This window comes from Rhizobium sp. Leaf453 (genome assembly GCF_001425605.1).
GTDB lineage: Bacteria > Pseudomonadota > Alphaproteobacteria > Rhizobiales > Rhizobiaceae > Pararhizobium.
In genome coordinates this window covers 165,076-220,469 of sequence record NZ_LMRG01000001.1, presented here as the reverse complement: position 1 = coordinate 220,469, position 55,394 = coordinate 165,076, and the positions used below count along the sequence as shown (strand labels likewise).

General features: G+C 60.7%; 60 protein-coding genes and 1 pseudogene (2 of these 61 only partly in view). 31 read left to right on the top strand and 30 right to left on the bottom strand.

Annotated elements, in window-relative coordinates; genetic code table 11:
- On the top strand, positions 1–46 hold the end of the coding sequence (locus ASG68_RS01150) for a winged helix-turn-helix domain-containing protein (RefSeq protein ID WP_062575905.1). It extends 1,145 nt beyond the left edge of the window; the window shows 46 of its 1,191 coding nt (coding positions 1,146–1,191); its start codon lies beyond the left edge, outside the window; it ends in the stop codon at positions 44–46.
- A 10-nt stretch (positions 47–56) separates the two neighbouring features.
- Here the strand turns inward: ASG68_RS01150 and ASG68_RS01145 are convergent, their stop codons facing one another.
- From ASG68_RS01145 to ASG68_RS01130, 4 genes are all read right to left on the bottom strand, one after another.
- Positions 57–890 (bottom strand): family 16 glycosylhydrolase, encoded by an 834-nt coding sequence (locus tag ASG68_RS01145; protein ID WP_244484069.1) that lies wholly within the window; start codon positions 888–890, stop codon positions 57–59.
- Between the two features lie 155 nt (positions 891–1,045).
- The gene (gene ribB, locus ASG68_RS01140; RefSeq protein ID WP_062575907.1) at positions 1,046–2,146 is read right to left on the bottom strand and encodes a 3,4-dihydroxy-2-butanone-4-phosphate synthase; all 1,101 of its coding nucleotides are present in this window, start codon (positions 2,144–2,146) and stop codon (positions 1,046–1,048) included.
- A gap of 31 nt (positions 2,147–2,177) precedes the next feature.
- Positions 2,178–3,275 carry a chorismate synthase gene (gene aroC / locus ASG68_RS01135; protein ID WP_062576562.1) on the bottom strand — a complete coding sequence of 366 codons (1,098 nt, stop codon included), beginning with the start codon at positions 3,273–3,275 and terminating at the stop codon, positions 2,178–2,180.
- A gap of 161 nt (positions 3,276–3,436) precedes the next feature.
- Entirely contained in the window at positions 3,437–6,616 is a 3,180-nt protein-coding gene (locus ASG68_RS01130; protein ID WP_062609100.1) for an EAL domain-containing protein, read from the bottom strand.
- A 252-nt stretch (positions 6,617–6,868) separates the two neighbouring features.
- On the opposite strand from ASG68_RS01130, the gene ASG68_RS01125 reads away from it, so the two are divergent.
- On the top strand, positions 6,869–7,129 hold the full coding sequence (locus ASG68_RS01125) for a DUF1344 domain-containing protein (protein ID WP_062575909.1): 261 nt from the start codon (positions 6,869–6,871) through the stop codon (positions 7,127–7,129).
- A gap of 75 nt (positions 7,130–7,204) precedes the next feature.
- On the opposite strand, the gene ASG68_RS01120 is transcribed toward ASG68_RS01125, so the two are convergent.
- The 4 genes from ASG68_RS01120 to ASG68_RS01105 form a co-directional block, all read right to left on the bottom strand.
- Positions 7,205–7,792 carry a histidine phosphatase family protein gene (locus ASG68_RS01120; RefSeq protein WP_062575910.1) on the bottom strand — a complete coding sequence of 196 codons (588 nt, stop codon included), beginning with the start codon at positions 7,790–7,792 and terminating at the stop codon, positions 7,205–7,207.
- A 92-nt stretch (positions 7,793–7,884) separates the two neighbouring features.
- Entirely contained in the window at positions 7,885–8,703 is an 819-nt protein-coding gene (gene fabI / locus ASG68_RS01115; protein WP_062575911.1) for an enoyl-ACP reductase FabI, read from the bottom strand.
- 221 nt (positions 8,704–8,924) lie between these two features.
- The gene (locus tag ASG68_RS01110; protein WP_062575912.1) at positions 8,925–10,001 is read right to left on the bottom strand and encodes a DnaJ C-terminal domain-containing protein; all 1,077 of its coding nucleotides are present in this window, start codon (positions 9,999–10,001) and stop codon (positions 8,925–8,927) included.
- A 245-nt stretch (positions 10,002–10,246) separates the two neighbouring features.
- Positions 10,247–10,699 (bottom strand): RT0821/Lpp0805 family surface protein, encoded by a 453-nt coding sequence (locus ASG68_RS01105; protein ID WP_062576565.1) that lies wholly within the window; start codon positions 10,697–10,699, stop codon positions 10,247–10,249.
- A 128-nt stretch (positions 10,700–10,827) separates the two neighbouring features.
- On the opposite strand from ASG68_RS01105, the gene pdxH reads away from it, so the two are divergent.
- Complete coding sequence (gene pdxH / locus ASG68_RS01100) at positions 10,828–11,448, top strand: pyridoxamine 5'-phosphate oxidase (protein WP_062575913.1); 621 nt, start codon at positions 10,828–10,830, stop codon at positions 11,446–11,448.
- 11 nt (positions 11,449–11,459) lie between these two features.
- On the opposite strand, the gene ASG68_RS01095 is transcribed toward pdxH, so the two are convergent.
- The 4 genes from ASG68_RS01095 to ASG68_RS01080 all read right to left on the bottom strand — a co-directional run bounded on the left by ASG68_RS01095 (position 11,460) and on the right by ASG68_RS01080 (position 16,046).
- Positions 11,460–12,491: a polysaccharide deacetylase family protein gene (locus ASG68_RS01095; RefSeq protein WP_156373817.1), complete on the bottom strand. Its 1,032-nt coding sequence runs from the start codon at positions 12,489–12,491 to the stop codon at positions 11,460–11,462.
- A 179-nt stretch (positions 12,492–12,670) separates the two neighbouring features.
- Positions 12,671–13,579: a hypothetical protein gene (locus ASG68_RS01090; RefSeq protein ID WP_062575915.1), complete on the bottom strand. Its 909-nt coding sequence runs from the start codon at positions 13,577–13,579 to the stop codon at positions 12,671–12,673.
- 356 nt (positions 13,580–13,935) lie between these two features.
- Positions 13,936–15,351 carry a metalloprotease TldD gene (gene tldD, locus ASG68_RS01085; RefSeq protein ID WP_062575916.1) on the bottom strand — a complete coding sequence of 472 codons (1,416 nt, stop codon included), beginning with the start codon at positions 15,349–15,351 and terminating at the stop codon, positions 13,936–13,938.
- Positions 15,352–15,500: 149 nt separating this feature from the next.
- Positions 15,501–16,046, bottom strand: coding sequence for an invasion associated locus B family protein (locus ASG68_RS01080; protein WP_062575917.1), 546 nt, complete (start codon positions 16,044–16,046; stop codon positions 15,501–15,503).
- 435 nt (positions 16,047–16,481) lie between these two features.
- Here ASG68_RS01080 and coxB point away from each other — a divergent pair, with 435 nt between their 5' ends.
- From coxB to rnhA, 15 genes are all read left to right on the top strand, one after another.
- Positions 16,482–17,366, top strand: coding sequence for a cytochrome c oxidase subunit II (gene coxB, locus ASG68_RS01075; protein WP_062575918.1), 885 nt, complete (start codon positions 16,482–16,484; stop codon positions 17,364–17,366).
- Positions 17,367–17,387: 21 nt separating this feature from the next.
- Entirely contained in the window at positions 17,388–19,088 is a 1,701-nt protein-coding gene (gene ctaD / locus ASG68_RS01070) for a cytochrome c oxidase subunit I (protein ID WP_062575919.1), read from the top strand.
- 251 nt (positions 19,089–19,339) lie between these two features.
- Positions 19,340–20,293: a heme o synthase gene (locus ASG68_RS01065; protein ID WP_062575920.1), complete on the top strand. Its 954-nt coding sequence runs from the start codon at positions 19,340–19,342 to the stop codon at positions 20,291–20,293.
- Positions 20,293–20,433: a hypothetical protein gene (locus ASG68_RS31045; RefSeq protein ID WP_062575921.1), complete on the top strand. Its 141-nt coding sequence runs from the start codon at positions 20,293–20,295 to the stop codon at positions 20,431–20,433. Before ASG68_RS01065 ends, ASG68_RS31045 begins: the two co-directional genes overlap by 1 nt.
- 15 nt (positions 20,434–20,448) lie before the next feature.
- Positions 20,449–21,054 carry a cytochrome c oxidase assembly protein gene (locus ASG68_RS01055; protein WP_062575922.1) on the top strand — a complete coding sequence of 202 codons (606 nt, stop codon included), beginning with the start codon at positions 20,449–20,451 and terminating at the stop codon, positions 21,052–21,054.
- 62 nt (positions 21,055–21,116) lie between these two features.
- Entirely contained in the window at positions 21,117–21,995 is an 879-nt protein-coding gene (locus tag ASG68_RS01050) for a cytochrome c oxidase subunit 3 (protein ID WP_062575923.1), read from the top strand.
- A 116-nt stretch (positions 21,996–22,111) separates the two neighbouring features.
- Complete coding sequence (locus tag ASG68_RS01045; RefSeq protein ID WP_062575924.1) at positions 22,112–22,417, top strand: type II toxin-antitoxin system RelE/ParE family toxin; 306 nt, start codon at positions 22,112–22,114, stop codon at positions 22,415–22,417.
- Entirely contained in the window at positions 22,414–22,704 is a 291-nt protein-coding gene (locus tag ASG68_RS01040) for an addiction module antidote protein (protein WP_062575925.1), read from the top strand. The genes ASG68_RS01045 and ASG68_RS01040 overlap by 4 nt, the downstream gene beginning before the upstream one ends.
- 127 nt (positions 22,705–22,831) lie before the next feature.
- Entirely contained in the window at positions 22,832–23,215 is a 384-nt protein-coding gene (locus tag ASG68_RS01035; RefSeq protein ID WP_062575926.1) for a DUF983 domain-containing protein, read from the top strand.
- Complete coding sequence (locus ASG68_RS01030; RefSeq protein WP_082478277.1) at positions 23,184–23,951, top strand: SURF1 family protein; 768 nt, start codon at positions 23,184–23,186, stop codon at positions 23,949–23,951. Before ASG68_RS01035 ends, ASG68_RS01030 begins: the two co-directional genes overlap by 32 nt.
- A gap of 27 nt (positions 23,952–23,978) precedes the next feature.
- Complete coding sequence (locus tag ASG68_RS01025) at positions 23,979–24,344, top strand: DUF1304 domain-containing protein (RefSeq protein ID WP_062575928.1); 366 nt, start codon at positions 23,979–23,981, stop codon at positions 24,342–24,344.
- A gap of 3 nt (positions 24,345–24,347) precedes the next feature.
- A complete protein-coding gene (gene ispH, locus ASG68_RS01020) occupies positions 24,348–25,361 on the top strand; it encodes a 4-hydroxy-3-methylbut-2-enyl diphosphate reductase (RefSeq protein WP_062575929.1) in 1,014 nt (337 codons plus the stop codon).
- Positions 25,340–25,696: a hypothetical protein gene (locus tag ASG68_RS01015; protein WP_062575930.1), complete on the top strand. Its 357-nt coding sequence runs from the start codon at positions 25,340–25,342 to the stop codon at positions 25,694–25,696. Before ispH ends, ASG68_RS01015 begins: the two co-directional genes overlap by 22 nt.
- A 42-nt stretch (positions 25,697–25,738) precedes the next feature.
- Complete coding sequence (locus ASG68_RS01010) at positions 25,739–26,716, top strand: homoserine kinase (protein WP_062575931.1); 978 nt, start codon at positions 25,739–25,741, stop codon at positions 26,714–26,716.
- A 24-nt stretch (positions 26,717–26,740) separates the two neighbouring features.
- Positions 26,741–27,181 carry a ribonuclease HI gene (rnhA, locus tag ASG68_RS01005; RefSeq protein ID WP_062575932.1) on the top strand — a complete coding sequence of 147 codons (441 nt, stop codon included), beginning with the start codon at positions 26,741–26,743 and terminating at the stop codon, positions 27,179–27,181.
- Here the strand turns inward: rnhA and ASG68_RS01000 are convergent.
- The 4 genes from ASG68_RS01000 to ASG68_RS00985 all read right to left on the bottom strand — a co-directional run bounded on the left by ASG68_RS01000 (position 27,168) and on the right by ASG68_RS00985 (position 29,831).
- Positions 27,168–27,707 (bottom strand): cupin domain-containing protein, encoded by a 540-nt coding sequence (locus ASG68_RS01000; protein ID WP_162243571.1) that lies wholly within the window; start codon positions 27,705–27,707, stop codon positions 27,168–27,170. The two genes, rnhA and ASG68_RS01000, sit on opposite strands and share 14 nt — an antisense overlap.
- A gap of 238 nt (positions 27,708–27,945) precedes the next feature.
- Positions 27,946–28,242 (bottom strand): hypothetical protein, encoded by a 297-nt coding sequence (locus tag ASG68_RS00995; protein ID WP_062575934.1) that lies wholly within the window; start codon positions 28,240–28,242, stop codon positions 27,946–27,948.
- 168 nt (positions 28,243–28,410) lie between these two features.
- Positions 28,411–28,896 (bottom strand): peroxiredoxin, encoded by a 486-nt coding sequence (locus ASG68_RS00990; protein ID WP_062575935.1) that lies wholly within the window; start codon positions 28,894–28,896, stop codon positions 28,411–28,413.
- Between the two features lie 68 nt (positions 28,897–28,964).
- Positions 28,965–29,831: a protein-disulfide reductase DsbD domain-containing protein gene (locus tag ASG68_RS00985; RefSeq protein ID WP_244484068.1), complete on the bottom strand. Its 867-nt coding sequence runs from the start codon at positions 29,829–29,831 to the stop codon at positions 28,965–28,967.
- Between the two features lie 171 nt (positions 29,832–30,002).
- Between ASG68_RS00985 and ASG68_RS00980 the strand changes: the two genes are divergently transcribed.
- From ASG68_RS00980 to ASG68_RS00965, 4 genes and pseudogenes are all read left to right on the top strand, one after another.
- Positions 30,003–30,605, top strand: a complete 603-nt coding sequence (locus ASG68_RS00980) for a YqgE/AlgH family protein (protein WP_413813977.1) — start codon at positions 30,003–30,005, stop codon at positions 30,603–30,605.
- A gap of 116 nt (positions 30,606–30,721) precedes the next feature.
- Positions 30,722–30,913: a CsbD family protein gene (locus ASG68_RS00975; RefSeq protein WP_062575936.1), complete on the top strand. Its 192-nt coding sequence runs from the start codon at positions 30,722–30,724 to the stop codon at positions 30,911–30,913.
- Positions 30,914–31,106: 193 nt separating this feature from the next.
- Complete coding sequence (locus tag ASG68_RS00970; RefSeq protein WP_062575937.1) at positions 31,107–32,183, top strand: putative zinc-binding metallopeptidase; 1,077 nt, start codon at positions 31,107–31,109, stop codon at positions 32,181–32,183.
- Between the two features lie 54 nt (positions 32,184–32,237).
- Positions 32,238–32,631, top strand: a pseudogene (locus tag ASG68_RS00965) (YkvA family protein).
- 50 nt (positions 32,632–32,681) lie between these two features.
- Here ASG68_RS00965 and ASG68_RS00960 read toward each other — a convergent pair.
- Positions 32,682–33,245: a hypothetical protein gene (locus tag ASG68_RS00960; RefSeq protein ID WP_062575939.1), complete on the bottom strand. Its 564-nt coding sequence runs from the start codon at positions 33,243–33,245 to the stop codon at positions 32,682–32,684.
- 143 nt (positions 33,246–33,388) lie between these two features.
- Here ASG68_RS00960 and ASG68_RS00955 point away from each other — a divergent pair, with 143 nt between their 5' ends.
- A complete protein-coding gene (locus ASG68_RS00955; RefSeq protein ID WP_062575940.1) occupies positions 33,389–33,958 on the top strand; it encodes a TetR/AcrR family transcriptional regulator in 570 nt (189 codons plus the stop codon).
- Between the two features lie 3 nt (positions 33,959–33,961).
- Here the strand turns inward: ASG68_RS00955 and ASG68_RS00950 are convergent, their stop codons facing one another.
- The 4 genes from ASG68_RS00950 to thrC all read right to left on the bottom strand — a co-directional run bounded on the left by ASG68_RS00950 (position 33,962) and on the right by thrC (position 40,298).
- Complete coding sequence (locus ASG68_RS00950; RefSeq protein WP_244484066.1) at positions 33,962–36,817, bottom strand: sensor domain-containing phosphodiesterase; 2,856 nt, start codon at positions 36,815–36,817, stop codon at positions 33,962–33,964.
- A gap of 56 nt (positions 36,818–36,873) precedes the next feature.
- A complete protein-coding gene (locus ASG68_RS00945; protein ID WP_062575942.1) occupies positions 36,874–37,485 on the bottom strand; it encodes a GNAT family N-acetyltransferase in 612 nt (203 codons plus the stop codon).
- 88 nt (positions 37,486–37,573) lie between these two features.
- On the bottom strand, positions 37,574–38,875 hold the full coding sequence (locus ASG68_RS00940; RefSeq protein WP_112405583.1) for a M16 family metallopeptidase: 1,302 nt from the start codon (positions 38,873–38,875) through the stop codon (positions 37,574–37,576).
- Between the two features lie 16 nt (positions 38,876–38,891).
- Positions 38,892–40,298: a threonine synthase gene (gene thrC, locus ASG68_RS00935; RefSeq protein ID WP_062609098.1), complete on the bottom strand. Its 1,407-nt coding sequence runs from the start codon at positions 40,296–40,298 to the stop codon at positions 38,892–38,894.
- A 336-nt stretch (positions 40,299–40,634) separates the two neighbouring features.
- Between thrC and ASG68_RS00930 the strand changes: the two genes are divergently transcribed.
- On the top strand, positions 40,635–41,189 hold the full coding sequence (locus ASG68_RS00930) for a hypothetical protein (protein ID WP_062575944.1): 555 nt from the start codon (positions 40,635–40,637) through the stop codon (positions 41,187–41,189).
- Between the two features lie 195 nt (positions 41,190–41,384).
- Here the strand turns inward: ASG68_RS00930 and ASG68_RS00925 are convergent, their stop codons facing one another.
- The 3 genes from ASG68_RS00925 to greA form a co-directional block, all read right to left on the bottom strand.
- Positions 41,385–42,080: an HAD family hydrolase gene (locus tag ASG68_RS00925; RefSeq protein WP_062575945.1), complete on the bottom strand. Its 696-nt coding sequence runs from the start codon at positions 42,078–42,080 to the stop codon at positions 41,385–41,387.
- Between the two features lie 104 nt (positions 42,081–42,184).
- Positions 42,185–42,421, bottom strand: a complete 237-nt coding sequence (locus tag ASG68_RS00920; RefSeq protein ID WP_062575946.1) for a hypothetical protein — start codon at positions 42,419–42,421, stop codon at positions 42,185–42,187.
- 80 nt (positions 42,422–42,501) lie between these two features.
- A complete protein-coding gene (gene greA / locus ASG68_RS00915; RefSeq protein WP_062575947.1) occupies positions 42,502–42,984 on the bottom strand; it encodes a transcription elongation factor GreA in 483 nt (160 codons plus the stop codon).
- Between the two features lie 150 nt (positions 42,985–43,134).
- Here greA and ASG68_RS00910 point away from each other — a divergent pair, with 150 nt between their 5' ends.
- Positions 43,135–43,566, top strand: a complete 432-nt coding sequence (locus tag ASG68_RS00910) for a DUF1284 domain-containing protein (protein WP_062575948.1) — start codon at positions 43,135–43,137, stop codon at positions 43,564–43,566.
- Here ASG68_RS00910 and ASG68_RS00905 read toward each other — a convergent pair whose 3' ends face one another.
- Positions 43,567–44,253, bottom strand: coding sequence for an ArsR/SmtB family transcription factor (locus ASG68_RS00905; protein WP_062575949.1), 687 nt, complete (start codon positions 44,251–44,253; stop codon positions 43,567–43,569).
- Between the two features lie 116 nt (positions 44,254–44,369).
- Here ASG68_RS00905 and ASG68_RS00900 point away from each other — a divergent pair, with 116 nt between their 5' ends.
- The 3 genes from ASG68_RS00900 (at position 44,370) to ASG68_RS00890 (ending at position 46,584) form a co-directional block, all read left to right on the top strand.
- A complete protein-coding gene (locus ASG68_RS00900; RefSeq protein WP_062575950.1) occupies positions 44,370–44,702 on the top strand; it encodes an NIPSNAP family protein in 333 nt (110 codons plus the stop codon).
- On the top strand, positions 44,699–45,064 hold the full coding sequence (locus tag ASG68_RS00895; protein ID WP_062575951.1) for an antibiotic biosynthesis monooxygenase family protein: 366 nt from the start codon (positions 44,699–44,701) through the stop codon (positions 45,062–45,064). Before ASG68_RS00900 ends, ASG68_RS00895 begins: the two co-directional genes overlap by 4 nt.
- 389 nt (positions 45,065–45,453) lie before the next feature.
- The gene (locus tag ASG68_RS00890; protein WP_062575952.1) at positions 45,454–46,584 is read left to right on the top strand and encodes a site-specific DNA-methyltransferase; all 1,131 of its coding nucleotides are present in this window, start codon (positions 45,454–45,456) and stop codon (positions 46,582–46,584) included.
- 95 nt (positions 46,585–46,679) lie between these two features.
- Here the strand turns inward: ASG68_RS00890 and ASG68_RS31040 are convergent, their stop codons facing one another.
- The 5 genes from ASG68_RS31040 to mutY all read right to left on the bottom strand — a co-directional run bounded on the left by ASG68_RS31040 (position 46,680) and on the right by mutY (position 50,671).
- Positions 46,680–46,880, bottom strand: a complete 201-nt coding sequence (locus tag ASG68_RS31040) for a hypothetical protein (RefSeq protein ID WP_156373785.1) — start codon at positions 46,878–46,880, stop codon at positions 46,680–46,682.
- Positions 46,881–47,419: 539 nt separating this feature from the next.
- Positions 47,420–48,457 (bottom strand): calcium-binding protein, encoded by a 1,038-nt coding sequence (locus tag ASG68_RS00880; RefSeq protein WP_062575954.1) that lies wholly within the window; start codon positions 48,455–48,457, stop codon positions 47,420–47,422.
- Between the two features lie 116 nt (positions 48,458–48,573).
- A complete protein-coding gene (locus ASG68_RS00875) occupies positions 48,574–48,930 on the bottom strand; it encodes a nuclear transport factor 2 family protein (RefSeq protein ID WP_062575955.1) in 357 nt (118 codons plus the stop codon).
- Positions 48,931–48,945: 15 nt separating this feature from the next.
- The gene (locus ASG68_RS00870) at positions 48,946–49,560 is read right to left on the bottom strand and encodes an HAD family hydrolase (RefSeq protein ID WP_062576572.1); all 615 of its coding nucleotides are present in this window, start codon (positions 49,558–49,560) and stop codon (positions 48,946–48,948) included.
- 10 nt (positions 49,561–49,570) lie between these two features.
- Positions 49,571–50,671, bottom strand: a complete 1,101-nt coding sequence (mutY, locus tag ASG68_RS00865; RefSeq protein ID WP_082478279.1) for an A/G-specific adenine glycosylase — start codon at positions 50,669–50,671, stop codon at positions 49,571–49,573.
- Between the two features lie 83 nt (positions 50,672–50,754).
- Between mutY and ASG68_RS00860 the strand changes: the two genes are divergently transcribed.
- The 3 genes from ASG68_RS00860 to ASG68_RS00850 form a co-directional block, all read left to right on the top strand.
- Positions 50,755–51,261, top strand: a complete 507-nt coding sequence (locus tag ASG68_RS00860) for a DUF721 domain-containing protein (RefSeq protein ID WP_062575957.1) — start codon at positions 50,755–50,757, stop codon at positions 51,259–51,261.
- 127 nt (positions 51,262–51,388) lie between these two features.
- A complete protein-coding gene (locus ASG68_RS00855) occupies positions 51,389–52,309 on the top strand; it encodes a DsbA family protein (RefSeq protein ID WP_082478281.1) in 921 nt (306 codons plus the stop codon).
- A gap of 81 nt (positions 52,310–52,390) precedes the next feature.
- Positions 52,391–55,394 carry the 5' portion of a chromosome segregation SMC family protein gene (locus tag ASG68_RS00850; protein WP_062575958.1) on the top strand. 461 nt of this gene lie beyond the right edge of the window, so the window shows 3,004 of its 3,465 coding nt (coding positions 1–3,004); its start codon is at positions 52,391–52,393; its stop codon lies beyond the right edge, outside the window.

Here is a 55,394-nt window from a genome sequence, read left to right as displayed (position 1 = left end):
CGCGGGCGTGGAAAATGTCCGCTGGCTCGATGGATGGCAGGGATAGCCGGCAGCGCTCAGCTCTTTTTCTGGTAGATCCGGATATAGTCGATATCCATACTGACCGGGAAGATTTTGTTGTCGATTTTGCCAGCCATGTCGCCGCCGATCGCCAGATTGATCAGAAGGTAATGCGGCGTGTCGAAGGGCCAACTCGCCTTGCCCTTGCCGGGGTTCTTGTAAGTGAAAAAGGTCTGCTGATCGACGCCGATGGTGATCGCCTTGGATGTCCAGGTCATCGTATAAGTGTGGAAGCGTCTGCAGGCATCGCGGACAAAGGTTTTCCCGCCGATGCCGAAGGTCCCTGCCGTCGCCTTGGTATGGATCGTTCCGGTGATCTCGCTCGGCGCCTTGCCGACCTGCTCCATGATATCGATTTCGCCATTGTCAGGCCAGGGGATCGTGTCAGGCCCCAACATCCAGAAGGCCGGCCACGTGCCGAGCCCACAGGGAAGCCGCGCCCGTACCTCGTAGACACCGTATGTCCAGCTTGCCTTGCCGCGCGTGATCAGCCGGGCGGAGGTGTAATTCTGGCCGCCATAGTCGGATGCCGATTTCAGCTGCTCCTTGCGGGCGGTGATGATCAGCTTGCCGTTCTCGACCTTGCTGTTCTGCAATCGCTTGACAGCATAATATTGCAGTTCGTTGTTGTACCAGCCGGTCTTGTTGGCCTCCGTGTCGTAGACCCATTTCTTTGCATCCGGCAGACCCGCGCCGTTGAACTCGTCGGACCAGACGAGTTTGTAGCCGGCCGGCGGCGTCGTCTGCTGGGCGTGCGCGACCGCCGATACAAACAACAACAGAACCATCGTTGAGAGCAGGCGGGTGGAGACTGGAAATTTCGATGTCACGACGCTCTTTCGTGTTGTTGAGGCGCGCATTTTTTCGCCCACGAACAATCGAAAGGAAAGATAACTTTAGTATGATCGTATATACATGGTCGCGCTCGCCGCGGCGGCCCCGGTCGAATATCACCGGAGGTATCTTTGCGCTGCTTCTGGGCAGATTAGAGAATGTCGGTGGCGGAAATTCGAATCCCGAATCCTTCCAGGCCGACATAGTGGCGCTCGCGTGTCGACAGCAGCCGGATCGAACTGATGCCAAGATCCTTCAGGATCTGCGCGCCCAGCCCGATTTCCAGCCATTCGCTTTCGCGCGCCTGGGCCTCGTCGTGGCCTTCGTGCCCGTGTTTGCCGGTGCGTGCGGTCTTTGAAACGCCGACGCCAACGGAGCCTTCGCGCAGGTAGACGATGACGCCGCGGCCCTGTTCGGCAATGCGTTTCATGATCGTATCGAGTTGGCAGTCCTTGCCGAACACATCGGTGCCGACATTTTCCAGATGCAGGCGCACCGGGATATCGACACCGTCGCGGATATCGCCGAAGACGACGGCGAGGTGCTGCATCGGGTCCCAGGGCAGGGAATAGGCATGGCCCTTGGCCTTGCCATAGGGCGTCTCGATGTCGAAGCTGTTTTCCAGCTCGATCAGCTTGTCCTTGCGCTGACGGTAGGCGATGAGGTCGGCGACCGAGACCTGCTTGAGGCCATGGGTTTCGGCGAAACCCGCCACCTGCGGGCCGCGCATCACCGTGCCGTCGTCATTGACCAGTTCGCAGATCACGCCGATCGGCGGCAGGCTGGCGAGGCGGCAGAGATCGACGGCGGCTTCGGTATGGCCCGACCGCATCAGCACGCCGCCTTCGCGGGCAACCAGCGGGAAGATGTGACCCGGCCGGGTGAAGTCGGACGCGCCGACATTCGGGTTGGCGAGGTTGCGGACGGTCAGCGTCCGGTCATCGGCCGAAATGCCGGTGGTCGTGCCGTGCTTGAAATCGACGGTGACGGTGAAGGCCGTCGTATGCGACGAATCGTTCTCGGCGACCATGGCGTTGAGGTTGAGGCGCTTGGCCTCTTCCTTCGGCATCGGCGCGCAGACAATGCCGGATGTGTGGCGGACGATGAAGGCCATCTTTTCCGGCGTGCAATGCACGGCGGCGACGATCAGGTCGCCCTCGTTCTCCCGGCCGTCGTCATCGGTGACAACGACGATCTCGCCCGCCTCGAAGGCGCGGATGGCATCGGCAACACGCTTCTGGTCAAAGGCCATGGAGTTCTCCCTCGATACGTCAGACGCCGGGTTATTTTAGTCTACCAGTCTGGCCCCGGTCACGCAGGTAGTGGTCGGCAATCGTGCAGGCCAGCATGGCCTCGCCGATCGGCACGGCGCGGATGCCGACGCAGGGGTCGTGGCGGCCCTTGGTACGGATGTCGACATTGTTGCCATCCGAGTCAATCGATTGCCGCTCTGTCAGGATGGACGAGGTTGGCTTGATGGCAAAGCGCGCGATGACCGGCTGTCCGGTCGAAATGCCACCCAGGATGCCGCCGGCATGATTGGACAGGAAGATCGGGTTGCCGTCATTGCCCATACGCATTTCGTCGGCATTTTCCTCGCCGGTGATTTCGGCGGCGCCGAAGCCATTGCCGATCTCCACGCCCTTGACGGCGTTGATCGACATCAGGTTGGAGGCGATGTCCTGATCGAGCTTGGCGTAGATCGGCGCGCCGATGCCGGCCGGAACGCCCTCGGCGATGACCTCGACGACGGCGCCGATCGACGAACCGGCCTTGCGGATGCCGTCGAGATAGTCTTCCCAGACCGGAACCATTTTCGGATCGGGGCAGAAGAACGGGTTGTTGCCGACCTCGTTCCAGTCCCAGTTGGCGCGGTCGATCTTGTGCTTGCCGATCTGGACAAGCGCGCCGCGCACGAGAAGGCCGGGCACGACCTTGCGGGCAAGACCACCGGCCGCTACGCGGGCCGCCGTCTCGCGGGCCGACGAGCGTCCGCCGCCGCGATAGTCGCGAATGCCGTATTTCAGGTCGTAGGTATAGTCGGCATGGCCCGGACGGTAGCTCTTGGCGATCTCGGAATAGTCCTTCGAGCGCTGGTCGGTGTTCTCAATCATCATCGACACCGGCGTGCCGGTGGTGATCATGGTTTCACCGTCGGCGTCCATCATCACGCCCGAGAGCACCTTGACGAGGTCGTCCTCACGGCGCTGGGTGACGAAGCGCGACTGGCCGGGCTTGCGCTTGTCGAGCCAGGATTGCAGTTCCGCCAGCGTGAAGCGGATGCCGGGAGGGCAGCCGTCGACGACGCAGCCGAGCGCAATCCCGTGGCTTTCGCCCCAGGTGGTGACGCGGAAGAGATGACCGAAAGTGTTATGCGACATGAGCAGCAACCGGATGTGTAAGCGGCATGCGTCTTAAGACGCAGCCTGCGACATTTCATTCGGCCGTGACTATTAGTGTGAAAATGCCGGAAAGGGAAAAGCTTTCTGGCACAATCCGGCAATTGCTGGTGCAACGAGCTGTTTCGTTGCGGGGAAGGGGATCAGGACGCGAGTTGCAGTGCTTCGTGTCCGGCAAAGGCGACGAATTTTTCGTAGCTCAGCGGCTTGGCAAAGGCATAACCCTGCAGCATGTCGCAGCCCAGCAATCCCAGCATTTCCGCGTGATCCATCGTTTCGACGCCCTCGGCAACGGTCTCGATGCCGAGCGAACGGCCGATCTCGATGATCGAGCGCACCAGCGCCTGCTCGTTGCGCGACTTCAGGATCGGCGCGACCAACTGCCGGTCGATCTTCAGCCGCTTCGGCTTGATCTTCAAAAGGCTGACGATAGAGGTATGGCCGGTGCCGAAGTCGTCGATCTCGATGTCGATGCCCAACTTCTTGATGCCTTCGATATTGGCGGTGACGATATCGTCGCTCTCGTCGAGGAAGATCGATTCCACCAGTTCGAAGGAGAGCTGGCCGGGGGCGAAACTCAGGCCCGACAGCGAGGCGAGCAGGTTCTCGTCGCTCAGGCGCTTGGCCGAGACGTTGACGGAGATCTTCGGCACGTCGATACCCGCAGCCGCCCAACGCATGGCGTCGATCAGCGAGCGGTCGAGCACGACGCGGTCGAGTGCCGCCACGACATTGAGTTCCTCGGCGATATGAAGGAACTTGTCGGGTGTAAGAATGCCCTCGCGCGGATGGTTCCAGCGGATCAGCGCTTCGACGCCGACAAGACGCAACGTGCCGGCTTCGAATTGCGGCTGGTACCAGGCGACGAACTGGTTCTTCTCGATGCCCTCGAGAATTTCGTCTGCGATCCGCTTGGTGGTGACAATCTCTTCCTGCAACGCATCGGTGAAGAATTCGTGGCGGTTGCGACCGCTTTCCTTGGCGCGGTAGAGGGCGATATCGGCGTTCACCAGTAATTGCCGTTCGTCGATGGCAAGGTCGTTGGCGACGGCAATACCGATAGACACGCCGAAACGACAGGGGAAACCGTTGTAATCGACCGGCTGGCGCATCTGGACGATGATGCGCTCCGAAAGGCTGGTGAGGAATACCTTGCTGGGCGGATCGGTGACCAGAACGACGAATTCGTCGCCGCCGATGCGGGCGACCATGTCACCGGCGCGGACGCTGGAGCGCAGGATTTTCGAGGCATGCACCAACATTGCATCGCCTGCGGCGTGACCAAGCGTGTCGTTGATCTGCTTGAAGCGATCGAGATCGATATGCAGGATGGCGATGTTCTGCAGGCCGTCCTTGCGGGCGCGGGCAAGCCGCTCGAGTTCCATGTCGAGCATGCGGCGATTGCCGAGTCCCGTCAGCGGGTCGTGGAGAGCGTTGTGTTCGATCCGGTCCTTGGCTTCCGCAAGCTCGTCGTTCTTGGCTTCCGCCATGGCCTTTGCCGAGCGCAACTGCTCCGTCATCAGAACGTCGTCGGTGATATCGAAAGCGATGCCGACCAGCTTCCTGTTGCTATCCGGCAGGGTATGGATCTTGCCGACCGAGCGGACGTGACGAACCGCGCCATCCGGGAGAACAATCCGATATGACTGCACATAAGGTACGCCCTGTTCAATGGTGCGATTGACATTGGCGAGCGTATCCTCGCGATCATCGGGATGAACAGCGCTGATCCATTTCTCCTCCGTCGTCTCGCCGCCATCGTGAACGAGGCCGTGCAACTGGTGCATGCGCTCGTCCCAATAGGTGACGCCGGACGTGAGGTCAGCGTCCCACATGCCGCACTGATAGGAGGCGAGCGCCAGGTCGAGGCGCCGGGTGATCGCTTCAAGCTGCTGCTCGCGTTCCGAAAGGCCGGCCAGCGCCGTTTCCAGCGCGCGGTTCTTCTGCTCGGCGGTGGCCTTGGCGCTGCGCAGCTGTTCGGTCATCATGACATCGTCGGTGATATCCCAGCTGATGCCGGTGATCTTCGCCTTGCCGTCGACGCCGACATGGGTGGAACCGATATTGCGGACATGACGGATGCTGTCGTCGGCCATGACGACACGATAGTGGGAGCGATATTCAAGGTCCTCGTCCAGCGCCTTGAACAAAGTCAGCGAGGCTGCGGCGACGTCATCCGGATGCACGGTCTTGCGCCATTCGGCATAGGTCGGGTCACCCTTTCCGGGCGGAAGGCCGTGCAGGTGATACATGCGCTCATCCCAGGAGCGTTCCTGCGAATCGAGGTCGATTTCCCAGATGCCGATCCTGGAGGATTCCAATGCAAGGTTGAGACGATGCGACAGGGTCAGCAGTTCGCGTTCGCGCGAGCGAAGCTTGGCCATGTTGCGCTGGCGTTCGTTGACCAGTCCGCCCGTCAGGAAGATCGGGATGATAACGACGGCAGCGGCAATGAGGATAGTGGCTTCGATCAGGCTGGTATTGCCGGGCTCTTGCGCCCATCCAGCAGTAGGAATGGCGGCTAGTTCCCAGGTCCCGCCGGGCAGGTGGAGCTGGCGGATTACCGGTGATTTTTCGAAGATGTCGGTGTCGCCGAAAAAGGCGTCCTGGATGTTGTTCGTGACGGACACATCGCGGATGGCGAGCTGGATATCGATCTTGCGATCACCATCCTGGGCTTCTCCTTCCTTGGCGAGGTCTTCCATCAGGCGGGCATTGCTGTAAATTTCCTTTTCGTCGATGATGGCTTCGACAAATCCCCAGAATTCGACCTGGTTGTCCGTCTTGGTAAAAACGGGCGTGAAGAGGTTGAAGCCGGTACGGCCACTCGGCAACCTCACCGGACCGGCGATGACCGGCTTGGCCTTGGATTGCGAGCGGTCGATGGCGATGCGGGAGGAACGGAACTTCTTGAAGTCGTTGCCGATCATGCGCTCGTTTCCGGCAAGCGGAAACGTCATGCTGATGACGGCATCGGGCGCTGCGCTGACACGCGCCATCTGGGGATTCTGGATCAGCAGTTTCGAAGCCAGCTGATCAAAATGCGCAATCGGCATGTCGGGCGCGACGGAGAGATTGTTGGCGAAGCCGCGCAGTGCCGTGATGTTGTTGTTGATTTCGCTCTGTAGGCGCGTCGAAACGAGATTGAGTTCGCTTTGAACATTGCTCTTCAGCTCGTTGCGGAAGTTCGCACGGTTCTGTTCCTTGAAGAGATATCCACCGGTGAACACAACGGTAGCCGCAATGAAGGCGGGAACGAGGGATGGCTTTGCAAGCCTCGCGAGCGTCAGGACGCGATGGCGGATCGTAGCGCTTCTGGTCAAGTCTCATGCACCCCATATTCCCCGGGGCCAAAGCTACCGATGGAGTCTTAAAATTGGCTTTAGAGGTTGTTCCCGCTATGAAATCTGTGCCAGCATCGTGGAATGGCGTACGTCGATCAAGATTTGGTTAACCATAGGATTCCAAATCGGGTAAACTTTGAAATGTCACGGCGACGGGCGATTTTTGCCACAATCAGGGGTCAAACAGTGGGCACAAGAAAATTGAATGAATCACTGAAGAGGGCGAAACGGATGCGTTTCATCGTTGCTGCGTTGATGGCTACTGCCGGATTTCTTTCGCCGCTTGCCGCATTTGCAGAAAGCGCCGATGTCGAAGCCGTGATTACGGGCGTCGATACGGAGAAGCTCAGCCTGTCGCTGGATGACGGCAAGAGCTATCAGGCGCCGGAAGAGTTCAATTTCGAAGGGCTGACCGCCGGTGTGAAGGTTCTGGTGTTCTACACCGAGGTTGACGGCAAGCGCGTCATCAATGATCTGGAAATCGTGCAGTAATTGCATTACGAACGCGGCGTGGCAGCGAGTTGCCTTCGCCGCGATCTATGTTTCGGGGTCGCGTCGCTCCGGCGTTCAAAGCCAGCCGATCGCGCCATTTTCAATCTTCAGAATTCTGTCCTGCGGAATCGCACCGAGTGCGGCTTCTTCCGCGTCCATTGCGCCGCATAGTTTGAACAGCGTGCGAATCACGCCGCCATGGCTGACGCAAATGGTTGGCCCGGTAACACTCGACAGCCATGCCCCGACACGCCAGGACAGGATTTCGTAGCTCTCGGCATCCGCGCCCGGCGGGATGAAGTCCCATTTGGAGAGTTCGCGCTCAGCCACGCGCTCCGGCATCTCGCGCTCGAGTTCGGCCATTGTATAGCCTTCCCAATCGCCGAAGGAGACCTCCTTCAGCCGGGCATCCGTCCGATAGCCGGATGCGGGCAGCCCCATGGACTCGCGAATGAGTTCCATGGTTTCTCGCGTGCGGTGGAGGGGGCTGGACACGAAGTCGAAGCGCGAATGTGCATCGGGGCCAAGCATGGCTGCCAAGGCGCGGCCATTGCCTCTGGCCTGACGCCGTCCGGTATCATTGAGCGGAATATCCTTCTGCCCTTGCATGCGGATCTGCGCATTCCAGTCGGTCTGTCCGTGGCGGATCATGTAAATGGTCACGGAGAAACTCCGGGGCAGGGGTCAATTGGACCCGTCGCAAGGGAGCCGGGGCATTCCGCTGGCGGAGAACCCCGGATTACGGTCGTGCAGCATCAGTCCTTGATGACGGCGATATCCGGCGCATCAACGGCCTTCATGCCGACGACATGATAGCCGCTGTCGGCGTGATGGACCTCACCGGTCACCGAGCGCGACAAGTCCGACAGCATGTAGAGGCCGACATCGCCGACTTCCTCGATGGTGACGGTGCGGCGCAGCGGCGCGTTGTATTCGTTCCACTTCAGGATATAGCGGAAATCGCCGATACCGGAGGCTGCAAGCGTCTTGATCGGGCCGGCCGAGATCGCGTTGACGCGGATGTTCTTCGGGCCGAGGTCGACCGCCAGATACTTGACGCTGGCTTCCAGCGCGGCCTTGGCAACGCCCATGACGTTGTAGTTCGGCATCACCTTTTCGGCGCCGTAATAGGTCATGGTCAGCATCGAGCCGCCATCGGTCATCAGCTTCTCGGCGCGACGTGCGACGGCCGTGAAGGAATAGACCGAGATGTTCATGGTAAGCGCGAAATTGGCAGCCGATGTATCGACATAGCGGCCGGTCAGTTCGTCCTTGTCGGAAAAGCCGATGGCATGCACGATGAAGTCGATCTTGCCCCAGAGCTTTTCGAGGTTTTCGAAAACGGCGTCGATGGTCGATTCGTCGCTGACATCACAGTGGCCGGCCATGACGGCGCCGAGTTCCTGCGCCAGCGGCTCGACCCGCTTCTTCAGCGCATCGCCCTGATAGGTGAATGCGAGTTCGCCGCCCTGCGCGTGAATTGCCTTTGCAATACCCCAGGCAATCGAACGATTGTTCGCGACGCCCATGATCAGGCCGCGTTTGCCTTTCATCAGACCGGATGCTTGCGACATATGATGTCCCCAATGCTGCCCATGCGTCCGTCGTCATTGGCTGACCGGAAAGCGCATGTGTTGAAACCGCCGGAACCTTCGCGCCCGCCTGGTCGCGTCGGTTCTGAATTTTTGAGCACTGGCTATGACATAGCCGCCCCGGTGGTTCAAGCGCGGGCGAGATCAGGAACTGTTAGTTCCCGTAACAAAGGGTCAGCGTCCACTGTCGCTGTTATAAAACTTTAAAGAAACAAGCCGTTGCGCAGGCTGCGCATCAGATCGGTGACCTTTTCATCCGGCTTTTCCCACAGCATCAGCCGCAGTTCGATCAGGAGATCGCCGCGTTTGCCGTCTGATGTCGGCAATCCGTGGCCGGAAAGACGAACCACGTGATCGGAGCCGGACCAGGGTGGGATCGTGACGGTCACCGGCCCGGTGAGGGTGTTTACCTTGGCATCGCAGCCCAGAACGGCATCCTGGATGTTGATGGCGAGCGTCGTGCGCAGGTCCGTGCCGTCGGTTCGGAAGCCGCCATCCTGCTTGACGCGTACGGCAACGACGACATCGCCGCGCAACATTCCGTTCAGGCGGTAGCCCATCTCCTTCAGGCGAATGATGCTGCCGTCGGTGGTCCCAGCCGGCAGGGCGACCTTCAGGGTCTGGCCGTCCGGCAACGTCGCCGTCGCCTTTTCTCGGCGAAAGATATCTTCCACCGAAACGGTCACATCGCAGAAAATGTCCGGCACCTTCTCCTGGGCAGGCTTGCCGGCCGAGCCGCGAATACGCTGGACGATCGACGAGATCAGTTCTGCGGCAGGGGCGGCCGCACGGGGAAAGCCGCTGAAAATCGGGGACTTTTCCGCAGCGTCCGCCTTCGCTTCCGGTTCGGGAGCCGGTTCCGCTTTCGGTTCGGGTTTTGGCGCGGGTTTCGGTTCTGCCCTGGCCTGCTGCGGTTGGGGGTGAGGCCTGCGAGCCTCTTGTGGTTTTGTCGTCTGGGCATCCGAACCGAAGATGCGCGAAATCATCTCCTCGGCCGTTTCTGGATCGATGGTCGGCTCCTCGACGCCGCGGGCCTTGCGCGCAACTTCCTCCATGCGGCGCAGTTCCGCCTCGCGGCGCGCCTGATCATAGCGGTTACGCAGCTTCGGGTCTTTGAGAACCTCGTAGGCACGGCCGGCCTCGGCAAAGCGCTGGCTGGCGAACGGGTCGTCACGGTTCTGGTCCGGATGCACGGCCTTGGCGACATTGCGCCAGGCAGCCTTGATCTCGTCCTGTCCGGCATTGCGTCTGACGCCGAGCACTGAATAGGGATCACGCATGCATGCCACCGCTTTCTGAGGGGCTGCGCGCCTTATCCGGCGGACCGTTCAGCCCTGTTGAAAAGTCAAGGGAAAACGCGCCAGAACGGCCGTTTTCGATGGAGCGATGATGAGAAGGGGAGACTTAAATAACGGTTAGCCGGAAGGCTCCGGACCCTGCCGAAACGACCCGATCCGGGGCAGATTAGGCTGGTTTGTGAAAGCGTGGTTAATGGCCGGTAGCGAAAAACCGGTGACGGTTCCGATCAGCTGCGCGGGCCGAAGCTGGTCAGATACCATTGGCCGTTGCCGAGCAGGCAGGTGTTGCCGTTGAATTTTGCGATGCCCTGATAGGAGTGACGGGTTGTCGTGAAGCGGCGGCAGGTCGTGCCGTTGACCTGTTCTTCGGCAATGCTGCTGATGACGCCGGCGCTTCCCGATGCCGCATTGGCCCACGGGATCGGGTTGGTCCCGATCGTCGACATATCCGCGGAGGCGACTGCATTGCGCACGGTGATGGCGTCGGAATTGTTCTCCTCTGTCGTCACTGGCGGCACGGAGCTCGTCGAAACGGTGCGGTCCACGTCCTGCGCACCGGCGAGATCCAGCCCCGCGCTCATGCAACCCGACAACAGCCCGGCTGACACAAACAGAACGGCAAGTCCCACCAATCGGGATAAGCCCTTTGTGTCATCGATCCACTTTGCTATGTCTTGCAATGGCATACCTGTCAGACTCGATAGAGCAGTTCGTGGTCGCTGGACCATCGGCAGGCTCTGACACTTATTCTTGAGCGGCGGACCTTCGGGCTCTATCCGCGCCACACATCACGGCATTGGAAGGCAATATGACCGAATCTGGGTTAACAACTGGTGACTTCACGGAAGAGAACGAACCCTTTTCCCTGTTTGGTGCATGGCTAAAGGAGGCTGAGGCAAGCGAGATCAATGATCCCAATGCCTTGGCCCTTGCGACGGTGGATGCGGATGGTCTGCCGGATGTGCGCATGGTGCTTTTGAAGGAGTTCGATGCGCGCGGTTTCGTGTTTTACACGAACTTCGAGAGCCAGAAGGGGCAGGAAATTCTCGGCAACAGGAAGGCGGCCATGTGCTTCCACTGGAAGACGTTGCGCCGGCAGGTTCGCATCCGTGGCCCGGTGGAAATCGTCTCCGACGCGGAAGCCGACGAATATTACAAGAGCCGCGCCCGCGGCAGCCGCATCGGCGCCTGGGCGTCGAAACAGTCGCGTCCGCTCGAAAGCCGTTTCGCGCTGGAGAAGGCAGTCGCCGAATACACGCTGAAATATCCGCTCGGCGATATTCCGCGCCCAGCACACTGGTCGGGCTTCCGCATCCAGCCGACTTCCATCGAGTTCTGGAAGGATGGCGCTTTCCGTCTGCACGATCGCATCGAGTTCCGTCGCGACACGCCGGAGGGTGACTGGAGCAAGGTGCGGATGTATCCGTAACTCGGCTTTGCTCAGCCGCGTCCCATCAACTTGAACGGAATGCCGGAGGAGAGCGCGCTGACATAGCCGGCCTTCTGGAAATAGCCGTTGAGCGAGATGCGGGGTAGGGCCATGACGTCGTCAGTGCCGGATAGCGTGCCCGGCTGTGTCGTCACCGCCGTTGTGAAGCCCAACTCCTGGGCAAGTTTGTGATCACGCGCGGAAACCGCTGCCGTGTCCCCATAGGGATAGGCAAGCGATGTCGGGCGTTTGCCCGTGATCTGCTCGACCCTTGCGACGGAGCGATCCATTTCCCGCCGCGCCACATCATCGGTGAGCCGCGCCAGCGCTCGGTGCGTGATCGTGTGGGCGCCAAGGCTTGCGAATGGATTTGCGATCAGTTGGCGAAGACCGTCTTCGTCAAGAGTCAGTCGCGAGGTTAGTTTCAGCGCATCAATGTCGTACAGCCCGGCCATCGCCTTCAGCCGATCGACGGCCGTTGTTTCATCGATCGAATGAATGAACGTGGCGATGCGGTCAAAGGCTGCCTGCTTCTGCTGAAGGGTCTCGATATCGAGTCGTTCCACCTCTCCGCTGAACTGAAACTGAAGGCGTTTCTCCTGTCCAAGAAGATCAGCCAACGTTTCCCACCAAAGAATATCCTTCCGGTCTATGAAGCCGCCGGCGACGAAAACGGTGAACGGCACTTCATGGCGGGCGAACACCGGTGCTGCATGTTCCAGATTGTTGCGGTAGCCGTCGTCCAGCGTGAAGACCGCGACTGGCTGCCGGTTTTCGGAGGCGAGATGCGCGGGCAGGGCGTCGAGCGCGATAAAGTGATAGCCGTCCCGCTTCAGCCGGGTAATAGCGATATCTAGGAATTCGGGCGTGATTTCCAGATGCGCGTTCGGATCGAAGGTACGCGCCTTTTTCGGCCGGACATGATGCAGCGTGAAGATGGCACCGCGCCCGCGTGCTTGCCGCATGATGCCGCCGGCATGCAGGAAACGGGCGGCCTGGAGCCCGCCGGTAATGGCGGCGCGTTTGACGATCTTTCGCAGCATGGTTTTCACGGTGGCTGTTCCAAATCTGATCTGAAGAGGCGGTGGTGTGAATGATGGTGCGCGACTGTACCGGCGGCGGCGTTAACGCCGGCTGAATCCAGGAGTTGCGTCTTTTGGTCACCGAAACGAAAAAGCGGGCCACTTTTGCGGCCCGCCTTTCGATGTCGTTGTTTGTGCGTTTATCGGGCGACGTAAACGCCGTCGATTTCATCGCGCTGCCTGCCACCAAGCGCCGCACCGACGCCGGCGACGAAGCCGCCGATCAGCAGGGAAAGGGCGCCGAGAAGAGCAAGAGTGGCACTCGCCTTGCGGGCTGTATCGGCTGCTTCCTGCGCCTTGACCTTCGCATCCTCGATGCTCTTCAACACGGCATCGACGCGGGCCTTGGCATCAGCCTCGGACAACCCTGTCCTTGCCGCGATCAACTGATCGAGATAGGCACGGTCGTCGGCTGACATTTCGCCGGCAGCAGCACTGTTGACAAGGATGCGGGAGACCTGGGCTGCCGTATCGTCGCCCGTCGTGCCTGCACCACTCGCCGCCGGAGCAGTGGCAGGGTTTGCCGGACGCAGCAGGCTGTCGACGAAATACGAGGTTGCGGCGCTCGCCTTATCCGAGCTTGCTGCAGCCGCACCAGCGGTAGCCGCGCCCGCGGTGACCGTCGCGGTTGCTTGGACACCGGCGCCGATCGTTGACGAGACAGCAGAACCGAGAGCGCCGGCGACGATCAGTGTCGCTAAGGCCCAGGACAGCACGCCATGCGCGGTATCGCGGAAGAAGACTTCATCCGTATGCACGCCTGTCCATTTGGTGCGCAGGCGGCCGGTAATGTAGCCTCCGAGCCCAGAGGAAACCCACTGGACGATCACCAGCCAGATGGCGGTGGAGACCGCAAAGGTGGTCAGGGAAACGCCCTCGTTCGACCAAGGCGACACCATCGTCATACCCAAGCCGGATCCCAGCAGGGTGAGAAGGAGTGTGACCGCCGCTGCCGCGACAGCGCCCGCGATGATCGCGCCCCAGCTGACGGCTGAATGCGAGGATTCGGTCGTGGTGCCCGCTGGCACCGTAGACACCGGAATTGTCATCGCACCACCTATCGGAAGAAGAGTGCGAGAAGGATAATGATCGGAATCGGAACCCCCAGCAACCAAAGCAAAATACCGCGTCCCATGATGTGTCTCCCTTGCTGTGAACCGACCGCATTTTCAAACAGTTATGCGGTTTCGAGCTGATAACTCGGGCAGTGGGATTTGGTTCCGTCAGGAGTTGCGCGGAATTCGTGTCTTGTCGGCTGTTGCTTCGGAAAGATGTGGAATTGGGACGCGCGGCGGCTGTCGGTGCAGAGCGCCGATACGAGCGTCACGTTTTCGACGAAACGTGACATCGTTTTTCAAAGCGGGAAGTTTCAGTCGGGTGATTGAAGGCTAATCGATCACTGTTGTCAGGCCTGCGTACCGCCCACCGTCATCTCGTTCATGCGCAGATGCGGCTGGCCGACGCCGACGGGGACCCATTGGCCCGCCTTGCCGCAATTGCCCATGCCGCTGTCGAGCTTCATGTCATTGCCGATCATGGTGATGCGCTGCATGGCTTCCGGACCGTTGCCGATCAGCATGGCGCCCTTGACCGGCGCGCCGATCTTGCCGTTTTCGATCAGATAGGCCTCCGTGCAGCCGAAGACGAATTTGCCGGAGGTGATGTCCACCTGGCCGCCGCCGAAGGAGACGGCATAGATGCCCTTCTTGACCGAGGCGATGATTTCGTCCGGCGTCTTGTCACCGCCGAGCATGTAGGTGTTGGTCATGCGGGGCATCGGCACATGGGCATAGCCCTCGCGGCGGCCGTTGCCGGTCGGATTCATGCCCATCAGCCGGGCGTTCTGGCGGTCCTGCATATAGCCGACCAGCTTGCCGTCTTCGATCAGCACGTTATAGGCCGACGGCGTGCCCTCGTCGTCGATGGTCAGCGAGCCGCGTCGGCTTTCGATCGTACCGTCATCGACGACCGTGACGCCCTTGGCGGCGACGGTCTGGCCCATCAGCCCGGCAAAGGCCGAGGTCTTCTTCCGGTTGAAATCACCTTCCAGGCCATGGCCGACGGCTTCGTGCAGCATCACGCCCGGCCAGCCCGAGGAGAGCACCACGTCCATCGTGCCCGCCGGCGCATCGATCGCCTCGAGATTGACCAGCGCTTGGCGCAACGCATCGTCGGCGCCGCGCTGCCAGCTGTCTGTGGCGATGAAATCGCCGAAACCGCGCCGGCCGCCGACGCCGTAGGAGCCACTCTCCTGCCGGTCGCCGTCGCCGACGACGACGGAGATGTTGAGGCGGGTCATCGGCCGGATATCCTGCATGCGCTCACCGTCGGCGCGCAGGATATCGACCACCTGCCAGCTGGCGGCGATGGAGGCGGAGACCTGCCGCACCTTCGGCTCCTTGCCGCGCAGATAGGCGTCGATCTCCTGCAGCAAGGCAACCTTGGCCTCGAAGCTCGGTTCGCCAATCGGGTTCTCGTCGCCATAGAGTTTCTTGTTGGTGCGCTGGGGAGCGGCGGCATAGCTGCCGGAATAACCGCGTGTCACCGCGCCCACGGCATCGGCCGCGCGCTTCAGGGCCGAGAGCGAGAGATCACCCGCATGCGCATAACCGACGGATTCGCCTGCAACCGCGCGCAGGCCAAATCCCTGATCGGTGTTGAAACTGCCGCCCTTCAGACGGCCATTGTCGAAGGAGAGCGATTCCGACTGGCTGTGCTCGATGAACAGTTCACCGTCATCGGCGCCGGACAGCGTCTGCGCCAGAACCTCGCGCACGGCGGCCTCGTCGCTGTCGAACAGTTTGATGAGATCGGTGTTCATGCGCATGCTCCGGATGCTGAGATAGAGAGTGACTTATGTAGGGACAGGCACAGGGAGGGGCAAGCGCAAAGAAAAAGCGGCCGCCGGATATTCGGTCAGCCGCTCTGGAACGCAGGTTGGTCTTTCATCGTGACAAATGAAGGTTTGCCTTATGGCAGCGCGTCGTAACCCTCTCCGAACCCCTTCAGATCGACCGGGATGCCGATGCCTTCTTCCGGAGACTGGAAGACGATGAAGGTGGCGGTGGCACCGCTGCGGAAGGTTTTCAGCAGTTCCTCTTCCAGAACGACTTCGGCATAGCAGCCATCGGAGAAGCAGCGGACGAAATAGGCGCGGCCGATATCCTTGCCATCGACGTTCAGTCCAAGGCCGTTCGGCAGCAGCACGCCAAGGGGCGCCAGCACGCGCAGGATCTTTGCCTTGCGATCGGCGGTCTTGAGCACGACGACGGAGAGGCCCACTTCCGGGCGATCCTCGGCAATGACGTTCTGCATCAGCGCGCACTGCTCGGCCGAAGCGCCGGCCGGCTGGTCGCAGACGATCGACCATGCACCATGATTGGACTTGACCGTGCCGGGCGTGCCTGGCTGCTGCGATCCGGGTTGCTGCTGTTGGGCCGCTGCCGAGAAGGAAAGAAGTGTGGCGGCAAGTCCGAACGCCGCAACCGGCAGCCGGGAAAGGAGGGACAGGCCCATGGAAACCTCAAACTAAAGAATCAGTAGCGGCTATTCTTGAAGTGCGTGCACGCAAATGAAAAGCCCCGGCGGCTACATTCCAGTGCGGTGTGGCGGAAATGGGGCTCTATACGGCGGCATATCGGCGCAACCTGCTGCCAATACTCCCCAATCGGGCCGAACTGCATGGCGTCGGCTGTCTTAAATATGGTATAGGATGGCTCACGGAGAGGAATTGCGGGACTTTGCGTCGGTGGCCCACGGCTGCCTAGCTCCGTCCCGAGGCATGCACCCGCTAAGAGCCTGTGCGAAAAGCAGGGTTTGAGTAAAAATGACGCAGGGGCTTGACGGGACAGATGTTGCGGCGTTGATCAAACTGTGGTTTGAAGCGCTTCAGTATGACGAGGATTCTGCGTTTCGCTTTGATCCTGATCAAGCGCCCAGGGAGACACTATTGTGAAAAACAAGGCTTTTGCAGCTCTGGCATCCACTGCCTGTCTGCTTTTTGCTTCCAACGCCTTTGCTGACAAGCCGGTCGCGTGGCAGACCAATTTTCAGTCGGCTGCAACCGGAATCATGGAAGAAATTACATGGTTCGAGCACTACACGCTGTGGTTCATCGTGCCGATCACGCTGTTCGTTCTGGCGCTGCTGGTCTGGATCGTCGTTCGCTACCGCGAGTCCAAGAACCCGGTCGCTTCCAAGACCAGCCACAACACGGCGATCGAGATCGTCTGGACGCTCGGCCCCGTCGTCATTCTCCTCTTCCTGGCGATCCCGTCCTTCCAGCTTCTGACCGCGCAGTTGACGCCGCCGCAAAATCCGGACCTGACAGTCAAGGCAACGGGCAACCAGTGGTACTGGTCGTATGAATACGAAGTTGGCGAAAGCCCGCTCTCCTTCGACAGTCTTCTCCTCAAGGACGAAGACCGCGACGCTCTCGGCAAGGCCGACAAGGAAGCCTATCCGCGTCTCCTCGCAGTGGACAATGAAGTCGTTGTTCCCGTCGGCAAGACCGTTCGTCTCCTGGTGACTGCAGCCGACGTCATCCATGCTTTCGCCATGCCGGCTTTCGGTGTGAAGATCGACGCCGTTCCAGGCCGTCTGAACGAGACCTGGTTCAAGGCTGACCGCGAAGGCCTCTACTATGGCCAGTGTTCCGAGCTCTGCGGCAAGGACCATGCCTATATGCCGATCGCCGTCCGTGTCGTCAGTGAAGACAAGTACAACACTTGGCTCGCTGCCGCCGCCACCAACATTGGTGACGCGAACAAGGCACTCATGGCTGCAACCGACGGCGCGGCAAAGACCGTCGACGTCGCTGCAAACGCCGCACAGTAATTCGAAGGGGAGCTCAACCCAATGGCCGGAACATCCGCTCATCACGATCACCTTCATGACCATGCCCACGATCACGGGCACGACCATGATCACGACCACGCCCACAAGCCGCTGACCTTCTTTCAGCGCTGGTTCCTCTCGACCAACCACAAGGACATCGGAACGCTCTACCTGATTTTCGCGATCTTCGCGGGTCTCGTCGGCGGCACGCTGTCGGTCTTCATGCGCGCCGAGCTGCAGGAGCCGGGCATCCAGATCTTCCACGGTCTCGCTGCCATGGTCTACGGCTTCGAGGGCGATGCTGCCATCGACGGTGGCAAGCACATGTTCAACGTCTTCACGACGGCTCACGCGCTCATCATGATCTTCTTCATGGTCATGCCGGCGCTGATCGGCGGCTTTGCCAACTGGATGGTTCCGATCATGATCGGTGCGCCTGATATGGCGTTCCCGCGCATGAACAACATCTCCTTCTGGCTGATCATCCCGGCCTTCCTGCTGGTTCTCCTGTCGATGTTCGTCGAAGGTCCGGCCGGTGCCTATGGTGCGGGCGGGGGGTGGACGATCTATCCGCCTTATTCGACCTCGGGCCAGCCCGGGCCGGCCATGGATCTCGTGATCCTCGGCCTGCACATTGCCGGTGCTTCGTCGATCCTCGGTGCGATCAACTTCATCACCACGATCCTGAACATGCGCGCTCCGGGCATGACGCTGCACAAGATGCCGCTGTTTGCCTGGTCGGTTTTGATCACCGCCTTCCTGCTGCTGCTCTCGCTGCCGGTTTTGGCAGGCGGCATCACCATGCTGCTGACGGACCGCAACTTCGGCACGTCCTTCTTCGCGCCTGAAGGCGGCGGCGACCCGATCCTGTTCCAGCACCTGTTCTGGTTCTTCGGTCATCCGGAAGTGTACATCCTGATCCTGCCCGGCTTCGGCATCGTCAGCCACATCGTCTCGACCTTCTCCAAGAAGCCGATCTTCGGTTACCTCGGCATGGCCTATGCCATGGTGGCCATCGGCGCCGTCGGCTTCATCGTCTGGGCTCACCACATGTACACGGTCGGCATGTCGCTTGATACGCAGCGTTACTTCGTCTTCGCGACGATGGTCATCGCGGTTCCGACCGGCGTGAAGATCTTCTCATGGATCGCGACGATGTGGGGCGGTTCGATCCGCTTCACCACGCCGATGGTCTGGGCGATCGGCTTCATCTTCCTGTTCACCGTCGGTGGCGTCACGGGCGTTCAGCTTGCAAATGCCGGCCTCGACCGTGCGTTGCATGACACCTACTACGTGGTTGCCCACTTCCACTACGTCCTGTCGCTCGGCGCCGTCTTCGCGATCTTCGCGGCCTGGTACTACTGGTTCCCGAAGATGACCGGCTACATGTACTCGGAATTCATCGGCAAGCTGCACTTCTGGGTCATGTTCATCGGCGTGAACCTGGTGTTTTTCCCGCAGCACTTCCTCGGCCTCGCCGGCATGCCGCGCCGCTACATCGACTATCCGGATGCCTATGCCGGCTGGAACATGGTGTCCTCGTACGGTTCCTATATCTCGGCCGTTGCGGTTGGTATCTTCCTCTTCGGTGTCTTCGAAGCCTTCGCCAAGAAGCGCGTCGCCGGCGACAACCCATGGGGCGAGGGTGCCAACACGCTGGAATGGCAGCTGTCCTCGCCGCCGCCGTTCCACCAGTGGGAACAGCTGCCGCGCATCAAGTAAGATCGCAGACAGTCGGAGCCGCCGGTAACGGCGGCTCCCTGACAAACAGAACACGCATACCGCGGAGCAGAAGGTTCGCCGGGCAAGTCCTGCACCCACCCTCCGTCATCCCTCGGGCCTGACCTGAGGATCCATTCCACATCTTCCGGCTTGCCGTGGGATGTGGATCCTCGGGTCAAGCCCGAGGATGACGACTGAGAGGGAAGCCGGCAGCTTACCTCTTTCACGAGATTGAACGGAAAAGAGACGACATGACGGTCATCGACAATCACGAAGCAATCGGCCAGGAAGGCGTCCGCCTTTCGGAGGCGTCTGCGCGCGATTTCTTTGAACTCCTCAAGCCGCGCGTGATGTCGCTCGTGGTCTTCACGGGGCTGGCTGGCATGGTGATGGCGCCGGGGCATATCAATCCGTTCCTCGGCTTTATCGCGATCCTCTGTATCGCCGTGGGCGCCGGAGCCTCCGGTGCCCTGAACATGTGGTACGATGCCGATATCGATGCGGTGATGACACGCACGGCAACACGGCCCATTCCTGCCGGCAAGATCCTGCCGCAGGAGGCTTTGGCCTTCGGCCTCGTGCTCTCGGCCTTCTCGGTCTGCATCCTCGGCCTGGTGATCAACTGGCTGTCGGCCGGGCTGCTCGCCTTCACGATCTTTTTCTATGCTGTGATCTACACGATGTGGCTGAAGCGCTCGACGCCGCAGAACATCGTTATCGGCGGCGCCGCCGGCGCATTCCCGCCGATGATCGGCTGGGCCTGCGTCACCAATGGCGTCTCCATCGAAAGCATCATTCTCTTCCTGATCACCTTCCTGTGGACCCCAGCCCATTTCTGGGCGCTGGCGCTGTTCAAGATGCGTGATTACGGTGCGGTCGGTGTGCCGATGCTGCCGAATGTCAGTGGCGAGGCGACCACCAAGACCCAGATTGTCATCTACGCCTGTCTCACCGCGATCATCGGCGTGGTGCCGACGATCGCAGGCTTCGCCAGCATGGCCTACGGTGCATTCGGTACCGCGCTGGGCCTCGGCTTCATCTGGTATTCGATCGGTGTCTACCGCATGCCGGAAGGCGACGAGCGCATGCTGCCGGCCAAGAAACTCTTTGCCTTCTCGATCCTGTATCTCTTCGCGATCTTCTCCGCGCTGATGATCGATCACCTTGTCACCACGCTGTGGCTGACTGCCGGAAAGGTTGCCTGATGGATCTCGTGACACTCACCCCCGCCCAGAAGAAGTCGCGCCGCGGCCGCAATATAGCGCTTGGCGTCGTTCTCTTCGGCCTCGTCGTCCTTTTCTACGTTGTTACGCTGATCAAGTTCAGCAACGGCATGGTTCAATAAGGCGGAGCGACGGTTATGACGGCAGGCAAGTCTGGACCCAACAAGGAACGAGCGAACGGCGTCATCGTCGCGTCCTGCGTCGCCTTCGTCGTGGGCATGACCGGCATGGCCTATGCTGCCGTGCCGCTCTACGACATGTTCTGCAAGGTGACCGGATATAACGGCACGACCAAGCGTGTCGAGCAGGCGTCCGATGTCATTCTCGACAAGACGATCAAGGTGACCTTCGACGCCAATATCGCGTCCGACCTACCGTGGGACTTCAAGCCCGTACAACGCCAGATCGAAGTCAAGATCGGCGAAACGGTCCAGGTCGGTTTCACGGCGAAAAACCTGTCGAAGAAGCCGACGACCGGTCAGGCAGTCTTCAACGTCACGCCGATGGCGGGCGGGGCCTATTTCAACAAGGTCCAGTGCTTCTGCTTCACCGAGACGACGCTGCAGCCTGGCGAGGAGATGGAGATGCCGGTGGTGTTCTTCGTCGATCCGGAGATCGTCAAGTCGGTCGAAACCAAGGACATCCGGACGCTGACGCTTTCCTATACATTCTACGCCCGCGAACCTTCGAAGCCGGTGGCGGCATTGAAGGCGAAGCCGGTCGAAACTGACAACAGACTTTGACAGATCACCGTTTTCGGCTAAGCCGGAAGCGACGAACAGAAAGACTTATCGGGGATATCCACATGGCCGATGCGCATCAGAAGAACCACGACTACCATATCATCGACCCCAGCCCATGGCCGCTGCTTGCCTCGATCGGCGCGTTCGTCATGGCCTTCGGCGGCGTCGGCTACATGCGCTACCTCTCGGGTGGTTCGCTCCACCTGTTCGGTATCGAATGGGCGCATCCGTGGATGTTCTTCATCGGTCTCGCCGTGGTGCTCTACACGATGTACGCCTGGTGGGCGGATACGATCAAGGAAGCGCATGAGGGCCATCACACCCGCGTCGTAGCGCTGCATCTGCGTTACGGCATGATCATGTTCATCGCTTCGGAAGTGATGTTCTTCGTTGCCTGGTTCTGGGCCTATTTCGACGCCAGCCTGTTTCCCGGCGAAGCCATCCAGGCAACCCGTACGGCGTTTACCGGCGGCGCATGGCCTCCGAAGGGCATCGAGGTTCTCGATCCCTGGCACCTGCCGCTCTATAACACCGTCATCCTGCTGCTCTCGGGCACGACCGTCACCTGGGCGCACCATGCGCTGCTGCACAACGACCGCAAGGGCCTGATCAACGGCCTGACGCTGACCGTCCTGCTCGGTGTCCTGTTCTCCTTCGTGCAGGCCTACGAATATGCCCACGCTCCGTTCGCCTTCAAGGATTCGATCTACGGCGCGACCTTCTTCATGGCGACCGGTTTCCACGGCTTCCACGTTCTGGTCGGAACGATCTTCCTGATCGTCTGCCTGCTGCGCGCACTGAAGGGCGATTTCACCCCGAAGCAGCACTTCGGCTTCGAATCCGCCGCCTGGTACTGGCACTTCGTCGACGTCGTCTGGCTGTTCCTGTTCTTCTCGATCTACATCTGGGGCGGCTGGGGCGCACCGGTCGCGCACGGTTGATCGACCTCGGGGTTGAAATTGGATATCGGAACGGCCGCAGCGATGCGGCCGTTTCCATTTCAGAGCTTTGAGAGATGGGAGAATTGACCAAATGTATCCGATAAGATACAAAAGACATGTTGATATTTGAAGCCACCACTGTCTTCAAGGATTGGCTTTTTTCGCTGCGTGACGTGAAGGCTAAAGCGAGGATTCTCGCGCGGATCCGTTCAGCGGAACATGGAAATCTGGGAGACTGCGCGCCGGTCGGCGAGGGCGTTTCCGAGATGCGGATACATTACGGCCCTGGTTACCGTGTTTATTTCAAGCGAACCGGGGATGTCGTCTATCTGCTGCTGATCGGTGGAGACAAATCCAGCCAGAAGCGCGACATCGCAGCGGCGTTGAAAATAGCCAATGAACTGAAGAAGGGCCGTAAATGACGACGACTTCTGTCTTTGATGTCTCGGAATTTCTCGACGACGACGAATTGATTGCCGAGTATCTGGCAGCAGCCATGGAAGATGAAAATCCGGACGTTTTCATCGCGGCACTTGGAGACGTTGCGAAAGCGCGCGGGATGACGGAAATCGCGAAAGCCTCAGGGCTTGGCCGCGAAAGCCTCTACAAGTCACTGCGCGGCGGTTCAAAAACGCGTTTTGAAACACTGCATAAAATCATATCCACGCTGGGGCTGAAAATGACCATCGTTACGGATCGTGCCTCCTGAACAGATTTGGCTGGCAACTTTAAGAGCCCTTTTGTCGCAGCCTTTCTGTTGGACGAAAATGCGGCCGGAAGATACCTAGCTGCTCTAATGTGAAGGCCGGAAAGAGGCCAATCTGAAAGATCAAGCCATGACCGAAGACACAGCCCATTTTCCGCCGGTCGATCCTGTGAAGGCCGGATTGCAGGGATGCTGCCCGCGCTGCGGTCAGGGAAAGCTGTTCGACGGATTCCTGAAGGTGAAATCGGTCTGCGCCAACTGTGATCTCGATCTGGCCTTCGCCGATTCGGGCGATGGCCCCGTGGTCTTCGTCATCCTGATCGTCGGCTTCATTGTCGTCGGCGCGGCGCTGTGGATGGAGGTCAACATCAATCCGCCGCTGTGGCTGCATTTCCTGCTCTGGATACCGCTGGCCTGCGGCCTGAGTCTCGTGCTGATGCGCCTGCTCAAGGGCGTGCTGATCAACCTGCAATACCGCAACAATGCGCGCCAGGGTGAGATCGATCGTGGTTGAGGCGTCCGCAAGAAAAGGCGGCGGGCTGTTCGGCCGTGTCGCGGGTATCGTTCTGCTTTTGACTGTGCTCGCCATTCTGCTGTCGCTTGGGACCTGGCAGGTCCAGCGGTTGCACTGGAAGGAAGCGTTGCTGTCCGAGATCGAGACGCGCCGGCATGCGCCGCCTGCCGATCTCGCTTCAATCGAGGCGTTGGCCAAGGATGGCGGGGATGTCGATTACCGCGCGATGCGGGTGAGCGGCACCTATATCAACAACAAGGAACGCCATTTCTTTGCGACCTATGAGGGGCGCACCGGCTATTACATCTATACGCCGCTGCAGCTTGCGGATGGCCAGGTCCTGTTCGTCAACCGCGGCTTCGTTCCCTTCGAGAACAAGGAGCCGGGAATGCGCAAGCTGGGGCAGTTGACCGGCGAGCAGATCGTCACCGGTCTTGCCCGCGCCAAGCTCTTGGAAAAACCATCCTGGGCCGTGCCGGACAACGATGTCGCCAAGAACATCTTCTACTGGAAGGACCTCGACGTGATGGCGTCAAGTGCCGGGCTCGATCCTGCCAAGGTCGTGCCCTTCTTCATGGATGCGGACGCAACGCCGCATGAGGGCGGCATGCCGATCGGCGGTGTGACGCAGTTCGATCTGCCGAACAGCCATCTGCAATATGCGGTGACATGGTACGGCCTTGCCGCCACGCTGGTGGTGATCAGCGGGGTGTTCATCTTTCGGCGGAAGACGTAAGTTCCGGGCTTCAACAGGGAGAATCGTATGGGCGTTCTGGCAAACATCTTCATCGCCCTGACGGCGCTCTTCCATCTCGGCTTTCTGGTGCTGGAAATGTTCCTCTGGACCCGACCAACAGGACGGAAGGTCTTCCGCATGTCGGCCGAACAGGCGGAAGCGACGAAGGTTCTGGCCGCCAATCAGGGACTCTACAACGGTTTTCTGGCTGCCGGCCTCGTCTGGTCGCTTCTGGCGTCTCAGACGGATTTTGCCTTTCAACTGAAGGTGTTCTTCCTTGTGTGCGTGATCGTTGCCGCTATATATGGCGCATGGTCGGTCAAGCCGCGCATTCTTCTGGTGCAGGGTGGACCGGCGATCGTCGCTCTTCTTTTGACTGTGCTGGCTTCCTGATCCATGGCTTCTTCTACCCCGGCAAAGACCCCGATCACCCTTCGCCTCTGCGGACCGCGCGGCTTTTGCGCTGGCGTCGACCGGGCGATCCAGATCGTCGTTCTGGCGTTGAAGGAATATGGCGCGCCGGTCTATGTCCGGCACGAGATCGTGCACAATCGCTACGTTGTCGAAGGGCTGGAGGCTAAGGGCGCGATTTTCGTCGAGGAACTCGACGAGATCCCGGAAGAGCATCGCAAGCAGCCGGTGGTGTTTTCCGCCCATGGCGTGCCGAAATCGGTCCCTGCGGATGCCACAGCCCGCAACCTGTTCTATCTCGATGCCACATGTCCGCTGGTCTCCAAGGTACACAAGCAGGCAATGCGTCACCAGAAGCTCGGCCGCCATGTCGTGCTGATCGGCCATGCCGGCCACCCGGAAGTGATCGGCACGATGGGGCAATTGCCGGAAGGCGCGGTGTCGCTGGTGGAAACCGTCGAGGATGCGGATGTCTACACGCCGCCGGATCCCGACAATCTCGGCTTCGTCACCCAGACCACGCTCTCGGTTGACGACACCGCCGGCGTCATCAAGCGGCTGCACGAGCGCTTTCCGAACCTGACGGCGCCCGCCGCCGATTCGATCTGCTATGCCACCACCAATCGCCAGGAAGCGGTGAAGCAGGCTGCCCCCGGATGCGACCATTTCATCATCGTCGGTGCGCCGAATTCATCGAATTCCAAGCGGCTGGTCGAGGTCGCGCTCCGGGCCGGTGCGAAAAAATCCGTGCTTGTCCAGCGCGCGTCGGAAATCGACTGGGATGATTTCGCCGATGTCGCTACGGTGGGCCTGTCTGCCGGAGCATCCGCGCCGGAAGTCATCGTCAACGAGATCATTGAGGCGTTTCGCGAACGCTTCGGCGCGGTGGTCGAACTGGCGGATACGGTCGAGGAAACCGAGAATTTCCTCGTCAACCGCGAGCTTCGCCACGTGCCGCTGACGGTGGAGGATATGGTGTGGGTGAATGGCAGAGACTGATTTCGGAGCTGACGTTCTGGCAGCTCGCTGGGTACTGTGCGGTAGTATCTGCTTTTTGGTTGCCCTTCCTCACCTTGGTCGGCAGCCTTTTGGTCGGCTTCCTATCGTTTGCTCGGCTCATTATTCGCGGCGGGTATCCTTGGGGCGCGCCGGGCGAATCTGGTTTCGACAGCAGTCGAAGGGAAATCATGTATAAGGCGCGAGTTTCCATGGCCCTGGGCACTCCCGAAAATATCAGGGATCAGAATCGCATCGGCATAAGCTTCATTGTATTTTTTGCCTCGATTGCTGTGATTGCTGGCTTGAACTTTCTGTCCTGGCTTTTAGGCAGTTGATTCATCGATTCCTGACTCGCGATACACATAGAGGCACTTTCCTTGGCAGTTTACACCGACATCACCGAAGACGATCTCTCCCGTTTTCTGGAGGCCTATGACGTCGGTACGCTGACGTCCTACAAGGGCATTGCTGAAGGCGTCGAGAACACCAATTTCCTGCTGCACACGACCAAGGGCGCCTACATCCTGACGCTGTACGAGAAGCGTGTGGACCAGAACGACCTGCCGTTCTTCCTCGGCCTGATGCATCATCTCGCCGATCGCGGCCTGTCCTGCCCGCTGCCGCTGCCGCGCGCCGATGGCAAGCTTCTCGGCCATCTGTCGGGCCGTCCGGCCGCCGTCATCTCGTTCCTGGAGGGCATGTGGCTGCGCAAGCCCGATGCCAATCATTGCCGCGAGGTGGGCAAGGCGTTGGCGGCCATGCATGTGGCGGGCGAAGGCTTTGCCATCCGCAGGCCCAACGCGCTGTCGGTGGGTGGCTGGCGGCCGCTGTGGAACAATTCCCGAGACCGCGCCGACGAGGTGCAGACGGGGCTGAAGACCGAGATCACCCACGAGCTCGATGTCCTCGAAGCCAACTGGCCCGTAAACCTGCCGGAGGGCGTTATCCATGCGGACCTCTTCCCCGACAACGTCTTCTTCCTCGGCGACGACTTGTCCGGCCTGATCGACTTCTACTTCGCCTGCAACGACTTCCTCGCCTATGATGTCTCCGTCTGCCTGAACGCCTGGTGCTTCGAGAAGGACGGCGCCTTCAACATGACCAAGGGCATGGCGCTGCTCTCAGGTTACCAGAGCGTGCGGCCGCTGACTGGGGCGGAAATCGAGGCCCTGCCACTCTTGGCGCGCGGCTCGGCGCTGCGCTTCTTCCTGACCCGTCTCTACGACTGGCTGATGACCCCGCCCGGCGCGCTGGTGGTCAAGAAGGACCCGCTGGAATACCTGAAGAAGCTGCAGTTCCACCGCTCGGTCGCCTCCGCCGCCGAATATGGTCTCGTCGCAGCCGTTCCTGCCTGACACTCTGCCGAAAGTTCAAGCCTGATGAAACATGTCGATATTTTCACGGACGGGGCGTGCTCCGGCAATCCCGGCCCCGGCGGTTGGGGCGCGGTGCTGCGCTATGGCGAAGTGGAAAAGGAACTTTGCGGCGGCGAAGCGGAGACCACCAACAACCGCATGGAGCTTCTGGCGGCGATCACGGCGCTGACCAGCCTGAAAACCCCATGCGAAGTCGATCTCTACACCGACTCCAAATACGTCATGGACGGGATCAGCAAGTGGATCCACGGCTGGAAGAAGAACGGCTGGAAGACGGCCGACAAGAAGCCGGTGAAGAATGGTGAACTGTGGCAGGCGCTCGATGCCGCTAATAGAAGCCACAAGGTGACCTGGCACTGGGTCAAGGGCCATGCGGGCCACCCGGAGAACGAGCGTGCCGACGAACTGGCACGCAAGGGCATGGAGCCGTTCAAGAGGAAGTGAGGCCTCGCCGCCTTCCACGAACAAACCCGTGCCTTTTGAGCGGCGGCATGGAAAGCCGGTAGCCGAGCAGCAGCGCAACCGGCGCCAGCGCTGCAAAAACCGTTTTCTGAAGCCAGACGGGGATGCCATCCCCATAGGCATGCCCATGGAAGGCATGCAACGCCAGTGCGCGCAGAACGAGCGGCGGCTCTCCCTGCGCGTCGTACCAATCGGGGTGATTGGTTGTGCTCATCGACATGTTGAGAAAGAACCGCAGGAAATCGCATGCGGGCGTGAAGCGCGCCGTAAAATGCGTTTCTCCGTCATGACCATTGCGGAAGAGATGCGGCGTTCCCCGTGACGCGACAATGCTGTCCCCGGGATGCAGGAGGGTCCATTTGCCGTCGATCATGATCTTCAGCACCCCGCTCTGCACGATGAATTCTTCATCGGCATGCGGATGGAAATGCTGCCGTCCGGTGCCCGTCAGCATCCCGCCGCGTTCGAGGATGACGTCAAACTGTACGGCATCGGCCTCTTCGTCCATATGGCTGAAAACGAAGGTTTCGCCGTTGAACGCGTTGCGAATGCGCGTACCTGCTGGAGGAAGAGAGACCATCTCGGCTGTTCCGGCGATCGGGCGGTTTCGCGGGGGCTCATTCGCCGTGCGACCCGAGCCACCGCAACCGCGTTACAATCGACATATTACAGCATCTCCGGTCGTCTTCGAACTGGATTCCGTCAGTCCACCGTCATCGCGGTAGCCGCTTGGGCGCACCGTTACGCTAGTTGACGGTGCAGACGCCGTTGGCGCCGCCCTTGCCGGTGTAGGACACATCCGCCGAGCCGTCAGGGCTGATGGTGAGCGATATAGTGACGCCGCTGCCATGGGCTTCGTAGTAGTTTTCGTTAAAAACCTTCAGCTTGCCTTCCTTGCCGTTGATATAGATCGGACCGCCCTGATCGGCATGAACCTCAATGTTCCCGGGGCAGGTGGCGTTGACCAGCGGGATTTTGGCAGCGGCCTGTCCGGCAACCAGAAGCGACGCTGAAAAGGCGGCAATATACAAAGATGCTTTCATCGGAAGCTCCCAAAGTTTTTTTCGAAATGACATTGTAAGACGACTTTAGATTGTAGTGCGTGACGCTGTCATTTCAAGTCGCGATGGTCGATGAGCTGTCTTGCAATTGTTGGGCGGTGGAGCATCACCGGGAAGCGCGCGGAGGCTTCCCGGTGATCGCAGTTGTCCTCAGATCTGCTCCAGCATGGCGGCGGCGGCAGAAACCGTGGCCTGGCCGGGGCTTTCTTCAACATTGAGCGATTTAACGATACCGTCTTCTACCAGCATCGAATACCGCTTGGAGCGAACGCCCAGCGTGCCGGCGGAGAGGTCGATATCCATGCCGAGCGCCTTGGTGAAGGCTGCATTCCAGTCGGACAGGAAGTGGATCTTGCCCATGCCGCCCGACGAGGTTGCCCAGGCGCCCATGACGTGAATGTCGTTGACCGCGATGACGGCGATGTCATCGATGCCGCGTGCGAGGATCGCATCGCGGTTTTCCAGGTAACCGGGCAGGTGGTTCAGCGAGCAGGTCGGCGTGAATGCGCCAGGCACAGCGAAGAGTACGACCTTCTTGCCCGAAAACAGCTGATCGGTGCTGATTTCGACCGGGCCGTCGGCGGTCTTTTCCTTGAAGGTGGCGGCGGGCAGCTTGTCTCCGACAGAAATGGTCATGATGGAACTCCTCTAATCTACTTTCGGGAAGGCGAACACGTCGGTTCGTTGTGAAATATAGTTTTGGTTCATTCAAAGAAAATCGTGGTCTGCATGCTGCGCTCGCCAACACGCACGACGATGTTGATGCTTCCTGTGATTTGTCCACGGTCAATTTCACCGTCACTGTAGGGGATTTCCGCTGTCGTCACACCGTTCTTTGTCACAATGTTTTCTACTTCGCCGAGCCGGAACCTGCCGACACTGGAAATGAAGATTTCGGGTGCGGCCTCGTCCGGGCCGGGCCTGATGATCGAGAGATGCATGCGTTTTGTTGTTTTGTCGAACCAGTGAGCTTCTAGTTTGAAGTCGCTGGCGGACACTTCTCCCGTGGCCTCAAAAGCCTTTTCGATTCGCGCACGTTCCAGAGGGTTTTCCACCTGGTCCGCCGGCAGCGAAACGGTGAAATTGCCCTGGACGGGGATGCAGATATCCTTGCAGATGCCGATGAAGATAGAACCCTTGAGCGTGATGTCACCCTTGGTTTCGCTCCTCAGTCCAATAGGGAAGGCAACGGACTGGTCATAGCCGATGAAGCGCGCCACGCCTTCATTAAAGGTCTTGGGAGCGGGAAAGCTGAGACCGGAAATGGTGACGCCGCTCGACGGACCGATGGTGACCTGTGGCGGGATGCCGCTGGCGCCTGGCTCTTTCCAATAGGTCTTCCAGCCCGGCTTGAGTCGGATGTCGAGGATGGCGGGCACCCTGTCGTGAAGGATGGCGGGGACCCTGCTGTCAGGCCGCGGCCTTACAGCGACGATGCGCACGTCGCCGCCCTCCGAACTGATCCATTCGCTCGTTGCCGCATAGGCAATCGAGCCCGCAAAAAAATATCCTGCGAGGCTTGCCAGAACAGCCAAATGCGTCACATTCTGTAGTCGGCGATGATATTTCATGGCTGCGAGGCTTATCGGTTTCCGGGCACGGTTGAAAGACGCCCGCCATTGTCCAAGGATCATTTTATCTTGAACGGACGTGAGAAAACGGATCCATAAAAAGCCTCGAAAACCAGAAAGACAAGGGTGGAAACGCTTTTCATTTGACCTCGAACGATAAGGGCTAAAGCCATGATGGCGACGTTCCAGAAGAAACGTGAACGCGGTTTGCTCGATGGTCAGTTCCTGATCGCCATGCCGGGCATGTTCGACAGCAATTTCGCCCGCACCGTGATCTTCGTTTGCGCCCATTCCAGTGATGGCGCCATGGGCTTCGTGCTCAATCGCCCCCAGCAACTGACCTTTCCGGACGTGCTGCTCCATCTGCAGATCATCGATCAGGCCCAGGCCATTCGGCTGCCGGGCGTCACCCGCGATTTCCAGATTCAGACCGGAGGCCCGGTCGAGACCGGCCGTGGCTTCGTGCTGCATTCCGATGATTACCTCAGCGAATCCAGCATTCCCGTCAGCGACGACATCTGCCTTACGGCGACGCTGGATATCGTCCGCGCCATTTCACGCGGCGAGGGGCCGTCCAAGGCGATGATGATGCTGGGCTATGCAGGTTGGGGTGCGGGGCAACTCGAAAACGAGATCGCCAACAATGGCTGGCTGAATTGCCCGGCCAGCGAGGAACTGATCTTCGACCGCGATCTCGGCGACAAGTACGATCGCGCACTGGCATTGATGGGCGTTGCGCCCGCCATGCTGTCGATGGATGCCGGCCACGCCTGAACCGGCATTTTTATCGCTTTCTGCAAATCTTCCGGAACAATTTGCAGTGCTCCCCGTTTTTCAGTCGCAAGGACAAGAGATTGGATCTTGTCCTCCCCCTCTTAAAGGAGACTGACATGGGTAGCACTTCCGACAAGATTTCCGGCGCGGCCAACCAGGTTGCGGGCAAAGCCAAGCAGGCGGCCGGCAAGGCCACAGGCAGCGCCAAGCTGAAGGCCGAAGGCAAGGGCCAGGAAGTCAAGGGCAAGGTGCAGACCGCCACCGGCAAGGCCAAGGACGCCGTAAAAGGCGCGGTTGACCGCATGTAATCCGGTTTGCCGCATCACGGCCAGACCGTGATCGCGGCTCCAGCGTGCGCATATCGACTGTCCTGACGGGTTCAACTGGATAGAAGATTTTTGCGCCGATGCCCGCTGTGCCTCCGTGCCGGCGGGCATTTCTCTGTCAAATTGTCATTCCAGTATACTATCGTGACGTGATCATAGGGGCGGGCGACGATCCATGAGACTTTATCAGTGCGGCAATTGCGGCAATTCGGTTCATTTCGACAACCGTGTCTGTATTAACTGCGGCTTCCAGCTGGGTTTCCTGCCTGAGACCATGTCCATTCAGGCGGTCACGCCGACCGGCGATAATCTGTGGCAGATCATTTCGCGCTCACAAGCCGATGTCCGCTTCTGTGCCAATGCCGCGCATGACACCTGCAACTGGCTCGTCTCGGCCAATGACAGCAACATCTATTGCGAAGCCTGCCGATATAATCGCATCGTCCCGGTTACCGATAATCCCGAAGGGCTGGCCCGCTGGCAGAAGATCGGCCAGGCACAACGGCACCTGTTCTATTCGCTGCTACGCTGGAACCTGCCTCGCCCCGGCCGCGATGTCGATCCGCAGGGCGGGCTGGTCTTCGATTTCCTTGCGGATGAAGTGGATGCAAACGGCAATGTCGTACCGGCTATGACCGGACATGAAGATGGTCTGATCAGCCTGCGCGCGGCCGAAGCCAATGACGCGACACGCGAAAGCGTGCGCGTGTCGATGGGCGAACCCTATCGGACGCTGCTCGGCCATTTCCGTCATGAGATCGGTCATTTCTACTGGGCGCAGCTTGTGCGCGACGACCAGACGCTTGCCGAAGCGCGCGCCCTGTTCGGCGACGAGAGTGCCGATTACGCCGAGGCGCTGAAGCGCAATTACGAGCAGGGGCCGCCGCCGGACTGGCAGGCGAGCTTCATCAGCACCTATGCCAGCTGCCATCCGGCCGAGGATTTCGCCGAATGCTGGGCGCACTTCTTCCATATCGTCGATACGCTGGAAACGGCCCGATCCTTCGGTCTCTCGACCGATCCGCGCCGCCACGAGGACATGGCGGCGGAGGTGGATTTCAACCCCTACCGGGCCGCCAGCGCGCAGGATCTCGTCGATGCCTGGATCCCGCTCAGCGTCGCGCTCAACAGCCTGCAGCGCAGCATGGGGCAGGCGGACAGCTACCCCTTCGTACTCTCGCCGCCGGTGGTTCAGAAGCTTGATTTTATCAATCGGCTTATCCTGAGGGCGGGCGCGGGCGTCGTGCCCTGAAGTAATACCCGAAGACCTCCCCAAAAGTTGAACGCTTTTCCGTTAGACTGGCGCATGAACAAATGGCTTGATTCGGCGAAGCGATGGGCACGGGCGTATCAAACGCGACGTCGTTGCGCTGTGGATCGCCGCGCGGGATCACAGGACGCCTGTTCTCGCGAAGATCGTTGCCGGCTTTGTGGCCGCCTATGCGTTGTCTCCGATCGATTTCATTCCCGTGGTTGGTTACCTCGATGATGTCATCATCGTGCCGCTCGGCATTCTTCTGGCGGTGCGGCTGGTCCCAGGCAATCTGATGGCGGAATATCGTGCAGCCTCCGAGGCGCGGCAGGGCCGCCCGACAAGCCGGTCCGGTCTTGTGGCGATCATCGTGATCTGGATCTTGCTTGCGGCGTGGGCGATCTGGCTGGGTTGGCGGTTCCTTGCCGCCATGCATCCGAATCCATGACGAGCCGCAGCAGGCTGTGTTGGGCCTGCCGCCATGAGCTTGCTTGTCATTCAGCCGGTAACTTTTGTCTGGCGATAGGCCACAACGGTCAACCAAATGGAGGAGAGCAAGAAGTAGAACGCACCGAATCCGACATAGGGAACGATGTCGAGGATGCCGGGTGCAGATGCACCAAACGACTGGCTGATCATGAAGCCACCGGCTAGTGCCGATTGCGCTCCGCTGAGGATCATAACCCATTGCGCACCAAAGGCGCGCCACCGGCGGACACCGGTATAGAGCTGCAGGGCGCCCGAAAAGATCGCCCAGACACCGAACACAGCGAGCACGGCATAGGTGTCCCGCATGACCGCCAGAACGACGGCAAGTGTGGTGATGGTGCTGACGAAAACGTTGAGGGTTTGCGACGGATTGGCCTTTAAACCACCATTGACGCGGGCATCGACCAGATTGGCAACGGCGTCCCAGGCTGGATAGATCACGAGAAGAATCGAAGCCAGCATGAAATGACTACCGAACAGGATGGCGGCAACGATCCATGTGATCGAAAACACGGCGCGGGTGAAATAATAGGATCTCAACCAGTTGGATTGAGGGGAGGATTGAACAGGCATGACAGTCTCCTTATTTGTCTACCTATTAGTAGGTAGACAAAATTCCGGAGTCAATTCGGGACGGCAGGTGCCCTGTTCACGATATCGTGGGCGGCGAATGTCGAGAGAATTGACACCCTCCCTACCAGGAGATAGGCAGCGACATGGAATCAACGACATCCGAAAAAATACTCGATATAGCGCAGTCCCTGATTGTCGCGGGCGGCTATAACGGTTTCAGCTATGCCGATATTTCCGAAGCCGTCGGCATCCGCAAGGCGAGCATCCACCACCATTTCCCGACCAAGGCCGAACTCGTCCTGGCGCTGGTGGAGCGGTACACGCGACAGGCCGAAACGGGGTTGAAGGCGTTGGCGCAGCGCACACCAGACCCGGCGGAACAGCTGCAGACTTATCTGAATTACTGGCAGGCCTGCATTCTCGACGCCAGCCAGCCCTTCTGCGTCTGCGCCATGTTGGCGGCCGAGATACAGATGTTGCCGGAGGTGGTGGCCGCTCGCGTGCGCGGTCATTTCCAAAATCTGGCGGGATGGCTCACGTCGGTTCTGCAGACGGGGATGGACCGCGGACAATTCCGGATGAGCAATCCGGAAGGGGAGGCGCAAGTTCTGATGGCCTCTGTCCATGGCGCCATGCTGTCGGCCCGGGCGCTCAGCGATCCCGAACTCTTCCAGACGGTCGTAGGGCCGCAGGTGGCGAGGCTGCGCGCTTAGGCCTCAAGCCCGCTTCATCAGCGGAAAGCGTTCCTTCAGCAGGCGCTGTATCGACTCCGAACCGATCGGCGGGCCGAATAGGAAGCTCTGGCCGAAATCGCACCCCATCTGCGCCAGTTCGATGGCGTCCGCTTCCGACTCGATCCCTTCCGCCACGACCTGCATGTCGAGTTCGCGCGCCATGGTGATGACTGAGCGAAGCAGGATCGTGCGCTTGTCGCCGGAATCCTTGACCAGCGCCTTGTCGATCTTGATCGTGTCGAAGGGGAAGCGTGTGAGGTACGCCAGCGAGGAATGCCCGGTGCCGAAATCGTCGAGCGCCAGCCGTATCCCGGCATCCTTGAGCTTTTGCAGCACCAGGCGGGCCTGCTCGGGGTTTTCCATGACGAGGGATTCGGTCAACTCGATCTTCACCTTCTGCGCATCGCAGTGGTTCTTGTTGAGCACGTCGCGGATATCGTCATAGAGATCGTTGTTGAGCAATTGCGCGCTCGACAGGTTGACGGAAACGAAGATCGGCAGGTCGCCGGTCTGGAGCTGCCATTCGCTGAGGTCGCTGGTGGCCTTTTCGAACGCGAACATGCCCAGCTGGTTGATGAGGTCGGACCCTTCGGCGATCGGGATGAACTCGGTCGGCGAGATGCTGCCGCGCTTGGGGTGTTCCCAGCGCATCAGCGCCTCGAAGCCGGCTATCTCGGCATCAGCCAGACGGACGATCGGCTGGTAGACGAGGCTCAGTTCCTTGCGCTCGATGGCCCGGCGCAGATCGGCCTCCAACTGCAAACGGTCGGTGCCCGACGCGCGGAAGGCGGGGCGGAAGGGCTCGACGCGATTGCCACCGGCCTTCTTTGCCCGGAACATGGCAAGCTCGGCATCATCGAGCAATTGTGCCGCGTTTTCCTGCTGGTCCACCCAGGAGACGAGGCCGATCGAGGCGGTGAGATTGATTTCCTTGTTGCCGAAATTGAGCGGCACCATGATCGCCTTGGACACCGCATCGGCGAAATCGGCGACCTTGGCGGGATCGCGCTCCGACATCAGGATCAGCCCGAACTCATCGCCACCCAGACGAGCCAGCGTGTCCTGCGGCTTCAGGAGACGGCGCAGGCGGCGCGTGAGCGCGATCAGGATATTGTCGCCGGCCGCGATCCCCAGCTTGTCGTTGACCTGCCGGTAGCGGTCGACATCGATGGTTATGACGGTGGGGCGCACCGCGGTCGAGCCCGGTGCCAGCGACAGGATGGATTGCAGCCGGTCGAGGAAAATCTGCCGGTTCGGCAGGCCCGTCAGGTTGTCATTCAGCGCATTGTGCAGCAAACGGTCGATGGAGTTCTTCTGCTCGGTAATATCGATGATCGTGCCGACACAGCGGATGATTTCACCGTTGGCGCCGAGCACCGGCCTGGCTCTGATCGACAGCCAGTGATAGTGGCCATCCTCGGCCCGGACCCGGAATTCGTGGTTCAGCCGGCCGCGCCGGTGTTCCAGCAGCACATCGAGCGTGGCCCGGAAGCGGTCACGGTCGTCAGGGTGCAGGCGCGGCAGCCAGTTGCGCGCGGGGCCATGCATGGTGCCGGGCGAAAGGCCAAGCTGGGCGGAAATATCGGGGATGGTGACGACGCGGTCGCGCGCCACGTCCCAGTCCCAGACGGTATCGCCTGAGCCGGTCAGGGCCAGGGACTGGCGCTCGAGGTCGGAAAACAGGCCCTGGCTATAGGCACCGCCGGCAAAGGCGTGCTGCATCACCGTGAAGCCAATCAGGAGAACGATCAGAACGAGGCCGCCGCCGAGCGCCGGCTGGACGATATCGTTGGCCAACTGCCCGGTCACCGTCATCCAGGCGCCGAACAGCCAGACGAGGATCAGCAGCCAGGCGGGTACCAAGAGGATAGCGCGATCGTAGCGGTTGAAGCCGAGATAGGCGATCAGGATGATGCCGGCGGTACCGGTGAGTGCAAAGGAGAGGCGGGCAATGCCCGAGGCGATCGCCGGATCGTAGATGGCGACGCCGAAGAGGAGGCCGAGGCCGAGGATCCAGGCAAGCGTCGCGTAGCTCAGGTGCTGGTGCCAGCGGTTGAGGTTGAGATAGGTAAACAGGAAGACGACGAGGCCGGCCGCAAGGAACACTTCCGTTCCCGCGCGCCATATTCGCTCGTCTCCGGCGGTGATGTTGATGAGCTTCGACAGGAAGCCGAAATCGACGCAGATATAGGCGAGAACCGCCCAGGCAAGCGCCGCCGTCGCCGGCAGCATCGAGGTTCCCTTGACGACGAAGAGAATGGTCAGGAACACTGCCAAGAGGCCGGCAATGCCGAGCACGATGCCACGATAGAGCGTGAAGGCGTTGACCGTGTCCTTGTAGGCGTCGGGTTGCCAGAGATAGATCTGCGGCAGGTCGGGGCCTGCCAGTTCCGCCACGAAGGTGATGACCGAACCCGGGTTCAGCGTGATGCGGAAGACGTCGGCCTCGTCGCTCGGCAGACGGTCGAGCGCAAAGCCTTCCGACGGCGTGATCGACAGGATGCGCTGCGAGCCGAGGTCCGGCCAGAACAGTTTCGAATTCACCAGCCGGAAATGCGGGGCGACGATGACGCGCTCCAACTGTTCCTCGGAAACATTGGCCAGCGCGAAAACGGCCCAGTCGCCCTGATGGTTTTCGGCGCTGGAGCGAACTTCGATGCGTCGGACGATGCCATCAGCGCCGGGCGCCGTGGAGACTTGGAACGCTTCGCCGCGGCCGGTATAGATTTCCGTCGTCGCCGTCAGATCGAGGGCATTGTCCTCGCGCGAGATTTTCACTGGCTCGATGGCGAAGGCGGGAGGGGCGCCGAACCAGCACAGGACAGCAGTCACGATCATGGCGAGGGCCATGAGCCTTTGGACTGGTGGAAGCGATGGCAGGCGGGTCAAAGACATCAATCACTCAAATTCTTCGTTGGCATGCGGTCTTGCGATAGGAGGGCAAACATCAGGTGATCGCGCCATTGTCCGTTGATTTTCAGGTATTCCCGCAAGTAGCCTTCACGCTGAAACCCGGCCTTTTCAAGGAGCCGGATACTTCTTTGGTTCTCGGGAATACAGGCTGCTTCGATACGGTGCAACTGAAGGCTCGAAAAGATGTAGGGAATAGCCAGTTTCACCGCCTGCGCCATGTGCCCCTTGCCGGCATATCGCTCGCCCATCCAGTAGCCGATCATGCAGCATTGCGCGGCTCCGCGACGGATATAGCCGATAGTCAGCCCGCCGATCAGCGCATTGTCCTCACGCGCAATGACGAAGAGTGGCACGGCCTGGCCGGAGGAGAATTCCTGTTCGTTTCGTATGACGCGTGTGCGAAAGGCACTCTCGGTCATTTCGTCGGCGCGCCAGGTCGGCTCCCACGGCTCGAGGAAGGCGCGGCTTTCGCTGCGCAACTGGTACCATTGACGATAATCGGAAGTCTTCGGCAGGCGCAGCAGGTGGGTCGCGTTGGCAATCTCGACCGGGTCCGGCTGCCGTGACAGAAACCGAAAGACCGATCGTGTCATGAAAGCCTCCGCGCCGGTGGGGTGTTGCCGCTAAGACGGAAAGCTGCGCGCTCCCAAAAGAACGCGCAGTCGAATTTCGAGAAATGGATCAGCCGTTGGCGGCGCGCGGACGAGCAGCCTTGCTGGACAGTGCACCGAGAATGTCGTCCATCGGCGCCAGCTTTTCGACCGGTCCGATTGCCGAAAGCGTCGGCACGGTATCGAAGAACAGGCGGCCGGCAAGATCGGTCAGGCGCTCGATGGTGATGCCGGACAGGCGTTCCATCAGCTCTTCATTCGGGATCGGGCGGCCGTAGAGCATCATCTGGCGGGCGATCTGGCCGGCGCGGGCTGCCGGGCTTTCCTGACCCATCAGCAATTGGGCGCGGATCTGGGCGCGGGCGCGGTCGATTTCCTGCTGCTCGATGTTCATCGAGGCCTTGCGCAGTTCGTCGATGATCACAGGCATCAGTTCGGGCAGGTTCTCGCCACCGGTCGCCGCATGCACGCCGAAGATGCCGGTATCGGAAAAGCCCCAGTGGAAGGCATAGACCGAGTAGCAGAGTCCGCGATGCTCGCGCACTTCCTGGAACAGGCGGGATGACATGCCGCCACCCAGGATGTTGGCGAGGATCTGCGAACAGTAGAAGTCGCGGGCATGATAGGCCTTGCCCTCGAAGCCCAGCAGGACCTGCGCATCCATCAGGTCGCGGTCTTCACGCACGTCACCGCCGGTATAGCGGGCAATGTCGGCCACGGGCGCAGCGGTCGGCTTTTGCGGCAGGCTGGCGAAACGGTCTTCAACCTGTCGCACGAAGCTGTCATGATCGAGCGCACCGGCACCGACGACGAACATCCGGTCCGTGGTGTAGTTGCGGTCGAGATACCGGCGGATCTGGTCGGGCGTGAACGAAAGAACCGTTTCCGGCGTGCCGAGGATCGGGCGGCCGATCGTCTGGTTGGCGAAGGCGGTTTCGGCGAACTTGTCGAAGACGACGTCGTCGGGCGTGTCGTTGGCGGCGCCGATTTCCTGCAGGATGACCTGCTTCTCGCGCTGCAGTTCGTCATCGTCGAAAGAGGATTCCGTCAGGATATCGGCAAGGATATCAACGGCGAGGGGGACATCGTCCTGAAGGATGCGGGCGTAGTAGGACGTGGTTTCCGTTGATGTGGCGGCGTTGACTTCGCCGCCGACATTTTCGATCTGTTCGGCGATGTCGCGGGCGGTTCGCCGGGCCGTGCCCTTGAACGCCATATGTTCCAGCAGATGGGCAATACCATGCTCGTCTGTTGTTTCGTCACGCGAACCGGACTTGATCCAGACACCGAGCGCGACACTTTCGAGATGCGGCATGTGCTCGGTGACGACCGTCAACCCGGATTGGAGCCGGGTGCACTCAACTTTCATCATACGTCTTTCTGCGTCCTTATTTCCGGATGCGGCCACGCTCGTTGATAAAGGTTTCAACGGTTTTAAGCTCGCCGTCCAGAACGTCAAAACGCTCCTCCCTGACCATCAGATCAGCAAGCCACGTTGGAAGCGCCGGGTCAATACCGCAGGCTGATTTTACTGCGGCCGGGAATTTCGCGGGATGTGCGGTCGCGAGCGTTACCATCGGCACGCTCGCGGTCTCGTGCTTTGCCGCAACGAAGACGCCGATCGCGGTATGCGGATCGAGCAGATAGCCGGTTTCTTCGAGGGTTTTCTCGATAGTCTTCGCCACGTCCTTCTCGGAGGCGCGGCCGGCACGGAACAGCTTGCGGATCCGCTTCAGGGCATCAGCCTCGATCTCGAACGAGCCGGACTGTTTCAGGCTGGCCATCAGGCCGCGCACCTTGGAAGCGTCGCGCTCATGGGCTTCGAACAGCAGCCGCTCGAAGTTGGACGAAATCTGGATGTCCATCGACGGCGAGGTGGTCGCCTTGACGTCGCGCATTTCGTAGCGGCCAGTCTGCAGCGTGCGGGCGAGGATGTCGTTCTCATTGGTGGCGATGATCAGCTTGTCGATCGGCAGGCCCATCTGGCGGGCAACGTAACCGGCGAATATATCGCCGAAATTGCCGGTGGGAACCGTGAACGACACCATCCGGTCCGGGCCGCCGAGCGCCAGCGCGGTGGTGAAGTAATAGACGATCTGGGCCATGATACGCGCCCAGTTGATCGAGTTGACGCCCGAGAGCGCCACGCCGTCGCGGAAGGCGACGTCGTTGAACATTTCCTTCACGAGGCCTTGGCAGTCATCAAAATTGCCCTCGATGGCGATGGCATGGACGTTGGATGCCTTTGACGTCGTCATCTGGTGCTGCTGCACCGGCGACACCTTGCCATGCGGGAAGAGGATGAAGATATCGGTGCGGTCGCGCCCGGCAAAGGCGTCGATCGCGGCACCGCCGGTATCGCCCGAGGTCGCGCCGACGATCGTCGCGCGCTGGTTGCGTTCGGTCAGGACATGATCCATGAGCCGGCCGAGCAATTGCATCGCCACGTCCTTGAAGGCGAGCGTCGAGCCGTGGAACAGTTCCATGATGAAGCTGTTCGGCCCGGTCTGGACCAGCGGCGCGATGGCCGGATGGCGGAACGTCGCATAGGCCTCGTCGATCATCGCCCGGAACTTGTCGTCCGGGATTTCTCCATCGACGAAGGGGGAGAGCACGGCAAAGGCGATGTCCTGATAGGATTTTCCGCGCAGCGCCCGGATTTCCTTCTTGGTGAAGCTCGGCCATTCGCTGGGGACATAGAGGCCGCCGTCGCGGCCCAGACCCGCCAGCAGCGCATCGCAGAAACCCAGCGAAGGGGCTTCGCCCCGCGTCGACACATACTTCACAGTGACCATCCTTCGTCATGCGTTTGGGGCCGCAGGCACGTGCGGCGGGAATTGAGCGGCACCATAGGTGAACCGCGATTGTTTCGCGGTTCTCTTTGCGTCAAGCCTTGGCAAAGCTGACGGAAAGATCGGTTTGTCGCCCGGCATCGGCCAGTTCAGCGGGTCCTGAAAAATTGGCGTTCCGGTCTCAGACTCCAATCGATTTTTCAATGCGTCGCTGCTATAGACCATCGCCAAGGGTCTTGAAAGGCTCAAGTTGCAGGGGCGGAAATCCGAAAAATACCTCATTTTCCGGTCAGCCATGCCCAGGCGATATCAATCGTGCAAGGCAGAGGGTCATCTCAAGTGTTTGGTAAAATTTCCAGCCGTCTTCTCGGAGTTTCACTTCTTTTGCTCGCCGCGGGCTGCAACAAGACCGATACGGGCGGCGCAATCGATGTCGGCGGCAGCGCCGCGGCCCCGACCCCTGCCGTGATCCAGGGATCCTGCCCGCAGGTCTATCTGCTGGATGGAACCGCGAACTACCGCACCTATGCCAAGGGCGCCAAGGATGATCCGACCAAGATCGTCTACCAGGCGTCGCTCGCCGATACGACCCGCCAGTGCGTGCAGAACGAAAGCCAGCTGGTCATGACCGTCGTCGTCCAGGGCCGCGTCGTTTCCGGCCCGGCCGGCGGTGCCGGCAGCGTCAACCTGCCGATCCGCGTCGCCGCCACCGATGGCAAGAACACGCTCTATTCCGAACTGACCCAGTACCCGGTCGAAGTCGCGTCCGGCGCTGGCGCCACCCAGTTCATCTTCACCAAGGCGCAGGTCACCCTGCCGGCTGGCGCGGGCGATTTCGCCAAGATCTATGTCGGCTTTGACGAGGGTCCGGTGAAGGGCAAGAAGAAGAAATAGGCTTGCTCAGATTATCTCCCCCTCGGTGGGGGAGAAAGCAATTTCAACATCTTAGCTTTAGCTAAGTGTTAGAAATTGCAAGAGAGGGGGTAGGCCCGAGAAAGGGATGATCCCCTCACCAACAAAATCTAACACTTAGCCTGTGGCTAAGATGTTGATTTTGTATCCTCTCCCGCAGGGGAGCGGTAAAAAGCCTCAAGCCGTCAGCGATTCCGACCATTCCGACAGGGCGGCGATGACGCCGGGGAGTGCGCTCATGCGCGAGATCACGGTTTCGGCGCCGGCTTCCGTCAGCTTGTCGGCGTGGGAGGGATAGGTGTGCGAGGCGCCGGTGAAGCCGACGACGCGCATGCCGGCGGTGATGGCGGCGTGGACGCCGTGGACGGAATCCTCGATCACCAGAACGCGGGACGGATGGATGTCGAACTGCTTGGCGCCGTGCAGGAAGATGTCCGGCTTCGGCTTCACCCGGTCTTCGCCCAGATCGCGCGCCGAATAGATGTGCTTTCCAAAATGATTCTTGATGCCGACCTTGCCGAGCATCATGGCCAGGCGCGCCGAGGTCGAGTTGGAGCAGATGCCGTGCGGCAGCGTCAACTGCGCCAGCATCGGCTTGACGCCCTCGATGACCTTGACGTCGGTGGCTAGCCGCTTGTCGAGGATCGCCTCGTTCTTGGTGATGAGGTTGGCCGAAAGCGGAATATCGGCTTCCTTCTCGATGGCAAGCAGCGTGTTGTGCCAGGTCATGCCGGCAAAACGCTCGGCCATTTCCTCGGTGCTGATCGGGTAACCGGCCTCGGTCAGAAGTTCGGCTTCGACTTCGCTGGCGATGATTTCGGAATCGACGAGAACGCCGTCGCAGTCGAACAGGATGAGATCAATGCTGGACATCTGGTAATCCTTGGGGGAGATGCAGGCCGTTTACACGATGCCGCCCGAAAGCTCAACCGCGCGCAGCGGGAGGCTGGTATGCGCAACGGCTTTCAGGGGGCGGCTCAGGACAGGATTGAAAAGAACAGGGAAGGCGAGGCGCTCAGCATGCCGCCGATGATGAGGCCTGCAATCCCAAGCCCGATGGCGCCGCCGATCCCGTGATCGTGCCAACCGATATAGACGCCTGCGACGGTCGCTATGCTCATGATCGAGGTCGCCCACACGATCTGGATCCGCCGTCCTGCACGATGGAGAGCTGTCCTCTTTTCTTCCTTCACGGCGAATTCGACCTCACTCACGTTCCGATCTTCAGGATGTAGGAAGGGTTTCTCTTTCCCGCCAGTGGACGCGCTCCCATCGCCGCCATTTCCCGTGGCATTCATCGAATCTCGGTAATCTCGATTTCCTGCCCACTCACCTCCACGACATCGCCGACGCTCTTGCCCATCAGCCGCACCGCAACCGGCGAGACGAAGGAGATCGATCCCGCCTTCGGATCAGCCTCGTCTTCGCCGACGATGCGGTAAGTCTGGACGCGACCATCGTCGCGGCTGATGGTCACCGTGCCGCCGAAGGCGACGCTGTCATTGGAGACAGGGGCGGGGACGACCTGGGCGGTGCGGATCCGGGCCACGAGATAGCGTGTGTCGCGCAAGGGACCGGCCTGCTGGCGCCGCTTTTCATTAATATCCTCGACCGTGTTCGCCGCCTCGTACGCCTCACGCGCCTGCTGCAATTGCGCTTCGAGCGCCTTCAGGCCTTGCTCCGTCACCAGATTGGGATGCGGGGAAATCGGCCGGTCGGGCAGGAGGGTTTCCGAGGCGGTTTCGGAACTTTCTTCCTTGGTGAAGGCGACGCTCAATCTCGATAACTCCCAATCATTCGCAGCGGCAAGGCGCGGCCGCCGACAGCTTTGTCAGAGACAAATATAGGATGGCAAGAGACGCAGCGCCAATCGTCCTGTATAGGGACACGCCCTTACGGGTTTCGTTTCCATCGCTTCAAGGCCTTCATGACCGTTCGCCTGCGCCCGCATCACCTGCTCTGCATGCTGACCTTTATCGGCAAGGGCTATACCGAGGCCTTCACCGAAAACTATGTCCGCATCGCCGCGCGCCTGTCGGAAGGCGAGGACATCCTGATGGTCGAAGGGCCGGATGATATCTGCGCGCCGCTGCTTGATGAAGAGGATCCGCATTGCTGGCGCAAGAGCGTGGTGGATCGGGACAATCGGGCGCGGATCGCTGTCGAGGAATTGCTGGGCGTTCCCGCCGGTCCCGGCGCGGTCATCTGTCCGGATGCGGTTTTCCTGGCGAAAATGCGCGATGCATTCGCTGCAGGAGAGATCCGCAAAGCCTGTCTCCGTTGCGAATGGTCGTCGCTCTGTACGGATGTGGCTGCCGGCGGCTATGGTGGCGTGCTGGTTGCTGCGAAGCCCGGCTGATCAGCCGGCGACCGGAAACAGTCTCAGGAACGCCTTTTCACCTGTGGCGGTGAAGCATACGGCCCGGCTTTCCACCTCGCGTCTGGCCCAGCCCTTGTCCAGAAACAGGGTCAGCAGTGCTTGCCCGAGCGAGCCGGCCAGATGCGAGCGGCGCTCACTCCAGTCGAGACAGGTGCGGCAGAGCGGCCGGCGCGATCGCCTGAGCGCCGGCAGATCGATGCCGAGCGCTGCCATCCGCTCTTCGCCGGCCTTTGTCAGGGTCAGCTTGTCGCCGGCGCCGCCGATCACTTCTTCCGCCAGCATGCTGTCGAGCATGCGCACGCCATAATCGCCGGCCAGGTGATTGTAGCAGACCCGCGCCTTGCGCAGCGCCGGGTCCTTCGGGCCGGTGCGGTGGCGGGTAAAGCCGCGATAAGCGGCAAAACCCATCAGGCCTTCGATCATCAGCCCGACATCGTCATCGGCCAGGGCGAAGTAGCGGTGACGCCCCTGTTTGCGCTGGGTGAGCAAGCCGCCTGTTTCCAGCTTCGACAGGTGGGAACTGGCGGTCTGCACCGTGATGCCGGCCGTGGCCGCAAGCTCAGTTGCCGTCAATGCCTTGCCGCCGGTCAGCGCGGTCAGCATGTTGGCGCGGGCGGGATCGCCGATCAGCGATCCGATGAGAGCGATGTCTGGACCTTCCTTCATATCCGGATTTTAGCTGTGGCACCGAATCCGGGCAAGGTCTGATACTTCGATCGTGATCGAAGCATTGAGGGGCTGCAAGCTGGCACAAGGGCATATCCGAAACCGAGGAGACCCTCATGATCACCTGCTTCATCCGCTACGAGATCGACCCGTTCAAGCGCGAGGAATTCGCGACTTATGCCCGCAACTGGGGCCAGTGCATTCCGCGCAACGGCGCCGACCTGATCGGTTATTTCGGTCCACACGAGGGCTCGGCCACCACCGCCTATGGCATCTATAACATCGAAAATCTTGCTGCCTATGAGGCCTACCGCGCCAGGCTCGCCGCCGATCCCCTCGGCATGGAAAACTACGCCTTTGCCAGGAAGGAGCGCTTCATCGTCAAAGAAGACCGGATTTTCCTGAAGAACGTTTCGCTGCCCCACGCTGTCAGCGGGAGGTCGTCATGATCGCCGTCATCTTCGAGGTGACGCCAGTCTATGGCCGGCGCAGCGACTATCTCGATCTGGCCGGGCAATTGTTCGACCGTCTCGACAGGATCGATGGTTTCCTGTCGATCGAGCGGTTCGAAAGCCTGAAGATGCCGGGCAAGATCCTGTCGCTGTCGTTCTGGCGTGACGAGGCTGCCATCGCCGAATGGCGCAACAGCCCGGAACACCGGGCCGCCCAACATGCCGGCCGCAATGGCACCTTCGCCGATTATCGCCTCCGGATCGCCGGCGTCATTCGCGACTACGGAATGGCGGATCGCGAACACGCGCCGGAGGACAGCCGGGCGTTTCATGCGGAGAAGGAGGGGTATCCGGTTTGAGTGCATGGGTTCCTCTGGAATGGAGATTTATCCCCGAACTCCGTCATGCGCGCCTTTGTGGCGGGCATCCAGTCACCGCGCGTCTGCGCGGTGCAAAGCACGTGTTCACCTCATAAAACAGGAGGGTCTCCGACGCCGCAGACGCGGCGCCACTGGATCCCCGCCCCGAGGGCGAGGATGAGGATGAGGGATGTTGGGGTTAATTCTCGTTTCCCGAATATCGCGTTTCGCTTCATGAACAGAGCCGCCGCCCTGTTCAAAACGAGTCGCCTCGCTCCATCCTCTTGTATGATTTCGCGAATTTCCGCCGGGCCTTCAGGATTTGGTAACCAAGTTCGGTAACCATAAGGGTCGAAATCGTTCCGAGTAAGCGTATTTGCGAGTTGTCCATGTCCTCAGTTGTTTCGTTGGCCGAAATCTCCCGCGGTGCCAGCCCTGCCGGTTGGCTCGATTCCATCATCAAGGGGGACTGCGTTGCTGCCCTTGAAGCGCTTCCCGACAACTCCGTCGATGTCGTTTTCGCCGACCCGCCGTATAACCTGCAGCTTGGCGGCTCGTTGCATCGGCCCGATCAGTCGCTGGTCGATGCCGTCGATGACGAATGGGATCAGTTCGTCTCCTTCGAGGCCTACGACGCTTTCACCCGCGCCTGGCTTCTCGCCTGCCGCCGCGTCCTGAAGCCCACCGGCACGCTCTGGGTCATCGGCTCCTATCACAACATCTTCCGCGTTGGCGCGACGCTGCAGGATCTCAATTTCTGGATCCTCAACGACATCATCTGGCGCAAGACCAACCCGATGCCGAATTTCAAGGGCCGCCGGTTCCAGAACGCCCATGAGACGCTGATCTGGGCAAGCCCATCCGCCAAGGGCAAGGGCTACACGTTCAACTACGACGCACTGAAGGCCTCGAACGACGACGTCCAGATGCGCTCCGACTGGCTGTTCCCGATCTGCTCTGGCGGCGAGCGCCTGAAGGGTGACGACGGCAAGAAGGTGCATCCGACGCAGAAGCCGGAAGCCCTGCTGGCCCGTATCCTGATGGCTTCGACCAAGCCGGGCGACGTCGTGCTCGATCCCTTCTTCGGCTCCGGCACCACCGGCGCCGTTGCCAAGCGCCTCGGCCGTCATTTCGTCGGTATCGAACGCGAGCAGAGCTATATCGATGCCGCCGCCGAGCGCATTGCCGCCGTCGAGCCGCTCGGCAAGGCGACACTCTCGGTCATGACCGGCAAGAAGGCAGAACCGCGCGTCGCCTTCAACACGCTGATCGAAAGCGGCATGATCAAGCCCGGCACGGTGCTCACCGATGCCAAGCGCCGTTACAGCGCCATCGTGCGCGCCGACGGCACGGTCGCCAGCGGTGGCGAGGCCGGCTCCATCCATCGTCTCGGCGCCAAGGTGCAGGGGCTCGATGCCTGCAACGGCTGGACCTTCTGGCATTATGAAGACGGCGCGGAATTGAAGCCGATCGACGATCTTCGTGCCGTCGTCCGCAACGACATGGCCAGGATCAACTGATCAGCCGCCGCACCGGGGACAGCGTGAACATCAAAACGCCGTGCATCTTCGGATGCGCGGCGATTTCGCATTTGGTGGTCAGAGGACGTATACGGTCACGATTGCCCTGCGGGTGCCATCAGGACGTTATAGCAATGGGCGCAATAGCCGAATTCATACCCTGAGGTCTGCCACGGCTCGACCGGCGTCTCGCAACAGATACAGTGGATGACCCAGCGGGCAGGGCTCTCCGAATTGAGGTCCTGCGACGGCTGCGGATCCGCGCTGTTCTTCGATGTGTCGGTATTGCCATTCATCGGCGCTGCCTTTCCTGTCTGCAACGGCAGGAACGAAACGGGGAAAACAGAAGTTTCAAAAAATTGTCTTCGATATGAGTGCTGCGAAATGAAACAGTCGGCCGATTCGATTGTGCCGATGGCGGCACTATAACATGGTGGGCGGTTTCGATCCTCCTTGGCGGATGAAGAAAAATAGCCGCAGCCGATCATCTCCCGTAACCGCCGGACCTCGTGTTCTTGCTTGTCCTAACAACCGAATTCCGTTGGGCTTTTAGAACAATTTAACCATCCCGATCATATTCTGACTTCAGGCAAGACGACCGCGTGATCAACCACGCGAGACGCGCGGGGCAACCCGCAGATTGCTCGACGGCGAGGCTGGAAGGCAGCTCCGTACAGAGATAGTTTTCATCCGGTTTCGTACCTTCAGTCCCGGAGGAAAACTTAAACGCCCAGGATCGGAAACGGTCCTGGGCGTTTCTGTTTTTGGGGCCTGTTGAAACGAAAAGAGCCTCGCCGAGGGGCGAGGCTCCATTGTTCCAGGTAGAAGTCGCAGCTTACAGGAAGAAGTCGATGGAATTCATCGTGGTGACGCCGCTGACCTTGATCTGGAAGTCGGAATAGCCGTCGCCGTCGGTATCACCGGAGACGACACCACTGCCGAATCGCAACTCGCCTGCTGTGCCATGGAACGATGCGCCACCGATGAAGGTGAACGCCTGGTTGCCGCCGCGCAGTTCGTTGGCATCGATCGTCGAGAGATCGATGACGTCGAGTTCCGAACGATGAAAATCGGCGATGACATCGCGGTTGCTGCCGGAGACGGAATCGTTGATGGAGTTGAAGTCGAACGTATCCGCGCCGGTTCCGCCATTCAGATAATCGCTGCCAGTGCTGCCGATGAGCAGGTCGTCACCGGTGCCGCCGTAAAGGTCGTCATTGCCGGAACCGCCATCGAGATCGTCATCGCCGCCAAGGCCTTCGAGGATGTCCGCGCCGCCGTAGCCCTTCAGGACATTGCGCGCCGAACTGCCGGTGATGTCGTCATTTCCATACCCGGTGCCGGAGGCGTTTTCGATACTGACGAGTGTTTCGGAATGGCCGCTGGTCGTTGACGCCTTTCCTGCACCGAGATCGATGGTCACGCCCTTGCCCTTCTGGGAAGGATAGTCGTCCTGCAAGGCGTAACTGATCGTGTCGGTACCGGTGCCGCCATTGTAGTAGTTGTCGACCCCCACCGTCAGGAAGGTGTCATTGCCGGATTCGCCGTAATAGTCGCTCGCTTCGGTATCGAGTTCGAAACGATCGTTTCCGGTGCCACCCTTGACCACGTCGAATTCACTGGAGACGCCAGCGCGGATATCCGCGACATAGATGTCGTTGCCGGCGCCGAGGTAGATGTCGTTGCCGCCCTCGAAATAGTTCAGCACGTAGTCGTCACCGTCGCCGGCACTGACATAGTTGCCGCCACCGTTGCTGTCAGTGCGATTGAGATAGATATCGTCGTCGCCGGCATAGGCGTAAATCTCTGCGAAGCTCCGGCTTCCCTGCACGATCCTGTCGTAACCGTCCGTACCGCGAATAATCGTTGCCATGTGCATGCGCCTTTCTGTTAATCACCTGAATTTCGTAGGCGATCATGAAGGCAAGAAGGTGAATGATACCTGAACCAAATGCGGCCATTTGGTGGTTTCAAAAGGGGCATTTGGTGTCAATAATCAGTGACTTCGACAAGGATGATCCGGCCCCGATGGTCGAAGGTGATCGTTTCCTCACCTTGCCGTTGAAGCGGCTTGCCGGTGGTGCTGCTGGTGGCGGAAAGGCGCCAGACGGCGCGCGCCGAAACAGGAGAAACGGCCTCGATCAGGCTGTCTTCCGCCACCTGATCCGGATATTCGGAGAAGTAGCGCCGAAACCCGTTCATGATTGCTTCGCGCCCTTCCAGCCCTCCAACCTTGCCGGATGTGTAGCGGGCCTCCTCGGTGAAAAATGCCTCGATCGTTTCGAAATCGAGCGCATTGATTGCGGCATGGAAACGCTCGACGAGAGCAACGGGATCAAGGGGCATGGTTGAAGCTCTCGTTCAGACCGCCAGCCCATAGGCGGAGAGATCGGCCTGTAGCGTCTGCGGATCGGTGAAGTGCACGGCGTTCCACCCGGCGGCCCGTGCGCCTTCGACATTGGCCATGCTGTCATCGATGAACAGGGTCGCCGAAGGCTCAAGCCCGAAGGATTCGGCATGGGTCCGGTAAATCGCCACGTCCGGCTTGACTAGGCGGATATCGCCCGAAACCGTCACGCCGCGCGGCAGAGTGAGGAAGGGAAAACGTTTCTGCGCCTCCTTGAACGTATCGGAGGCGAAGTTGGTCAGCATGGTGACGTCATAACCCTTGGCGATCAGGCTTTCCATAATGGAGACGCATTCGACATAGGCGTGCGGCACCATTTCGTGCCAGTGTTTGCGGAAGGCGCGGATGCTGTCTTCATGCGTGGGATGATTGGCGATCAGCAGGTCCTCCGCCTCGCGCCAGTCGCGGCCGCGGTCCTGCTCGATATTCCAGTCATGGGTGCAGACATTGGCAAAGAACCAGTTGCGCTCCTTGTCGTCGGGAATGATTCGGGAGAAGGGAATATGCGGATCGTAATGGATCAGCACCCGGCCGATGTCGAAAACGATGTGGCGGATTTCGCTGCTCATTCGGTGTTCCTCATTGCGCTGGCCGGCCGCGCTGGAAGGCATGCGGCAGGGCCTGGGCGATCGCTTTTTTCATCACGGTTGGCAGGGCCTGCGCCTCCAGAGAGGCCAGCGGCTCCCACCAGCCGTTTCCCGTTTTGTTCTCATTTGCCACATTGGCCCGATAGATCGACAAGCGCAATTCAAAATGCGTAAAGACATGCGTAATTGTTCCGCAAGGCTCCCACGGAGCGGCGAATGGCTGGGCCGCGATCGTGTTGTCGCCATCGACGCGGGATGTCCACGGCGTGCCCGGCACCTCTGTCATGCCGCCGAGCAGGCCGGTTTCCGCCCGCTTTTGCAGATAGACGGCGCCGTCGGGTTTCACCGCAACGAAAGCCGCACCGACCCGCACCGGCTTTTCCTTCTTGGCCGCCTTACGCGGGAAGGTTTCGGGATCGGCTGTCTTGAGCGCCAGACAGCCCTCGTTGAGCGGACAGAGGGCGCAGGCCGGGCGTTTCGGCGTGCAGATGGTCGCGCCGAGATCCATCATCGCCTGGGCGAAATCGCCGGGACGCTCAGCCGGCGTCATATCTGCCACCAGCGCCCGCATCTGCGGCTTGGCCGATGGCAGAGGCGTTTCGATCGCGTGCAGGCGGGAAATCACCCGCTCGACATTGCCGTCGAGCACGGCACTTTGGCGGTTGAAGGCGATGGCGGCAACGGCGGCCGCGGTATAATCGCCGACGCCCGGCAGCGCCTTCAAGCCTTCCTCCGTATCCGGAAAGATGCCGCCATGATCGCGCGCGACGCTTTCGGCGCATTTCTTCAGGTTCCGCGCCCGGGCATAATAGCCAAGCCCCGCCCAGGCCTTCATCACCTCTTCGGTATCGGCGGCGGCAAGGTCCGTGGCCTTCGGCCAGAGGGCGAGAAATTTTTGGAAATAGGGTTTGACCGCCTGCACGGTGGTCTGCTGTAGCATCACCTCGGACAGCCAGATATGATAGGGATCCGCCAGCACGCCGCTTGCCGCCATCGACGGAGAAATCCGCCAGGGCAGGTCGCGGTGGTGCCGGTCGTACCAGGTGAGAAGCCGTCTGGCCGCGTCGGCCGGAGTCAAAGTCTGTTGCATCATTTGCCGGAGGGTTGGTTGCGGCCTATACTTGGCGAAGTGTTCGCCATCCTTCAAGGCGCAATCGATAACCGAAAGCCTGTCCGTTGAAACAACCTTATACCCGCAAGGGCGTCGTTCAGATCAGTGAAGTCGCCAATGGGCTGATTGATCCGGTGCTATCCAGGCGCGCCGGCATCAATACGCTGTTGCTCGGATCCTGGGACGAGATCGCCGGCGAGGAGTTTGCCGATTGCACCCGGCCGGAGCGGATCACCTGGCCGCGCCGCGCCGCCGAGATGGCGGGCGAGGGCGGTTATCAGCCGGGCGTTCTCACCATTGCCTGCGAAGGTGCGCGGGCGTTGTTCCTCACCCATGCCCAGGGCGAACTGATCCAGCGGATCAACGGCTTTTTCGGCTTCCCGGCGGTCAACCAGATGCGAATCGTCCAGAAGCCGGTTTCGCCCCAGCCGAAACGCAACCGCAAGCCAAAGCCCCTGACCGGCGAGCGCGCCCGGCATCTGGAGACGCTGGTTGATGGCATCGAGAGCGACGCTCTAAAGGCGGCATTGACCCGGCTCGGCACAGCCGTGTTGTCGCCTCGAAAAAAATGAGTGCGAACATCAGCAGGTCACAATTGTTTGAATGGTGGTGAGCATCAGGCCCTTGCCGCCTCGTGGCAGGCAAGTTATCGAATTTTCAACCGTTTTCTCGTCCATCCCCTCACACAGGTGAAATTCCATGTTCCTTTCTGAAATGAGCCCCTACAAGCGTCTTCTGAGCGGCGTCGCCGTGGCCGCTCTTGCCCTGACGCTGGCCGCCTGCAGCGACGAGAAGAAGGACGCGGCGGCGACCAACCAGACCGAGACCACCGACACGGCCACCAAGACCGAGGTCAAGCCCGCCGACGGCGGCTCGATGATGTCCGCCAACAACGCGATGAAGCCCGCCGATGGCGGCTCGATGATGGCGGCGACGAAGACGGAAGCAAAGCCCGACGCGACGGAAACCGCTTCGACCACATCGACCGAAGTCAAGCCTGCGGCGGAAGCCGGCCAGACGCAGGTGGCGCAGGCCACAGCTCCGGTCAAGGTCGAACTGCCGCAATCGGAAGGCGAGATCGACGTTGCCAAGCTGATGGAACCCGGCCCGCTGCCGGAAATGTCGATCGGCAAGGCCGATGCCAAGGTGACGATCGTCGAATACATGTCGATGACCTGCCCGCATTGCGCCCGCTTCCACAACGAGACCTTCGATGCCATCAAGGCAAAGTATGTCGATGGCGGCCAGGTCCGCTTCGTCGTGCGTGAATTCCCGTTCGATCCGCGCGCTGCGGCGGCCTTCATGCTGGCGCGCTGCGCGCCGGAAGGCCAGTATTTCCCGATGGTTTCCATGCTGTTCAAGCAGCAGGAAACCTGGGCTGCAGCCCAGAACGGCCGCGACGCGCTGTTGCAGATGTCGAAACTCGCCGGTTTTACACAGGAGAGCTTCGAGGCCTGCTTGACGAACCAGAAACTTCTGGATGATGTGAACGCCACAATGCAGAAGGGCGGCAAGGATTACGGCGTCGCCGCGACCCCGACCTTCTTCATCAACGGCAAGAAGTATTCCGGAGAAATGTCGGTTGCCACCATGTCGGGCCTTATCGACTCGATGCTCTGATCCCCAGCGTTTTCCGGAAACGGCCAACGGGCGCATCCTTGCGCCCGTTTTTTTGTACCTCCCCCTTGAGGGGCGAGTGGCATGAAATTCACCAAGCTCCGCCTGCTCGGCTTCAAGTCCTTCGTCGAACCCTCCGAATTCGTCATCGAGCGGGGCCTCACCGGTGTGGTCGGGCCGAATGGTTGCGGCAAGTCGAACCTTGTCGAGGCGTTGCGCTGGGTGATGGGGGAGAATTCCTACAAGAATATGCGCGCGTCGGGCATGGACGACGTGATTTTTTCCGGATCGGGAAACCGTCCGGCCCGTAACACAGCCGAGGTGGGGCTCTATCTCGACAATTCCGACAGGACTGCGCCCGCCGCCTTCAATGACAGCGACGAGATTCAGGTCACCCGCCGCATCGAGCGGGAGAACGGCTCGGTCTATCGCATCAACGGCAAGGAAGCCCGTGCCAAGGATGTACAACTGCTTTTCGCGGATGCTTCGACCGGGGCGCGCTCGCCGTCGATGGTGGGGCAGGGACGGATCGGCGAACTGATCGCGGCGAAACCCCAGGCCCGGCGGCAATTGCTGGAAGAGGCGGCTGGCATTTCCGGTCTTCATTCGCGCCGCCATGAGGCGGAACTGCGGCTGAGGGGCGCCGAAACCAATCTGGAGCGGCTGGAGGATGTTACCTCTCAGCTCGAAAGCCAGATCGAGAGCCTCAAGCGCCAGTCGCGCCAGGCCAATCGTTTCAAGATGCTGTCGGCCGATATCCGTCGCCACGAGGCGATGCTGCTGCATATCCGCTGGGTGCAGGCGAAGGAGGCCGAAGGCGAGGCCGACAGCCAGCTGAACCAGGCGACATCGCTGGTGGCCGAGAAGGCGCAGGCGCAGATGGAGGCGGCCAAGGCGCAAGGGGTCGCCGCCCTGAAACTGCCGGAACTGCGCGAAGCCGAAGCCCGCGCCGCAGCCGCGCTGCAGCGTCTGCAGATCGCCAAGTCGCAACTGGAAGAAGATGCCGGCCGCATCCTGCGCCGCCGCGACGAATTGCAGCGCCGGCTGTCGCAGCTTGCCGAAGACATCCTGCGCGAAGAGCGCCTGATCGCCGACAATGCCGGCATCCTGGCGCGTCTGGACGAGGAGGAAAGCGAACTGCGCGACCTTCTCTCCGAAGCCGGTGAGCGGGCGGAGGAAGCCCGTGAGCGGTTGGCAGATGCCAGCGAGACACTAGCGGCGAGCGAGCGTCAACTGGGTCTGCTCACGGCGGAAAAGGCCGAGGCGCAGGCATCGCGTAACCAGCTTGAAAAGACCATCCGCGATCTGACCGAGCGGCAGGCGCGTCTTGCCCGCCAGCTTTCCGACCAGAACCGCGATATCGATGAACTTGACCGGCAGATTTCGGCGCTGCCCGATCCGCAGGAAAAAAGGGAAGAGGTCGAGGCCGCCGAGATCGCACTGGAAAATGCCGAAACCGCCATTTCCGATATCGAGGATGCGCTGAATGCCGCCCGGCTCGCCGAAACGGCAGCGCGCCCGCCGGTCGATGCCGCCCGCGCCCTCCTGAACGGGATCGAGACGGAAGCGCGCACCATCCGGCGCATGCTGGAAGCGTCGCAGGTGCAGGGGGCAGCGCCGCCTGTTGTCGACGACATGAAGGTCGATCGCGGTTTCGAGACAGCGCTGGGCGCCGCCCTTGGCGAAGATCTGGAATCGCCGCTCGATACCGCATCACCCGCCCACTGGCGCGCGCCGGGCGATGCCTCGGGCGATCCGAGCCTGCCGCCGGAAGCGGTGCCTCTGACGCAGCATGTCCGCGCGCCACAGGTTCTCGATCGTGGATTGAGCCAGATCGGCGTCGTCGAGGACGATGCGGCGGCGGAGCGGTTGCTGCCGTCGTTGAAGGCCGGTCAGCGGCTGGTGACCCGCGCAGGTGCCGTCTGGCGCTGGGATGGCCATGTCACCGGTGCGGATGCGCCGAGCGCGGCAGCGCTTCGGCTGGCCCAGAAGAACCGGCTGGCTGAACTGGAAAACGAAGCTGAGGATGCACGCGAACACCTTCAGACCCGCGAGGCTGCCCTTGCCGCCGCCGCCGCCGGCATTCGTGCTGAAGACGAGCGGTTGCGGCTGGCGCGCGAATCCCAGCGGATGGTGGTGCGCAAGCTGGCTGAGGCGCGCGATGTGTTGGCCGCTGCCGAGCGCGCCTCCGGCGATCTCGTGCGCCGCCGCGCGGTTCTGGCCGAGACCTCCAGTCAACTCGCCCTGCAGGTCGAGGAAGTCGGCGAGCAGATGGAAGGCGCCCGCGAGGCGCTGGAGGATGCGCCGGACTTGACACTTCTGGAGCAGAAGCTCGCCAGCCAGATGACCACGGTTGCGACCGACCGGGCGCTGGTCGCGGAAGCCCGCGCCATCAACGACGGACTGGCCCGCGAAAACGAGGCGCGCGAACGCCGGCTGCGCGCCATTGAGGCCGAACGCCAGACCTGGAACACCAGGGCGGCGAGCGCGCAGGAACATATCGAGACCCTGCGCGACCGCGAGAGCGAGGCGCGCGAGGAGGCCGAGGAACTGCTGGAGGCGCCCGACGAATTCGACGAGAAGCGCCGGGCGCTGATGAACGAACTGACCAAGGCCGAGGAAGCGCGCCGGCAGGCCGCAGATGTGCTGGCCACGGCCGAAAACCGCCAACGCGACGCCGATCGCATCGCCGCGACGGCGCTTTCCGAGCTTGCGGAAACGCGCGAAAAGCGTGGTCGTGCCGAGGAGCGGCTGGTTTCCGCCCGGGAAAAGAGGTTGGAAGTCGAGGCACGCATTCGCGAAGCGCTGAACTGCGCGCCGCACGAGGTTCTGCGTTTGACCGGGCTGCCTGTTGACGGCGACTTGCCCGATATCCGCAACATCGAGCGCGAACTGGAGCGGTTGAAGATCGAGCGCGAACGGCTGGGCGCCGTCAACCTGCGCGCCGAGGAAGAGCAGAAGGAACTGTCGGAACGGCTGGATGCGCTGTTGAAGGAGCGCGAGGACGTGATCGACGCCATCCGCAAGCTGCGCTCGGCAATCCAGAATCTGAACCGCGAAGGCCGTGAGCGGCTGCTGGCCGCCTTCG

Bases quoted from the DNA above. Each gene is read 5' to 3' on its own strand.
- ribB (WP_062575907.1), bottom strand. From the start codon at position 2,146: ATGGCCTTTGACCAGAAGCGTGTTGCCGATGCCATCCGCGCCTTCGAG.
- aroC (WP_062576562.1), bottom strand. From the start codon at position 3,275: ATGTCGCATAACACTTTCGGTCATCTCTTCCGCGTCACCACCTGGGGC.
- ASG68_RS01125 (WP_062575909.1), top strand. From the start codon at position 6,869: ATGCGTTTCATCGTTGCTGCGTTGATGGCTACTGCCGGATTTCTTTCG.
- fabI (WP_062575911.1), bottom strand. From the start codon at position 8,703: ATGTCGCAAGCATCCGGTCTGATGAAAGGCAAACGCGGCCTGATCATG.
- ASG68_RS01110 (WP_062575912.1), bottom strand. From the start codon at position 10,001: ATGCGTGATCCCTATTCAGTGCTCGGCGTCAGACGCAATGCCGGACAG.
- pdxH (WP_062575913.1), top strand. From the start codon at position 10,828: ATGACCGAATCTGGGTTAACAACTGGTGACTTCACGGAAGAGAACGAA.
- ASG68_RS01095 (WP_156373817.1), bottom strand. From the start codon at position 12,491: ATGCTGCGAAAGATCGTCAAACGCGCCGCCATTACCGGCGGGCTCCAG.
- ASG68_RS01090 (WP_062575915.1), bottom strand. From the start codon at position 13,579: ATGACAATTCCGGTGTCTACGGTGCCAGCGGGCACCACGACCGAATCC.
- tldD (WP_062575916.1), bottom strand. From the start codon at position 15,351: ATGAACACCGATCTCATCAAACTGTTCGACAGCGACGAGGCCGCCGTG.
- ASG68_RS01080 (WP_062575917.1), bottom strand. From the start codon at position 16,046: ATGGGCCTGTCCCTCCTTTCCCGGCTGCCGGTTGCGGCGTTCGGACTT.
- ctaD (WP_062575919.1), top strand. From the start codon at position 17,388: ATGGCCGGAACATCCGCTCATCACGATCACCTTCATGACCATGCCCAC.
- ASG68_RS01065 (WP_062575920.1), top strand. From the start codon at position 19,340: ATGACGGTCATCGACAATCACGAAGCAATCGGCCAGGAAGGCGTCCGC.
- ASG68_RS31045 (WP_062575921.1), top strand. From the start codon at position 20,293: ATGGATCTCGTGACACTCACCCCCGCCCAGAAGAAGTCGCGCCGCGGC.
- ASG68_RS01055 (WP_062575922.1), top strand. From the start codon at position 20,449: ATGACGGCAGGCAAGTCTGGACCCAACAAGGAACGAGCGAACGGCGTC.
- ASG68_RS01050 (WP_062575923.1), top strand. From the start codon at position 21,117: ATGGCCGATGCGCATCAGAAGAACCACGACTACCATATCATCGACCCC.
- ASG68_RS01045 (WP_062575924.1), top strand. From the start codon at position 22,112: ATGTTGATATTTGAAGCCACCACTGTCTTCAAGGATTGGCTTTTTTCG.
- ASG68_RS01040 (WP_062575925.1), top strand. From the start codon at position 22,414: ATGACGACGACTTCTGTCTTTGATGTCTCGGAATTTCTCGACGACGAC.
- ASG68_RS01035 (WP_062575926.1), top strand. From the start codon at position 22,832: ATGACCGAAGACACAGCCCATTTTCCGCCGGTCGATCCTGTGAAGGCC.
- ASG68_RS01030 (WP_082478277.1), top strand. From the start codon at position 23,184: ATGCGCGCCAGGGTGAGATCGATCGTGGTTGAGGCGTCCGCAAGAAAA.
- ASG68_RS01025 (WP_062575928.1), top strand. From the start codon at position 23,979: ATGGGCGTTCTGGCAAACATCTTCATCGCCCTGACGGCGCTCTTCCAT.
- ispH (WP_062575929.1), top strand. From the start codon at position 24,348: ATGGCTTCTTCTACCCCGGCAAAGACCCCGATCACCCTTCGCCTCTGC.
- rnhA (WP_062575932.1), top strand. From the start codon at position 26,741: ATGAAACATGTCGATATTTTCACGGACGGGGCGTGCTCCGGCAATCCC.
- ASG68_RS01000 (WP_162243571.1), bottom strand. From the start codon at position 27,707: ATGGACGAAGAGGCCGATGCCGTACAGTTTGACGTCATCCTCGAACGC.
- ASG68_RS00995 (WP_062575934.1), bottom strand. From the start codon at position 28,242: ATGAAAGCATCTTTGTATATTGCCGCCTTTTCAGCGTCGCTTCTGGTT.
- ASG68_RS00990 (WP_062575935.1), bottom strand. From the start codon at position 28,896: ATGACCATTTCTGTCGGAGACAAGCTGCCCGCCGCCACCTTCAAGGAA.
- ASG68_RS00985 (WP_244484068.1), bottom strand. From the start codon at position 29,831: ATGAAATATCATCGCCGACTACAGAATGTGACGCATTTGGCTGTTCTG.
- ASG68_RS00980 (WP_413813977.1), top strand. From the start codon at position 30,003: ATGATGGCGACGTTCCAGAAGAAACGTGAACGCGGTTTGCTCGATGGT.
- ASG68_RS00975 (WP_062575936.1), top strand. From the start codon at position 30,722: ATGGGTAGCACTTCCGACAAGATTTCCGGCGCGGCCAACCAGGTTGCG.
- ASG68_RS00970 (WP_062575937.1), top strand. From the start codon at position 31,107: ATGAGACTTTATCAGTGCGGCAATTGCGGCAATTCGGTTCATTTCGAC.
- ASG68_RS00960 (WP_062575939.1), bottom strand. From the start codon at position 33,245: ATGCCTGTTCAATCCTCCCCTCAATCCAACTGGTTGAGATCCTATTAT.
- ASG68_RS00955 (WP_062575940.1), top strand. From the start codon at position 33,389: ATGGAATCAACGACATCCGAAAAAATACTCGATATAGCGCAGTCCCTG.
- ASG68_RS00950 (WP_244484066.1), bottom strand. From the start codon at position 36,817: ATGATCGTGACTGCTGTCCTGTGCTGGTTCGGCGCCCCTCCCGCCTTC.
- ASG68_RS00945 (WP_062575942.1), bottom strand. From the start codon at position 37,485: ATGACACGATCGGTCTTTCGGTTTCTGTCACGGCAGCCGGACCCGGTC.
- ASG68_RS00940 (WP_112405583.1), bottom strand. From the start codon at position 38,875: ATGATGAAAGTTGAGTGCACCCGGCTCCAATCCGGGTTGACGGTCGTC.
- thrC (WP_062609098.1), bottom strand. From the start codon at position 40,298: ATGGTCACTGTGAAGTATGTGTCGACGCGGGGCGAAGCCCCTTCGCTG.
- ASG68_RS00925 (WP_062575945.1), bottom strand. From the start codon at position 42,080: ATGTCCAGCATTGATCTCATCCTGTTCGACTGCGACGGCGTTCTCGTC.
- ASG68_RS00910 (WP_062575948.1), top strand. From the start codon at position 43,135: ATGACCGTTCGCCTGCGCCCGCATCACCTGCTCTGCATGCTGACCTTT.
- ASG68_RS00905 (WP_062575949.1), bottom strand. From the start codon at position 44,253: ATGAAGGAAGGTCCAGACATCGCTCTCATCGGATCGCTGATCGGCGAT.
- ASG68_RS00900 (WP_062575950.1), top strand. From the start codon at position 44,370: ATGATCACCTGCTTCATCCGCTACGAGATCGACCCGTTCAAGCGCGAG.
- ASG68_RS00895 (WP_062575951.1), top strand. From the start codon at position 44,699: ATGATCGCCGTCATCTTCGAGGTGACGCCAGTCTATGGCCGGCGCAGC.
- ASG68_RS00890 (WP_062575952.1), top strand. From the start codon at position 45,454: ATGTCCTCAGTTGTTTCGTTGGCCGAAATCTCCCGCGGTGCCAGCCCT.
- ASG68_RS31040 (WP_156373785.1), bottom strand. From the start codon at position 46,880: ATGAATGGCAATACCGACACATCGAAGAACAGCGCGGATCCGCAGCCG.
- ASG68_RS00880 (WP_062575954.1), bottom strand. From the start codon at position 48,457: ATGGCAACGATTATTCGCGGTACGGACGGTTACGACAGGATCGTGCAG.
- ASG68_RS00875 (WP_062575955.1), bottom strand. From the start codon at position 48,930: ATGCCCCTTGATCCCGTTGCTCTCGTCGAGCGTTTCCATGCCGCAATC.
- ASG68_RS00870 (WP_062576572.1), bottom strand. From the start codon at position 49,560: ATGAGCAGCGAAATCCGCCACATCGTTTTCGACATCGGCCGGGTGCTG.
- mutY (WP_082478279.1), bottom strand. From the start codon at position 50,671: ATGATGCAACAGACTTTGACTCCGGCCGACGCGGCCAGACGGCTTCTC.
- ASG68_RS00855 (WP_082478281.1), top strand. From the start codon at position 51,389: ATGTTCCTTTCTGAAATGAGCCCCTACAAGCGTCTTCTGAGCGGCGTC.